At 67.1% G+C, this 42,206-nt stretch carries 38 protein-coding genes; 15 read left to right on the forward strand and 23 right to left on the reverse strand.

Annotation, left to right across the window (positions count from 1 at the left end; all coding sequences use genetic code 11):
• Positions 1-279: 279 nt before the first annotated feature.
• From ACOQFS_RS10195 to ACOQFS_RS10220, 6 genes are all read right to left on the reverse strand, one after another.
• Entirely contained in the window at positions 280-1,050 is a 771-nt protein-coding gene (locus ACOQFS_RS10195) for an ABC transporter permease (protein ID WP_421562767.1), read from the reverse strand.
• Positions 1,047-2,042 carry an ABC transporter ATP-binding protein gene (locus ACOQFS_RS10200; protein ID WP_421562768.1) on the reverse strand — a complete coding sequence of 332 codons (996 nt, stop codon included), beginning with the start codon at positions 2,040-2,042 and terminating at the stop codon, positions 1,047-1,049. The genes ACOQFS_RS10195 and ACOQFS_RS10200 overlap by 4 nt, the downstream gene beginning before the upstream one ends.
• A gap of 303 nt (positions 2,043-2,345) precedes the next feature.
• Positions 2,346-3,455, reverse strand: coding sequence for a lytic murein transglycosylase B (mltB, locus tag ACOQFS_RS10205; RefSeq protein ID WP_421562769.1), 1,110 nt, complete (start codon positions 3,453-3,455; stop codon positions 2,346-2,348).
• Between the two features lie 28 nt (positions 3,456-3,483).
• Positions 3,484-5,517, reverse strand: coding sequence for a transglutaminaseTgpA domain-containing protein (locus ACOQFS_RS10210; protein WP_421562801.1), 2,034 nt, complete (start codon positions 5,515-5,517; stop codon positions 3,484-3,486).
• Between the two features lie 133 nt (positions 5,518-5,650).
• The gene (locus tag ACOQFS_RS10215) at positions 5,651-6,676 is read right to left on the reverse strand and encodes a DUF58 domain-containing protein (protein ID WP_421562770.1); all 1,026 of its coding nucleotides are present in this window, start codon (positions 6,674-6,676) and stop codon (positions 5,651-5,653) included.
• A gap of 43 nt (positions 6,677-6,719) precedes the next feature.
• Entirely contained in the window at positions 6,720-7,640 is a 921-nt protein-coding gene (locus ACOQFS_RS10220) for an AAA family ATPase (protein ID WP_421562771.1), read from the reverse strand.
• Positions 7,641-7,743: 103 nt separating this feature from the next.
• Between ACOQFS_RS10220 and ACOQFS_RS10225 the strand changes: the two genes are divergently transcribed.
• From ACOQFS_RS10225 to ACOQFS_RS10260, 8 genes are all read left to right on the forward strand, one after another.
• A complete protein-coding gene (locus ACOQFS_RS10225) occupies positions 7,744-8,649 on the forward strand; it encodes a histone deacetylase family protein (RefSeq protein ID WP_421562772.1) in 906 nt (301 codons plus the stop codon).
• Between the two features lie 91 nt (positions 8,650-8,740).
• A complete protein-coding gene (locus tag ACOQFS_RS10230) occupies positions 8,741-9,535 on the forward strand; it encodes an enoyl-CoA hydratase (protein WP_421562773.1) in 795 nt (264 codons plus the stop codon).
• A gap of 41 nt (positions 9,536-9,576) precedes the next feature.
• Positions 9,577-10,902, forward strand: a complete 1,326-nt coding sequence (locus tag ACOQFS_RS10235; protein WP_421562802.1) for a mechanosensitive ion channel family protein — start codon at positions 9,577-9,579, stop codon at positions 10,900-10,902.
• A gap of 232 nt (positions 10,903-11,134) precedes the next feature.
• Positions 11,135-11,884: an electron transfer flavoprotein subunit beta/FixA family protein gene (locus tag ACOQFS_RS10240; RefSeq protein ID WP_421562774.1), complete on the forward strand. Its 750-nt coding sequence runs from the start codon at positions 11,135-11,137 to the stop codon at positions 11,882-11,884.
• On the forward strand, positions 11,885-12,817 hold the full coding sequence (locus ACOQFS_RS10245; RefSeq protein WP_421562775.1) for an electron transfer flavoprotein subunit alpha/FixB family protein: 933 nt from the start codon (positions 11,885-11,887) through the stop codon (positions 12,815-12,817).
• A 90-nt stretch (positions 12,818-12,907) separates the two neighbouring features.
• Positions 12,908-14,698, forward strand: a complete 1,791-nt coding sequence (locus ACOQFS_RS10250) for an acyl-CoA dehydrogenase (RefSeq protein ID WP_421562776.1) — start codon at positions 12,908-12,910, stop codon at positions 14,696-14,698.
• A gap of 131 nt (positions 14,699-14,829) precedes the next feature.
• Positions 14,830-15,783 (forward strand): NAD(P)H-dependent flavin oxidoreductase, encoded by a 954-nt coding sequence (locus tag ACOQFS_RS10255; RefSeq protein WP_421562777.1) that lies wholly within the window; start codon positions 14,830-14,832, stop codon positions 15,781-15,783.
• 267 nt (positions 15,784-16,050) lie between these two features.
• Positions 16,051-17,184 carry an acyltransferase family protein gene (locus ACOQFS_RS10260; RefSeq protein ID WP_421562778.1) on the forward strand — a complete coding sequence of 378 codons (1,134 nt, stop codon included), beginning with the start codon at positions 16,051-16,053 and terminating at the stop codon, positions 17,182-17,184.
• A 32-nt stretch (positions 17,185-17,216) separates the two neighbouring features.
• On the opposite strand, the gene ACOQFS_RS10265 is transcribed toward ACOQFS_RS10260, so the two are convergent.
• The 5 genes from ACOQFS_RS10265 to mdlC form a co-directional block, all read right to left on the reverse strand.
• Positions 17,217-17,360, reverse strand: a complete 144-nt coding sequence (locus tag ACOQFS_RS10265; protein ID WP_421562779.1) for a hypothetical protein — start codon at positions 17,358-17,360, stop codon at positions 17,217-17,219.
• A complete protein-coding gene (locus tag ACOQFS_RS10270) occupies positions 17,360-17,635 on the reverse strand; it encodes a hypothetical protein (RefSeq protein ID WP_421562780.1) in 276 nt (91 codons plus the stop codon). The genes ACOQFS_RS10265 and ACOQFS_RS10270 overlap by 1 nt, the downstream gene beginning before the upstream one ends.
• A gap of 105 nt (positions 17,636-17,740) precedes the next feature.
• Positions 17,741-18,154 carry a nucleoside diphosphate kinase regulator gene (gene rnk, locus ACOQFS_RS10275; RefSeq protein ID WP_421562781.1) on the reverse strand — a complete coding sequence of 138 codons (414 nt, stop codon included), beginning with the start codon at positions 18,152-18,154 and terminating at the stop codon, positions 17,741-17,743.
• Positions 18,155-18,229: 75 nt separating this feature from the next.
• Entirely contained in the window at positions 18,230-19,234 is a 1,005-nt protein-coding gene (locus ACOQFS_RS10280) for a Bug family tripartite tricarboxylate transporter substrate binding protein (protein ID WP_421562782.1), read from the reverse strand.
• A 107-nt stretch (positions 19,235-19,341) separates the two neighbouring features.
• Positions 19,342-20,937: a benzoylformate decarboxylase gene (mdlC, locus tag ACOQFS_RS10285; protein WP_421562783.1), complete on the reverse strand. Its 1,596-nt coding sequence runs from the start codon at positions 20,935-20,937 to the stop codon at positions 19,342-19,344.
• 66 nt (positions 20,938-21,003) lie between these two features.
• Here mdlC and ACOQFS_RS10290 point away from each other — a divergent pair, with 66 nt between their 5' ends.
• The gene (locus ACOQFS_RS10290; protein ID WP_421562784.1) at positions 21,004-21,906 is read left to right on the forward strand and encodes a LysR family transcriptional regulator; all 903 of its coding nucleotides are present in this window, start codon (positions 21,004-21,006) and stop codon (positions 21,904-21,906) included.
• A 48-nt stretch (positions 21,907-21,954) separates the two neighbouring features.
• Complete coding sequence (locus ACOQFS_RS10295) at positions 21,955-23,127, forward strand: PA0069 family radical SAM protein (RefSeq protein ID WP_421562785.1); 1,173 nt, start codon at positions 21,955-21,957, stop codon at positions 23,125-23,127.
• Positions 23,128-23,227: 100 nt separating this feature from the next.
• On the opposite strand, the gene ACOQFS_RS10300 is transcribed toward ACOQFS_RS10295, so the two are convergent.
• The gene (locus tag ACOQFS_RS10300) at positions 23,228-24,265 is read right to left on the reverse strand and encodes a sodium-dependent bicarbonate transport family permease (protein WP_421562786.1); all 1,038 of its coding nucleotides are present in this window, start codon (positions 24,263-24,265) and stop codon (positions 23,228-23,230) included.
• 86 nt (positions 24,266-24,351) lie between these two features.
• On the opposite strand from ACOQFS_RS10300, the gene ACOQFS_RS10305 reads away from it, so the two are divergent.
• The gene (locus ACOQFS_RS10305) at positions 24,352-25,254 is read left to right on the forward strand and encodes a LysR family transcriptional regulator (RefSeq protein ID WP_421562787.1); all 903 of its coding nucleotides are present in this window, start codon (positions 24,352-24,354) and stop codon (positions 25,252-25,254) included.
• Between the two features lie 165 nt (positions 25,255-25,419).
• Here the strand turns inward: ACOQFS_RS10305 and ACOQFS_RS10310 are convergent, their stop codons facing one another.
• From ACOQFS_RS10310 to ACOQFS_RS10360, 11 genes are all read right to left on the reverse strand, one after another.
• The gene (locus ACOQFS_RS10310; RefSeq protein ID WP_421562788.1) at positions 25,420-27,207 is read right to left on the reverse strand and encodes a phosphoethanolamine transferase; all 1,788 of its coding nucleotides are present in this window, start codon (positions 27,205-27,207) and stop codon (positions 25,420-25,422) included.
• Positions 27,208-27,282: 75 nt separating this feature from the next.
• Complete coding sequence (gene fghA, locus ACOQFS_RS10315) at positions 27,283-28,149, reverse strand: S-formylglutathione hydrolase (protein ID WP_421562789.1); 867 nt, start codon at positions 28,147-28,149, stop codon at positions 27,283-27,285.
• A gap of 185 nt (positions 28,150-28,334) precedes the next feature.
• Positions 28,335-29,450, reverse strand: coding sequence for an S-(hydroxymethyl)glutathione dehydrogenase/class III alcohol dehydrogenase (locus ACOQFS_RS10320; protein WP_421562790.1), 1,116 nt, complete (start codon positions 29,448-29,450; stop codon positions 28,335-28,337).
• A gap of 94 nt (positions 29,451-29,544) precedes the next feature.
• The gene (locus ACOQFS_RS10325) at positions 29,545-29,811 is read right to left on the reverse strand and encodes a metal/formaldehyde-sensitive transcriptional repressor (RefSeq protein WP_421562791.1); all 267 of its coding nucleotides are present in this window, start codon (positions 29,809-29,811) and stop codon (positions 29,545-29,547) included.
• A gap of 327 nt (positions 29,812-30,138) precedes the next feature.
• The gene (locus ACOQFS_RS10330; protein ID WP_421562792.1) at positions 30,139-31,449 is read right to left on the reverse strand and encodes a citrate synthase; all 1,311 of its coding nucleotides are present in this window, start codon (positions 31,447-31,449) and stop codon (positions 30,139-30,141) included.
• A 66-nt stretch (positions 31,450-31,515) separates the two neighbouring features.
• Entirely contained in the window at positions 31,516-31,836 is a 321-nt protein-coding gene (locus ACOQFS_RS10335) for a succinate dehydrogenase assembly factor 2 (RefSeq protein ID WP_421562793.1), read from the reverse strand.
• 28 nt (positions 31,837-31,864) lie between these two features.
• Positions 31,865-32,566, reverse strand: a complete 702-nt coding sequence (locus ACOQFS_RS10340) for a succinate dehydrogenase iron-sulfur subunit (RefSeq protein ID WP_137749577.1) — start codon at positions 32,564-32,566, stop codon at positions 31,865-31,867.
• A 28-nt stretch (positions 32,567-32,594) separates the two neighbouring features.
• Positions 32,595-34,400: a succinate dehydrogenase flavoprotein subunit gene (sdhA, locus tag ACOQFS_RS10345; RefSeq protein WP_421562794.1), complete on the reverse strand. Its 1,806-nt coding sequence runs from the start codon at positions 34,398-34,400 to the stop codon at positions 32,595-32,597.
• A gap of 31 nt (positions 34,401-34,431) precedes the next feature.
• Positions 34,432-34,797: a succinate dehydrogenase, hydrophobic membrane anchor protein gene (gene sdhD / locus ACOQFS_RS10350; protein ID WP_421562795.1), complete on the reverse strand. Its 366-nt coding sequence runs from the start codon at positions 34,795-34,797 to the stop codon at positions 34,432-34,434.
• An 84-nt stretch (positions 34,798-34,881) separates the two neighbouring features.
• Positions 34,882-35,316, reverse strand: coding sequence for a succinate dehydrogenase, cytochrome b556 subunit (gene sdhC / locus ACOQFS_RS10355; RefSeq protein WP_421562796.1), 435 nt, complete (start codon positions 35,314-35,316; stop codon positions 34,882-34,884).
• Positions 35,317-35,449: 133 nt separating this feature from the next.
• On the reverse strand, positions 35,450-36,238 hold the full coding sequence (locus tag ACOQFS_RS10360; protein ID WP_421562797.1) for a GntR family transcriptional regulator: 789 nt from the start codon (positions 36,236-36,238) through the stop codon (positions 35,450-35,452).
• A 265-nt stretch (positions 36,239-36,503) separates the two neighbouring features.
• On the opposite strand from ACOQFS_RS10360, the gene ACOQFS_RS10365 reads away from it, so the two are divergent.
• From ACOQFS_RS10365 to acnB, 4 genes are all read left to right on the forward strand, one after another.
• On the forward strand, positions 36,504-37,490 hold the full coding sequence (locus tag ACOQFS_RS10365) for a malate dehydrogenase (protein ID WP_409831354.1): 987 nt from the start codon (positions 36,504-36,506) through the stop codon (positions 37,488-37,490).
• A gap of 130 nt (positions 37,491-37,620) precedes the next feature.
• Entirely contained in the window at positions 37,621-38,643 is a 1,023-nt protein-coding gene (locus ACOQFS_RS10370) for an HpcH/HpaI aldolase/citrate lyase family protein (protein WP_421562798.1), read from the forward strand.
• A 39-nt stretch (positions 38,644-38,682) separates the two neighbouring features.
• Positions 38,683-39,312, forward strand: coding sequence for a hypothetical protein (locus tag ACOQFS_RS10375; protein WP_421562799.1), 630 nt, complete (start codon positions 38,683-38,685; stop codon positions 39,310-39,312).
• A gap of 111 nt (positions 39,313-39,423) precedes the next feature.
• The gene (gene acnB / locus ACOQFS_RS10380) at positions 39,424-42,015 is read left to right on the forward strand and encodes a bifunctional aconitate hydratase 2/2-methylisocitrate dehydratase (protein WP_421562800.1); all 2,592 of its coding nucleotides are present in this window, start codon (positions 39,424-39,426) and stop codon (positions 42,013-42,015) included.
• Positions 42,016-42,206: the final 191 nt, after the last annotated feature.

Below are 42,206 nucleotides of genomic sequence, written 5' to 3' on the forward strand. Positions count from 1 at the left end.
CGGCTTCGACAAGCTCAGCCCGAACGGGTTGTTTTCGTTCCGCCCGTGTGGGCCCATGGGCCCATGGGTCAAACCGCAATTCCGCAAATCCACAAATCGGCCAGTGGGTCAATGGGCCAAGCGGCCAAGCGGCCAAGCGGCCATTGCGCGCTGGCGAAGATCGCATCGATCCACCCCCAACCGTTCACGCTCGCCCTGTCGAAGCGTCGCGCAAGGGCTCCGACAGGCGCGGCCAGAACGGCTTTCAGTACAGCCGAGAGCAAACCTCGGCCCGCAGGCTCAGCGGCGGATGCGGTACCCCGTCTTGAACACCCAGCGCACCACGCCCAGGCACAGCACCAGGAACACCAGCGTCATGCCCGTGCTCACGCCGATGTGCACGTCGGCCTGGCCGTAGAACGCCCAGCGCAGGCCGCTGATGAGATAGACCACGGGGTTGAACAGCGACACCGTCTGCCACAGCGGCGGCAGCATGCTGATGCTGTAGAACGCACCGCCCAGGAAGGTGAGGGGCGTGATGATGAGCAGCGGAATGACCTGCAGCTTCTGAAAGCTGTCGGCCCACAGGCCGATGATGAAGCCGAACAGGCAGAACGTGACCGCCGTGAGCACCAGAAAGCCCACCATCCACACCGGGTGCGCGATTTCGTAGGGCACGAACACGCGGGCGGTGGTGAGGATGAGCACCGACACCAGCAGCGACTTGCTGGCGGCAGCGCCCACATAGCCCAGCAGCGCCTCCACCCAGTTCACGGGCGCGCTCAGCAACTCGTAGATGGTGCCGGACCACTTCGGCATGTAGATGCCGAAGGCCGAGTTGGAGATGCTCTCGGACAGCAGCGACAGCATGAGCAGGCCGGGAATGATGTAGGCGCCATAGCTCACGCCGCCGATGTCGCCCATGCGCGAGCCGATGGCCGAGCCGAAGACGATGAAGTACAGCGCCGTGGTGAGCACTGGCGCGATCAGGCTCTGCATCCAGGTGCGGAACGCGCGGTTCATTTCAAAGCGGTAGATGGCGCGCACGCCGTGCAGGTTGAGGCCGGTCATGTGCGGGCTGCCTTGGGTGGGTTGTCGGCGGGGTTCTGGTGCACCAGGCTCACGAAGATGTCTTCGAGCGAGCTTTCGCTGGAGTGCAGGTCCTTGAACTCGATGCCCTGCTCCTGCAGCGCGCGCAGCAGCGCGGCAATGCCGGTGTCCTCTTGGTGCGAATCAAAGGTGTAGGTGAGCCGTGTGCCGCCCTCGCTGAGCGCCAGCGGCCAGCGCGCGAGCGGCGCGGGCACCTGCGCTAGGGGCTGCTGCAGCGTGATGGCCAGCTCCTTCTTGCCCAGCTTGCGCATCAGCACGTGCTTGTCTTCCACCACGATCAGCTCGCCCTTGCGGATCACGCCGATGCGGTCGGCCATGTCTTCGGCTTCTTCCAGGTAGTGCGTGGTGAGGATGATGGTGGTGCCGGCCTCGCGCAGCGCGCGCACCAGGCGCCACATGTCGTGGCGCAGCTCCACGTCCACGCCGGCGCTGGGCTCGTCCAGGAACAAGATCTTGGGCTCGTGCGACAGGGCCTTGGCGATCAGCACGCGGCGCTTCATGCCGCCCGACAGCGCCAGGATCTTGGCGTCCTTCTTGTCCCACAGCGACAGGTCCTTCAGGATCTTTTCGATGTAGGCCGGGTTGGGCGCCTTGCCGAACAGGCCTCGGCTGAAGCTCACGGTGGCCCACACGGTTTCGAACGAGTCGGTGTGCAGTTCCTGCGGCACCAGGCCAATGGCCGCGCGGGCGGCGCGGTAGTCGCGCACCGTGTCGTGCCCGTCGGCGGTGATGGTGCCTGCGGTGGCGTTGCTCATGCCGCAGACCACGCTGATCAGCGTGGTCTTGCCCGCGCCATTGGGGCCGAGCAGCGCAAAGATCTCGCCGCGGCGAATGTCGAGGTCAATGTTCTTGAGGGCCTGGAACCCGCCGGCGTAGGTCTTGCTGACGCCGCGCACACGCACGATGGCGTCGTCGGGAGATGCGGAGGTGGGGGATGCTGCGACGGCTGGCATGGGCGGTGGAAAAGGGGGGAGGTGCAGGAGTCGGGCTGCCGCGCACGCGGCCGAAGCGACGCATTGTGGACCGACTTGCGCGGCTGTGCTGAAGCGCGTCGCCAAGCCCCTGAGAGCCTGTTCAAGGTCTTTTTGAAGATCGCATTGGAGTGCAATCGGTAGGGGTGGATGCGCCGGGAGCGCCGCATGGGCTCATGCCCATGCAAGCGGCCGGTGCGTTCAATCGCCCGATTTCACTCCCACCCTTCGGGCAAGGACCTTGTACGACTCCAAAAAGACATTGAACAGGCTCTGAGGACGGACTCAGCGCGCGCGGGCCGCGGCCACCTCGGCGCCCAGTTCGATCACTGCCATCGCGTAATAGCTCGACCAGTTGTAGCGCGTGATGGCATAGAAGTTTTCGGTGCCGGCCACGTAGCTGGGCGCGTCGCCGCCGTTTTGCAGCTCCACCAGCGCGAGCGAGCCTGTGTGCCGCGCGCCGGCCGCATCCAGCACCGCGCCCTTGGCCTGCAGGCTGGGGGCGCTGAACGTGGGCAGGATGTCGGGCGCCAGCAGATCGTCGAGCTGCAGCCGCGCCGGGTCGAACTGCACGGCGTAGTGGGTGGGCATGCCGGGGATCCAGCCGTGCGCGATGAAGTAGTTGGCCACCGAGCCGATGGCGTCCACCGGGCTTCTGAACAGGTCGATGCGGCCGTCGCCGTCAAAGTCGATGGCGTAACGCACCCAGCTCGATGGCATGAACTGGCCCAGGCCCATGGCGCCAGCGTAGCTGCCGCGCAGGGCGAAGGGGTCGATGTTGCTGCGGTCGGCAAGGCTCAGCAGCTGCTCCAGCTCGCGGCGGAAGAACTCCACCCGCTCGGCCGCGCGCGGGTGGGCCGAAGGAAAGTCGAACGACAGCGTGGCCAGCGCGTCCATCACGCGGAAGTTGCCCATCTGCTGGCCGTACACCGTCTCCACACCGATGATGCCGACGATGATCTCGGCCGGCACGCCGAACTCGCGCTCGGCCCGCTCCAGCGCGGCGCGGTGCTCGTTCCAGAAGCGCACGCCGGCCTGGATGCGCACCGGGTCGATGAAGCGGGCGCGGTAGGCGCGCCAGTTCTTGGGCGTGCCCTTGGGGGGGGGTAGCATGAGGCGCGGCACCTGCGGCAGGAACTGCGCCTGGCCGATGGCCTGGCGCACCCTCTCGCGGTCGAGGCCCCGGCGCGCGGCCAGGTCGTCGGCAAACTGCAGGGCCTCGGGGCGGGACGCGTACAGAACATGGGCCTTGGCGCTGGCCGCGTTGCCGGAGACTGCGGTTTTGGACTGTTTTTTGCTGCTAGCGCTTGCTGGTAAAGATAATGTAGCTATCAATGTGATAGCGATGGCCGTGGCGGCGCAGATCGGGAGTCGAAAGGCGGGGGCGAGGGTCACTCTGGCGGTCTTCGGCATGGGTCCGGGGTCAATGTTTGGGGGGCTCGGGCCACGGCAGGGCACCGAACTCTCGGCGCAGCTGGCCCAGAGCCTGGGTCGGGTGGGGCGCGTAGCGCAGGTGTTCCAGGCGCAGCAGCCAGTCGGCCACGGGCTGGCTGCTGGCGCCGAATTGTGCCCGCACCCTGTCGGCCATGGCGCGCGGGGGCAGGGTGTCGGGCAGCGTCAGGCCTGCGCGCGCCAGGCGCTGGCGGGTGCGGGCCATCAGGCGCAGCCAGGGGTCGTGCTGGCTGCGTTCCCACAGGGTCCACGCGCCGCCGCCCAGGGCGGCCAGCATGACCAGAACGCCCAGCACGGTGGTCAGGTCCTGCCAGCTGGGCGACTCGAAACCCAGCGCCTTGAGCAGGTCGAGCTGGCGGGCCTGGGAATAGTTGAGAACCCACTGGTTCCAGCGGTTGTTCACGGCCTCCCACACGGCGCGCAGGTTTTGAGCCAGGCCGGGGCTGATGGTGCCCATGGCATTGGCAAAGGCGCCTTGCGGTGCACGCAGCCGCTGGAAGGCACCGATCCGGCTGGGCGCAATGGCGCCCGTGGGGTCCACCCGCACCCAGCCGCGGTTTTCCACCCACACCTCGGCCCAGGCATGGGCGTCGGCGTTGCGGATGGTCCAGTAGCCGTCCACCGGGTTGCGCTCGCCGCCCTGGTAACCCGTGACGATGCGCGAGGGCACGTCGAGTGCGCGCATCAGCACCACGAAGGCCGACGAAATGTGTTCGCAGAAGCCTTCCTTGCGGTCGAACCAGAACTCGTCGGCCGTGTGCTCGCCGAACACGCCCGGGTCGAGCGAATAGCTGTAGCCGCCCGTGCGCAGCCGCTGCAGCACGGCGTTCACCAGCTGCTGTGTGTCGGCGTTGGCCAGCGCCGGGTCGGCGCGCATCTGCGCGGCCAGGGCCAGCGTGCGGGGGTTGAAGCCCGGCGGCAGCTCGGCATGCACGCGCAGCGGCCGGCTGGACGCATCGGGCCCGTGGCGGAAGCTGGGGTAGCTCACGGCCTGGTAGCGCAGCACCTCGGTGATGGGGCGCGTGGTCATCCACTGCAGGTCCTGCGTCATGTAGGCCTGCATGCCGGGCAGGGCCGGCGCTTCGGGCGTGGCCTCCAGCACCATCAGCCAGGGCTGGCGCTGGGGCTCCAGCGTGACCTCGTAGCGCACGGCCGGCCCGCTGACCTGCAGGCTGGCCGGCACGGCCACGCGCGCCGCCCAGGCGCTGTCTTCGCGGAAGGGCTCGGCCTGCCACTCGCGGCCGTCGAACGCCGTCAGCACCGGCCCACGGAAGTACAGCGCCGACTGCGGTGGCATGTTGCTGTCGCCGCCCTCGAACTTCAGGCGTATCGCCACCCGGTCGTCCAACGCAATTTCGGCCATGTCGCCGACCTTCATGGTGCCCGACAGCCCGCTGCGGCCGGCCAGGTTGTCGCCCGGCATGCCCCACAGCGGCGACATGCGCGGGAACAGCATGAACAGCGCCACCATGATGGGCGCGCCCAGCAGCGCCATGGAGCCGGCCATGCGGAAGGTCTGCACCAGCGGCGGCCGCCCCACGGGCATGTGCGCGTTGACCAGCGCGGTGAGCAGGCCGAGCAGCGCCACCAGCATGGCCCCCGCGGTGAGCAGCGACTGCGAGAAGAAGAAATTGCTGAGCATGGTGAAGAAGCCCAGGAAAAACACGACCAGCGCGTCGCGCCGCGCGTGCAGCTCCAGGGTCTTGAGCGCCAGCAGCATCACGATGAGCGTCACCCCCGCATCGCGCCCGAGGATGGTGCGGTGCGAATACAGCGTGCCGGCCACGGCCAACACCACCAGCAGCACCTTGGTCCAGCTGCCGGGCAGGGCCTTGCCCAGCCAGGCCAGGCGCCCGCGCCACAGCAGCACCGCGCCGGTGAGCGCGCTGGCCCAGCCCGGCAGGTTGCCCGCCTGCGGCGCCACCACGACCGCGATCACGACCAGCAGAAACAGCGTGTCCCGCGCGTCGCGCGGCAGGGAGGCGAGGGTCTGGCGCAGGGTCATGGCAGCCGTGGCGAGGGGGTCGGGCACTGCGCGCCGCGGCAGGGCGCACTGCGGTGGATGCTATTGATTGAATAGCTGTCAGCGCTTGATGGATAAGCGCTGGAGTCTGTTTTTGCTTGAATTTTGGCCATGGTCAGCACAGTGCGAGGGCTTCGAGGCAGCGCATGCGGTGGGCGGCGCCGCTGTCGGGGGCGATCTCCACGCCGGGCAGGCGCAGGCCGTAGTCCAGCCCCAGCCGGTCGGCCTGCAGCACCCAGGCCGTGAGGCGCGAGATGCGCGCCTCGTGGTCCGGCAGCGCGGCGCGCGCCGGGTCGAGCCACAGCTCGTGGCGCTGCGCCTGCTGTGCGTCGCGGCTCACCAGGTCGTCCGTGCCGGTGGCCAGCGACTTGGCCGCCTTCTTCCAGACCACAAGCTTGAGCGGGTCGCCCCGCCGGTAGGCGCGCACGCCGTCGAATTCGCCAATGCCCTGCGACTGCGCCGCGCCCGTGCCGGTGGCGCGCGGCTCGCCGGGCGGCAGGGGGGGCGCGGGGCTTTCGGGGGCGGGGTACACCAGCACCTGCGCGGCCGGGCGCCAGTAGGTCCACACGCGGAAGGTGCCGAGCGGGAAACGCGTCTCGGCCGTGAGGTGGGGCACCGGGTGCAGGCCCCGGCGCTCGGGCCTGAAGGCCACCTGCACGCGGCACTGCCCCTGGGCGGGAACATCGGCATACGCCCAGTGGTGGGCGGCCTTGCCCGGCGTGTGCACCGCCAGCCCGATGCCGTAGCGGGGCGTCTTGCGCTCGCTGGTCAGCTGCACCTCAAAGGCCGTGCTGCTGCCCATGAAGTGGGGTTCGGGGGCCTTGAGGTGCAAGGTCAGGCCCCGCAGGTTGGCGTGGCAGATGTGCATGCCCACCACCACGCTGCCTGCGAGCAGAAAGGTCAGCAGATAGCCCAGGTTGAGCTGGTAGTTGATCGAGGCCACCAGCAGCACGGCCAGCGTGAGCGCCAGCATCCAGCCCGAACCGGTGGGCAGGATGTAGACATTGCGCTGCGTGAGCACCAGCGTGTCGGACAGCGGAAGCCGCGCCTGCCACCACCGCTGGAATCGTTGGCGCAGGGGCGCCAGCGGGTTGAGCGCGGCGGCAGCGCGGGTCAGCGAGCGGGGCAGGGCGAAGGCCATGGGGCTGGCGGCAGGGCTGGAGGGCTGAAGGGCAGGGAGTGATTCAGGGCAGCGGCACGGCATCGGCCATGGCGCGCACCTGCTCCACCGCGCCCCGCCCGGCATCGCCCACGGGCACCAGGCGGTGGGCGATGGTCTGGGGCAGCACGGCCTGCACGTCGTCGGGGGCCACATAGTCGCGGCCGCTGATGAGGGCCTGCGCCTTGGCGGCGCGCACCAGCGCAATGCCGGCGCGGGGCGACAGCCCCTGCAGGAACCAGCGACCCGAGCGCGTGGCGGTGATGAGGTCCTGCACGTAGTTGAGCAGCGGGTCGGCCGTGTGCACGGCCAGCACCTGGCGCTGCAGCTCCTCCAGCTCGTCGCCCGACAGCAGCGGCAGCATGCTGTCCACCATGTCGCGCCGGTCGGCACCGGCCAGCAGCACGCGCTCGGCGGCCCGGTCGGGATAGCCGATGGAGATGCGCATGAGGAACCGGTCGAGCTGCGATTCGGGCAGCGCAAAGGTGCCCAGCTGGTCGTGCGGATTCTGCGTGGCGATGACGAAGAACGGATGGGGCAGGGCGCGGGTCTCGCCTTCGACCGAGACCTGCTTTTCCTCCATGGCTTCGAGCAGGGCGCTCTGGGTCTTGGGGCTGGCGCGGTTGATCTCGTCGGCCAGCAGCACCTGCGCAAACACCGGGCCGGGGTGGAACACGAAGGACTCCTTGCCGCGCTCGTACACCGACACCCCGGTCAGGTCGCTGGGCATCAGGTCGGCGGTGAACTGCACGCGCGAGAACTGCAGGCCGAAGGTGCGCGACAGCGCATGCGCCAGCGTGGTCTTGCCCACGCCCGGAACGTCCTCGATCAGCAGGTGCCCGCCCGCCAGCAGGCAGGCCACGCAGTCCTGAACCTGGGCCTGTTTGCCCACGATCACCGTGTTAAGCTGGTCCAGGAGCGATTTGATCTTGTGCTGTGCGTTCATGGCGCGACGTTATCCGAAAAAATCGCGGGCAGGTTCAAAGACACGGGGATTGACTGTGAGCAAGACGGGCTATTTCACCCATCGGGATTGTTGGAAACACGAGATGGGCCCCGGGCACCCCGAATGCCCCGAACGCCTGGATGCCATCGAAGACCGCTTGCTGATCACCGGCGTGGCCGACGCGCTGGAGCGCTTCGAGGCCCCCGAGGCCTCGCTGGCCGACATCGAGCTGGCCCATGGCCGCATGCACATCGCCGCGCTGCGCGGCATGTCGGACCGGCTCAACGAAGAGTTGCTGGCGGGCGGCCCCAGCTACGCGCAGATCGACACCGACACCGCCATCAACGCCCACACCTGGAACGCCTCGCTGCGCGCTGCGGGCGCGGCCCTCGCGGCCACCGACGCGGTGATGGCCGGCGAGCTGGAGAACGCGTTCTGCAGCGTGCGCCCGCCGGGCCACCATGCCTGCCGCGACAAGGCCATGGGCTTTTGCTTCTTCAACAACGTGGCCGTGGCCGCCAAATATGCGCTGCAGCGCTACAAGCTCAAGCGCGTGGCCGTCGTGGACTTTGACGTGCACCACGGCAACGGCACCGAGGACATCCTGGCCGGTGACGCGCGGGCGCTGATGGTCAGCATCTTCCAGCACCCCTTCTACCCGTATTGCGGCGACCAGAACCCCGCCGCCAACATGGTGAACGTGCCCGTGGCGGCGTACACGCGCGGCATGGACATCCGCGAGATCGTCGAGATGATGTGGATGCCGCGCCTGGAGGCTTTCAAGCCCGAGATGATCTTTGTGAGTGCGGGTTTTGACGGCCACCGCGAGGACGACATGGGCCAGCTGGGCCTGACCGAGCAGGACTATGCCTGGATCACCCAGCGCGTGAAGGATGTGGCGCGCAGGTATGCCAAGGGCCGCATCGTTTCGTGCCTGGAAGGCGGCTACGTGATGGGGCCGCTGTCGCGCAGCGTGGAGGCGCATGTGCGGGTCCTGGCGGATTTGTGACATCCCCCTGGGCCGCTGCGCGGCGTCCCTGGCCTGGGCCGCGCCAGGGGCGGGGGCCGCGCGACAATCGCGCACCGGAGCCAAGCGAACCATGACAACGACGAACACCCCTGAATTGCTGCAGACCGCTCGCGATGCGCGCGGCGTGGTCACCCTGATCCTGAACGACCCCGGCCGCTTCAACGCGCTGGGCACCGAGATGCTGTCGGCGCTGCAGCAGGCGCTCGATGGCGTGGCACGCGACGAATCCGTGCGCGTGGTGGTGCTGGCGGCAGCGGGCAAGGCCTTTTGTGCGGGCCACAACCTCAAGGACATGGCGGCCCACCCGGAACTCGCCTACTACCAAACGCTTTTCGCACAGTGCAGCCGCATGATGCTCAGCATTCACCGGCTGCCGGTGCCGGTGATTGCGCGGGTGCAGGGCATGGCCACGGCGGCGGGCTGCCAGCTGGTGGCGCAGTGCGACCTGGCCGTGGCCGCTGACTCCGCCAGCTTTGCGACCAGCGGCATCCACTACGGCCTGTTCTGCGCCACGCCCAGCGTGCCGCTGGTGCGCAACGTGCCCGCCAAGCGCGCGATGGAGATGCTGCTGACCGGCGACTTCATCGACGCCGCCACGGCGTTGGACCAGGGCCTGGTCAACCGCGTGGTGCCGGCCGATGCGCTGGATGCGGAAATCGAAGCGCTGGTGCAGTCCATCCTGCAAAAGCCCCGCGTGGCGGTGGCCATGGGCAAGGCCCTGGTCTACCAGCAGCGCGAACTGGGCCTGGACGCCGCCTACCAATTGGCAGGCCAGGCCATGGCGGCCAACATGATGGACGACGCCGCGCAGGAAGGCGCGCGCGCGTTCGCCGAGAAGCGCCAGCCGGCGTGGAAGGCACGCTGATGGCCGGCCTGGACAATGGCAGCGCCATCGGCGGCGACACGATGACCCCCACGCTGGACGCTGTGGGCGCCTGGCTGCAGGCGTTTGTGCAGGCCACCGTGCTGGTCGAGCTGGCCGCGCTGGTCGTCTGCGTGGTGCTGGCCTGGGGCATTGCGACGGCGTTGCGCCGCGGGCTGGGGCGCGCCGACCCGCGTTCCATCCTGTTCGGCGCCCGTGTGGTGGATGGGGCCTTGTTTCCCCTCGTCCTGCTGGGCCTGGGCTATCTGGCCCGCACGCTGCTGCTGGCGTGGATTCCGCTGGCCGCTTTCAAGGTGGTGATCCCCGTCCTCATGTCGCTGGTGGTCATCCGCATCGGCGTGAAGGTGCTGCAGGCGGCGTTCCCCGATTCGGCCTGGGTGCGGCCCATCGAGCGCACCATCTCCTGGGTGGCGTGGCTGGCGATGGTGCTGTGGGTCACGGGGCTGCTGCCGCGGGTGCTCAACGAACTCGACCGCATCACCTGGAAGGTGGGTGCGTCCACGCTGTCGGTGCGCACGCTCATCGAAGGCACGCTCACCGCAGGCGCGGTGCTGCTGCTGGCGCTGTGGATCTCTGCCGCCATCGAATCCCGCCTGCTGCGGTCGGTCACGGGCGATGAACTGTCGCTGCGCAAGGCCGTCAGCAATGCGCTGCGCGCACTGCTGGTGTTCGTGGGGCTGATCGTGGCGCTGTCCGCCGTGGGCATCGACCTCACGGCGCTGTCCGTGCTGGGCGGTGCGGTGGGCGTGGGCATCGGCTTCGGGCTGCAGAAGCTGGCGGCCAACTACGTGAGCGGTTTCGTGATCCTGGCCGAGCGCAGCATGCGCATCGGCGACAACGTGAAGCTGGACGTTTTCGAGGGTCGCATCACGCAGATCAACGCGCGCTACACGGTGATCCGCTCGCCCTCGGGGCGGGAGTCCATCGTGCCCAACGAGTCGCTCATCACGCAACGGGTCGAGAACCTCTCGCTGTCCGACCCCCGCGTATGGCTGTCCACCGTGGTCAGCGTGGCCTACGACAGCGATGTGGACCTGGTCAGCCGCCTGCTGACGGCGTCGGCCCTGGCCAGCCCCCGCGTGCTGCGCGAGCCCGCGCCCAGCGCGGCGCTGTCGGCATTCGGGGCGGATGGGCTGGAATTCACCTTGGGTTTCTGGATCGCAGACCCCGAGAACGGCACGCTGGGCCTGCGTTCGGACATCAATCGCGCCATCCTCGACGCCCTGCGCCGCCACCACATCGAAATACCGTACCCGCAACGCGTGATGCATGTGCACGCGCCCGAGGCTTTGCTGGCAAAGCCCAAGGGACCCGCCGCAGAGGACAACGCTCCTGCTGCGGGCAGCTGAGCGGCGGCCCCCCGGTGGCGCAGGCGGGGTGCGGGAGGCGCACGCCGCCCATGTGACAGGGACATCTGGACAAAGCCGCCATGCCCTGGCCTATAATCCTGAAAAAGAACGGTCGTGCTTTTTTGCCAGCCCTGCAGTGTTCATTCCGTGGCGGTGCTCGCAGCCGTGCGGCATAGAATGTTCCAGTTTACGTAAACGTCAATTCAACCAACTCTATTGAGGAGCCGCAGCAATGAAGGTCTTGGTCCCTGTCAAGCGCGTGGTGGACTACAACGTGAAGGTCCGCGTCAAATCGGACAACACGGGTGTGGACATCGCCAACGTGAAGATGAGCATGAACCCCTTTGACGAAATCGCCGTTGAAGAGGCCGTGCGCCTGAAAGAAAAAGGCCTGGTGACCGAAGTCATCGCTGTGTCCTGCGGCGTGGCCCAGTGCCAGGAAACCCTGCGCACCGCCATGGCCATTGGCGCCGACCGCGCCATCCTGGTCGAGACCGACGTGGAACTGCAGCCCCTGGCCGTGGCCAAGCTGCTCAAGGCCCTGGTGGACAAGGAGCAACCTCAGCTCGTCATCCTGGGCAAGCAGGCCATCGACGACGACGCCAACCAGACCGGCCAGATGCTGGCGGCCCTGGCCGACCTGCCCCAGGCCACCAACGCCAGCAAGGTGGAGCTGGCTGCCGACAAGGCGAACGTGACCCGCGAAATCGACGGCGGCCTGGAAACCCTGGCCCTGTCGCTGCCCGCCGTCATCACCACCGACCTGCGCCTGAACGAGCCCCGCTACGTCACCTTGCCCAACATCATGAAGGCCAAGAAGAAGCCGCTCGAAACCGTCAAGCCCGAAGACCTCGGCGTGGACGTGGCGCCTCGCCTCAAGACCCTCAAGGTCAGCGAGCCCGCCAAGCGCGGCGCGGGCGTGAAGGTGGCCGACGTGGCCGCCCTGGTCGAGAAACTCAAGAACGAAGCGAAGGTGATCTAAATGTCGGTACTCGTTATTGCTGAACACGACAACGCATCCATCAAGGGCGCAACCCTGAACACCGTGACGGCCGCAGCCGCTTGCGGTGGCGACGTGCACGTGCTGGTGGCTGGCCACAACGCGGGCGCCGCTGCTGCTGCCGCTGGCCAGATCGCTGGCGTCGCCAAGGTCATCCACGCCGACGCCGAAGGCCTGGCCCATGGCCTGGCCGAGAACGTGGCCGCGCAAGTGCTGGCCATTGCAGGCAACTACAGCCACATCGTGTTTCCCGCTACCGCCAGCGGCAAGAACATCGCCCCCCGCGTGGCGGCCAAGCTCGATGTCGCCCAGATCAGCGACATCACCAAGGTGGTGAGCGCCGACACCTTCGAGCGCCCCATCTACGCCGGCAACGCCATTGCCACCGTGCAAAGCGCCGATGCCACCAAGGTCATCACCGTGCGCACCACCGGCTTTGACGCCGCAGCCGCCACCGGTGGCAGCGCCGCCGTCGAAACCGCGGCTGCCGCTGCCGATTCGGGCAAGAGCAGCTATGTGGGCAGCGAGATCGCCAAGAGCGACCGCCCCGAGCTGACCGCCGCCAAGATCATCGTCTCCGGCGGCCGGGCTCTCGGCAGCAAGGAAAAGTTCGACGAAGTCATGACCCCCCTGGCCGACAAGCTGGGCGCCGCCATCGGTGCCAGCCGCGCTGCGGTGGATGCGGGCTACGCCCCCAACGACCTGCAAGTGGGCCAGACCGGCAAGATCGTGGCGCCGCAGCTGTATATCGCTGCCGGTATCTCGGGCGCCATCCAGCACTTGGCCGGCATGAAGGATTCCAAGGTGATCGTGGCGATCAACAAGGACCCCGAAGCCCCGATCTTCAGCGTGGCCGACTATGGCCTGGAGGCCGACCTGTTCGCGGCCGTGCCGGAACTGGTGAAGGCGCTGTAAGGCGGCCTCTTTGCCAGAGCGAAAGAAAGGGCATCGCTTGCGATGCCTTTTTTTTACGAATTTTTGAGTTTTCTCCCCTGAAAGACGCCCATGAGCTACACCGCCCCCGTCAAGGACATGCTGTTCGGCATCGAGCACCTGGCCCACATCGAACAGATCGCGCAGATCCCCGGCTTTGAAGACGCCGGCCTGGATACGGCCGCCGCCGTGCTGGAAGAGTGCGCCAAGTTCAACGAGGGCGTGCTGGCTCCGCTCAACTTCGAAGGCGACAAGAACCCGTCGAGCTGGAAGGACGGCGTGGTGACGACCACCCCGGGCTTCAAGGAGGCTTTCCGCCAGTACGGCGAAGGCGGCTGGCAGGGCCTGCAGCACCCGGCGGACTTTGGCGGCCAGGGCCTGCCCAAGACCATCGGCGCGGCCTGCATCGAAATGGCCAACAGCGCCAACATGAGCTTTGCGCTGTGCCCGCTGCTCACCGACGGCGCCATCGAGGCGCTGCTCACGGCGGGCAGCGACGAACTCAAGGCTACCTACCTGGAGAAGCTGGTGACCGGCGAATGGACCGGCACCATGAACCTGACCGAACCCCAGGCCGGCTCGGACCTGGCCCTGGTGCGCACCCGCGCCGAGCCCCAGCCCGATGGCACCTACAAGGTGTTCGGCACCAAGATCTTCATCACCTACGGCGAGCACGACATGGCCGCCAACATCGTGCACCTGGTGCTGGCGCGCGTGGCGGGGGCGCCCGACGGCGTGAAGGGCATCAGCCTGTTCGTGGTGCCCAAGTTCATGGTCAATGCCGATGGCACCCTGGGCGCGCGCAACGATGCGCACTGCGTGAGCATCGAGCACAAGCTGGGCATCAAGGCATCGCCCACGGCCGTGCTGCAGTTTGGCGACCACGGCGGCGCCGTGGGCTATCTGGTGGGCGAGGAAAACCGGGGCCTCGAATACATGTTCATCATGATGAACGCCGCGCGCTACGCGGTGGGCATGCAGGGCATTGCGGTGGCCGAGCGCGCTTACCAAAAGGCCGTGCAGTACGCGAAGGACCGCGTGCAAAGCCGCCCCGTGGACGGCAGCATCGCCGCCAGCGCGCCCATCATCCACCACCCCGACGTGAAGCGCATGCTGATGACCATGCGCGCCTACACCGAAGGCTGCCGCGCCATGGCCACGGTGGCGGCGGCCGCGTTTGACGCTGCGCACCACCACCCCGACGCCGACACGCGCAAGCAGAACCAGGCCTTCTATGAATTCATGGTGCCGCTGGTCAAGGGCTACAGCACCGAGATGAGCCTGGAAGTCACCAGCCTGGGCGTGCAGGTGCACGGCGGCATGGGCTTCATCGAAGAGACGGGCGCCGCGCAGTACTACCGTGACGCCAAGATCCTGACCATCTACGAAGGCACCACGGCCATCCAGGCCAACGACTTGGTGGGCCGCAAGACCGCGCGCGATGGCGGCCAGACCGCCAAGGGCATTGCCGCCCAGATCGAGAAGACCGAAGGCGAGCTGCTGGCCAGCGGCACACCCGCCGCGCTGGCCATGGCCAAGCGCCTGACGGCCGCGCGCCAGGCGCTGGTGGACGTGATCGAGTTCGTGGCCGGCGGCACCAAGGCGCAGCCCAATGCGGTGTTTGCGGGCAGCGTGCCTTACCTCATGCTGGCCGGCAATGTGGTGGCGGGCTGGCAACTGGCGCGCAGCCTGCTGGTGGCCGAGAGCCTGTTGCAAAAGGGACAGGACCAAGCCTTCATGCGCGCAAAAATCACCACGGCCCAGTTCTATGCCGAGCACATTCTGGTGAAGGCGCCGGGCCTGCGCGACAGCATCGTGGAGGGCGCGGCCAGCGTGACCGAGCTGGCGCTCGACGCCTTCTGAACGCCTGGCGCGCTGTGAGGAGACGGCCCCGCACACGGGGCTTGTTGATATAAAAATGATAGCTGTCAGCGCTTGATAGATAAGCGCTAAAGGCTGATTTGATTCAAATTTCTGTCCTGAAAGTCGTTGCCATGTCCCAATTGCCTGCCGCGTTGCAAAACCTGTCGCTGCCCGTCATCGGGTCGCCGCTGTTCATCATCAGCAACCCCAAGCTCGTGATCGAGCAATGCAAGGCCGGCGTGGTGGGCTCCATGCCCGCGCTCAACGCCCGCCCGGCCGAACAGCTTGAAGACTGGCTGGCCGAGATCACCGAAACCCTGGCCGCCTACAACAAGGCCCACCCCGACAAGCCCGCCGCGCCCTTTGCCATCAACCAGATCGTGCACAAGAGCAACGACCGGCTGGAGCACGACATGCAGGTCTGCGCCAAATACAAGGTGCCGATCATCATCACCAGCCTGGGCGCGCGCGAGGACGTGAACCAGGCCGTGCACGGCTGGGGCGGCGTGGTGCTGCACGACATCATCAACAACAAGTTTGCCCACAAGGCCATCGAGAAGGGCGCTGACGGCCTGATCGCCGTGGCGGCCGGTGCCGGCGGCCACGCGGGCGTGAAGAGCCCGTTCGCGCTGATCCAGGAGATCCGCCAGTGGTTCGATGGCCCGGTGGCGCTGTCGGGCTCCATCGCCAGCGGCGACGCGGTGCTGGCCGCGCAGGCCATGGGCGCCGACTTCGCCTACATCGGCTCGGCCTTCATCGCCACCGAAGAGGCGCGGGCCAGCGACGAGTACAAGCAGGCCATCGTGCAGGGCACGTCAGACGACATCGTCTACAGCAACCTGTTCACCGGCGTGCACGGCAACTACCTGGCCCCGTCCATCCGCGCGGCCGGCATGGACCCGGACAACCTGCCCGAATCCGATCCCAGCAAGATGAACTTCGGCGGCGACGCCAAGAAGGCCTGGAAAGACATCTGGGGCTGCGGCCAGGGCATCGGCGCCATCGACGCGGTGACCCGCACGGCCGACCTGGTGGCCCGCCTGCGCAGCGAATACCAGGCCGCACGCGCACGCCTCAAGCTCTGAGGTCCGCACGGCGGAAGGCGCCACGCCCACTGCGGCGTACGCCGCAGCTTTTTCTGGCGTTGCAGGCGGCAACACCGATGCCCACCGCCAGCGATCCGGTGGCGCTGTCGGCCTTGCCACACATTCGATGCGCCACGCATGAACGGGTGCGTGGTGCTGGACGCCGTTTCTCATCACAATAGCGGGCTCGCTCCGCCGCCCGCACGCCTGGCGCCCAGTCCGCAAGCCCTCGCACCGCCACTCCCACCGCTGCCCCTGCGCCCCAGCATGTCCGCCCCTTCCTCTCGCTCTCCCGTGATCGACACCGTGAAAGGGTTGGCCTGCATGGCCATCGTCTGGCACCACCTGGCGTTCTACGGGCCCATGTCGGACATCGCCCAGCCCTTGGCCCCCGGGCTGATGGCGTTCCTCTACGACTATGCGCGCATGGCGGTTCAGGTGTTTCTGGTGGTGGGGGGCTATCTGGCCGCGGCCAGCCTGGCCCCCGCAGGCACGGCGCGGTTTGCGCACGCTGGCAGCGCGATAGGCAAGCGGTTTGTGCGCCTCATGGTGCCGTGCGCCGTGGCGCTGGTGTTCACCGTGGTGGTGTCCGCGCTGGTGCGCACCTGGATGAACCATCCTTCGGTGCCCGAGGCGCCCACCCTGGCGCAGCTGGTGGCCAATGCCCTGATGTTGCAGGACCTGCTGGGCGAAGACGCCTTGTCCGCCGGCGTGTGGTACGTGGCCATCGACTTCCAGCTCTTCAGCCTGAGCGTGCTGGCCTGGGCCTGGGTCCGGGCCTTGCCCGGGCGGTGGCCGCAGCAGCAACGGGCGGCGTTGGCGCGGGGGCTCATCGTGGCGGGGGCGGCCGCATCGCTGTGGTTCTTCAACCGCGTGGCGGGGCTCGACATGTGGGCGCTGTACTTCCTGGGTGCCTACGGGCTGGGCATGCTGGCGTACTGGGCGGTGCAGTCGTCACGGCCCCATGGCTGGCTGGCGGCCATCGTCCTGCTGGGGGGGGTTGCGCTGGCGCTCGATTTTCGCGGTCGCATCGCGGTGGCCCTGGTTGCCGCGCTGGGCCTGGCGCTGGCGCAGCGCATGCAGCAAACACACAGTGCGGGCCGCACGCTGCCCGGCTGGGCTGACGGGCTGGCGCGGGTCGGCCAGATGTCGTATTCGGTGTTCCTCGTGCACTTCGGCGCCTGCCTGCTGGTGAACGCGGTGGTGGGCACGCTGTGGCCGGCGTCGGCTCCCATCAACGCGCTGGGCATGGTGCTGGCCTTCGCGCTGTCGCTGGTGGCAGGGCGCTGGATGTATCTGCGGGTGGAGCAGCACGTGCCCTCGTGGGCCACGGCGCTGCGCTGGCAGGCGGGGCTGGTGGGCACCGGCCTGCTGGTGGCGTTGCTGAGCAACGGGGTGTAGGCCGCTTCGGGCGCGTTCGCCCGATGCAACGTTCAGGGTGAGCGCGGCAGGCCCTGCTTTTTCTCGCGACGCTTGCGCTGCCTGTCCAGAAACCAGGCCAGAAACGGCAGCAGCAGCATCGAGCCCGGAATGACCCAGATGAACAGGTAGGGGCTGACGGAGGAGGCCGAGCGCATCACATCGCGCAGGTGCGCGCGTGTTCGGCCGCATCCCATCTGCCCTGGCGGCGCTGCTGCACCAGCCACACGACCGAGCCCTTCATCGTGGCCATCTCGCGTTTGAGGCGGCTTTTCTCGCGGCTGTTGCCGGCAAGGAATGAACAGAACCACTCCGGCGCCCGCTCCATGCGGGCCTGGAAGGCGGTGGTGGAGTCCGGATCGAACGCGGGAGGGTGCCCCGACGGGTCGATGGCTGGCTCTGCAGCGGGTTCGGCGGGCGGGGGATGGGGCATTGCGGCTGGCATTGTCAACGCAATGGCGCCCAGCGGCAAAGCGGATCTTTTCATCCGCCTGGCCATCCACCTGGCCATCCGCCCGGCGCTCCGTCTGGCGGCAAGTCAGCGGTGCAGCTCGCCCGCGCTTTCGGGCTGGAAGACGATGTCCATCACCCGCACGGTCATCGGCTTGCCGCCCGGGCCGGGCCAGGCGAGTTCGTCGCCCACCGACAGGCCCAGCAGTGCACTGCCCACGGGCGCAAAAACGGAGAGACGGTCTGCACTGCCATCCGCGTCGCGCGGGTACACCAGGGTCAGGCAGAAGTCCTTGCCCGTCTCGCTGATGGCAAAGCGCACGGTGGAGTTCATCGTCACCACGTGGGGTGGAATGTCTTCGGGCGCCACCACGTCCGCCCGGTCAAGCTCTGCCTGCAGATCGGCCTTGCCCGGGAACACGCTGGCCGGGATGACGGCCAGAAGGGCTTCAATGCGGTCAACGTCGAGCGACGACAGGATGATCTGGGGCTTGCGCGCCATGGCGGTACCTCGGTGGTGGTGGTTGGGAAAGCGCGCGACTGTAGACCATCGTGAATCTCGCACTGCCGCGCGCGGTCAATCGCTCTTGATGTCGCGCGCCTTGATCAGGGCGCCAAACCGCGCACTGTCGCTGGCCGCGCGGCTGTTGAAGTCGCTCGGGGACATGGGTGCCGGAACGCCGCCGAGCGCCGCAATGCGCTCCTGCACCGCTGCCGTGCCCAGCGCCTTGTTGATCTCGCGGTTCAGGCGCGTCACCACGTCGGCGGGTGTGCCCGCCGGGGCATAGAAGCCGAACAGCGTGTCGGCATCGAAGCCCTTGAGCCCCGCCTCGTCGAGCGTGGGCACATCCGGAAACAGGGGCGAGCGCTTGGCGCTGCCCACGGCCAGCAGCCGGAGCTTGCCGGCTTTCACGTGCGGCAGGCCGATCCCCGGGTCGAACATGAAATCCACCTGCCCGCCCAGCAGGTCCTGCATGGCGGGGGCCGCGCCGCGGTAGGGCACATGCACGGCGAAGACATTGGCCTCGGCCTTGAGCATTTCAGCCGCGAGGTGCGGCGAGCTGCCATTGCCCGGGGTGCCGAATGTCAGCTTGCCCGGGTGGGCCTTGAGGTAGGCGAGGAACTCCTGGATGGTGTTCACGGGCAGCGAAGGCCGCACCTCCAAAAACACCAGCACGCGTGCGGCCGCGGCCACGGGCACCAGGTCCTTGGCAGGGTCGAACGGCATCTTGGGGTACAGGTGCGGGTTGACCGACACCATCCCGCCCGAGCTCATCAGCAGCGTGTAGCCGTCTGCCGGCGACTTCGCCACCGCCTCGCCGCCGATGTTGCCGCCCGCGCCGCCCCGGTTCTCCACCACCACGGGCTGGCCCAGGGCCGCCTGCAGCGGCTGCGTGATGGCGCGCGCTATCTGGTCGGCCGCACCGCCGGCCGGGAAGTTCACGACCACCTTGATGGGCTTGCTGGGCCAAGTATCTGCCGCTGCCCTGGTGGGCAGCGCGCAGAGGCTGGCAGCGGCTGCCAGCGTGGCGGCGGTGATGAGCAGGCGGCGGGTGCGGGCCCGGGGGGCGATGGCGTGCATGGTGTGTCTCCTTGTCAGTGTTGCCCGAGTGGCTCTGGTGGCCCGGGTCTTGTGATGATTGAAAAAAAGTGCAGAGATGGCGGGGCGGCAAGGCGTGGGCGCCTTCTTCAGGCCACATCCACCTCCACGAGGATGGCGCGCGGGTGCGCCAACGCGTCCCGCAGCACCTGGTGCAGCGCAGAGGCCTCACTCACGCGCACGGCATCACAGCCCTGGCTGCGCGCAAGCGCCAGAAAGTCCAGGTCGGGCAAGTCGGTGCCCTCCAGCTTGGCGCCCTCGTGGAAGCCGAAGGTGGGCGCGAACTCCTGCAGCGCCGCGTAGCGGCGGTTCTTGAGGATGATGAAGGTGATCGGCAGCTTGAGCTGCGCCGCGCTCCACAGCGCCTGGATGGAATACATGGCCGATCCGTCTCCGATCAGGCCGATCACCTTGCTGCCAGGCTTGGCCAACGCCACACCCACCGCAGCCGGCAGGCCGTAGCCCAGGCCGCCGCTGCACATGGTGTAGAAGGTCTCGCTCTGCAGGATGGGCAGATGGGCGTGCATGGCTGCGCGCGAGCTGGGCGCTTCCTCCACCACGATGGAGGCGGCATCGCGCACCTCGGCCAGCGTCTGCATGACAAAGGGCACGCTCATCAGGCTGCCGGGGCCTGAGGGCTCGGCCCGGGGCCGTGCGGCGCGGGGTGGTGGCAGTGCGCGGGCTGGGGGGGCGGGGCGCGCCAGCAAATCCTGCACGCCCAGGCGCACGCTGCCCACGGCCGACGTGCCTTCGGGCGTCCAGGCGGCCGTGCCCGGGTCGTCGATCAGCTGCACCAGCTGCGCGCCGGGTGGCACGTGCGGGCCGAATCCTTCCACGTGGTAGGTGAAGGCGGCGGCGCCAAGCGCAAACACCAGGTCGTGCCCCGACAGCAGCGCGACGATCTTCTCGCGCATGGCGGGCAGCACGCCTGCAAACAGGCGGTGGTCCTGCGGAAAGCCGCAGCGGCCCGACATGGGGGCGATCCAGACGGCCGCGCTGTGCCGCTCGGCCAGCGCCAGCACGTCGTCCCAGGCGCGGTCGCGGTCCACGGCGGCACCCACCACAAACACGGGGCGCTGCGCAGCATCCAGCGCATCGCCGATGGCCTGCAGCACGCGCGGTTCGGGGCGCAGCTCGGTGCTCACCGTTCGCGCGGGGAGCGGCTCGCAGGGCTTGTCCCAGTCGTCGGCCGGGATGGACACCAGCACCGGCCCGCGCGGCTGCTGCATGGCGATGTAGTAGGCGCGGGCGATGGCCAGGGGCACGTCTTCGGCGCGCGCGGGCTCGATGCTCCATTTCACATAGGGCTTGGGCAGCTCGGTGGCCTGGCCCGAGAACAGGAACGGGTCGAACGGCAGGATGGAGCGCGCCTGCTGCCCGGCCGTGATGACCATGGGCGTGCGGTTCTTGTGCGCCGTGAAGATGTTGCCCATCGCGTGGCCCACGCCCGCGGCGGAATGCAGGTTCACGAAAGCTGCGTTGTGCGTGGCCTGGGCGTAGCCGTCGGCCATGCCCACCACCACGGATTCCTGCAGGCCGAGGATGTAGCGGAAGTCCGAAGGGAAGTCGAGAAACAGCGGCAGCTCGGTGGAGCCGGGGTTGCCGAAGATGGTGTCGATCTGAAAGCCGCGCAGCAGGTCGAGCACGGCCTCGCGCACGGTGGGACGAAACGTTGGGGTAGGCATGCCCGCATCTTCGGTGTCCGTGCTTCATCCATCAATACAATGAATCGACTAAGCGGTATTCGTTAAATGCATATCAAGGACATCGATCTCAACCTGCTGCGCCTGTTCGATGCCGTGTACCGCACGCGCAACGTGAGCCGCGCCGCCGACCTGCTGGACCTGACCCAGCCCGCCGCCAGCCAGGCGCTGACCCGGCTGCGCCTGCTGCTCAAGGACCCGCTGTTCGTGCGCGCCGGCGGCGGTGTGCAGCCCACGCCGCAGGCCGACCGGCTGGCCAGCGCCGTGCGCAGCGCCCTGGCCCTCCTGGAAGAGGCGCTCAACGAATCCGCACAGTTCGACCCCTTGCAGTCGCGCAAGGTGTTCCGCATCCACATGAGCGACATCGGCGAAGGCCGCTTCCTGCCCGAGCTGATGGTGGCGCTGCAGCACCGGGCCCCCGGCGTGCAGCTGGAGACGCTGCCTGTGCCGCGCCACGAGATCGCTCAGCGGCTGGACAGCGGCGCCATCGACTTTGCCTTCGGCTTCCTGCCGACGGTGAAGGACACGCAGCGGGTGCAGCTGATCCAGGACCGCTACGTGGTGCTGCTGCGCGCGGGCCACCCCTTTGCCGCGCGGCGGCGCACGGGCGCGGCGTTGCTCAAGGATTTGCGGCAGCTGGAGTTCGTGGCCGTGCGCTCGCATTCGGACACGCTGCGCATCCTGGAGATGCAGCAGCTGCAGGACCGCATCCGCCTCACCACCGAGCATTTCATGGTGCTGCCGTCCATCGTGCGCGCCACGGACCTGGCCGTGGTCATGCCGCGCAACATTGCGCGCACGTTTGCGGCCGACGGCGGCTACACGCTGATCGAGCCGCCGCTGCCGCTGCGCGACTTCACGGTGTCGCTGCACTGGAGCCGCCGGTTCGAAGGCGACCCTGGGAACCAGTGGATGCGCAGCCTGATCACGCAGCTGTTCAAGGAGCCTTGAAAGCGGGGTGGGCGGGCAAAATCGAAAAAACTGTATATTCATACAGTTATGCCAAGCCCCACCACGGACCGATCCGACATCCCGGCGCCCCCAGAGGAAGTTCGCATCCCGCTGCAGGCGATCCGGGGCCGGGGTGCGGCCACGGCCCTGGCGCACCGCTTTGCGCGCGACGTGCGCGAGGTGGCCGACGACGGCTGGGGCCCGGCAGCGGATGCCGATGGCCACCACGAAGGCGACGGCAGCGACGCTGCCGCTGCCGCCACCCGGGTGCATCTTGAAACCGCACGCAGCGCCATTTGCGCCAACGATTCGCCCGACATCTTCTTTGAACTGTCGGTGAATCCGTACCGGGGCTGCGAGCACGGCTGCATCTATTGCTATGCGCGGCCCACGCACAGCTACCTCAGCTTTTCGCCGGGGCTGGACTTTGAAACGCAGATCATCGCCAAGCACAACATCGCGAGCGTGTTGCGCGCCGAGCTGTGCGCCCCGCGCTACGCGCCGCGCCTGCTGAACATCGGCTCGGCCACCGACTGCTACCAGCCTGTGGAGCGCGAGCTGAAGCTCACCCGCAGCGTGATCGAGGTGATGCGCGACGCGCGCCACCCGTTTTCGCTCATCACCAAGTCGAGCGGTGTGGAGCGCGACCTCGACCTGCTGGCCCCGCTGGCCGCGCAGCGGCTGGCCGCGGTGTACGTCACCATCACCACGCTCGACGCGCAGCTCGCCCGCCGCATGGAGCCGCGCGCCGCCGCGCCCCACCGGCGCCTGCGCACCATCCGCGCGCTGGCCGACGCGGGCGTGCCTGTGGGCGTGAGCGTGGCGCCCCAGATCCCCTTCATCACCGAAGGCATGGAGCAGGTGCTGCAGGCCGCGCGCGAGGCGGGTGCGACGAGTGCCTTCTACACCGTGCTGCGCCTGCCGTGGGAGCTGGATGCGCTGTTTCGCGAATGGCTGCAGGTGCACTACCCCGACCGCGCCGCGCGCGTGATGGCGCGTGTGCAAGACCTGCACAACCTGAGCGATGCCGAGCGGCGCGCAGGCAAGACCTACCAGAGCGACTTCGCCACCCGCATGAAGGGCACCGGCCTGTGGGCCGACCTTGTGCGCCAGCGCTTCACCGCCACCTGCCGCAAGCTGGGCCTGAACCGGGATCGGGTGGAGCTGGACCTGGGCCGGTTCCGTCCGGGGCTGCTGCAGGGGCAGGGCAGCCTGTTCTGATGCGATGGCGGGCTGAAAATATGGCCTAAATCAGCCTTCAGCGCTTATCCAACAAGCGCTGGTAGCTATTGTTTTGGTAGCATTCGCAGCCGCCAGTGCCTCACACCCAAAGCGCCTGGACGATCTGCGTGTACAGCGGAATCCCCAGCACGATGTTGAGCGGGAAGGTGAGCCCGAGCGACAGGCTGACGTACAGCGACGGGTCGGCCTCGGGGATGGCGTAGCGCACCACCGCTGGCACGGCGATGTACGAAGCGCTGGCCGCCAGCACCATCAGCAGCGTGGCATCGCCTGCGGGCACGCCCGCCAGCCAGGCCAGGCCCAGTGCCAGGGCGGCGTGGGTGATGGGCGCCAGCACGGCATAGGCCAGCAGCCAGGGCGACTGCTTGCGCACCGCAGGCAGGTTGCGCGCGGTAGACAGGCCCATGTCCAGCAGGAACAGGCACAGCATGCCCTTGAACAGATCGCCCGAGAAGGGCTGCATGGCGGCCTTGCCCGCATCGCCCGTGAGCAGGCCGATGAGCATTGCGCCCAGCAGCAGCAGTTGCGTGCCGTCCGTGAAGGATTCGTGCAGGATCTTGCCCACCGAGAGCTGCGGCCCGCCCTGGCCGCCGGCATGCCCGCCCAGCGTGGCCGTACCCCCGCCCGACACGGCCACCACGGCCGGGCCGCCGCTGGCCTGTGCCTGCTGCCGCTGGCGCAGCGCATTGGCCAGCAGCACCGCCAGGATGATGGCCGGCGATTCCATCAGCGCCATCGCCGCCGCCATGTGGCCGCCGTAGGCGATCTGCTGTGACTCCAGATACTGCGTGGCCGTCACGAAGGTCACCGCACTCACCGAGCCATAGGTGGCCGCCACCGCTGCCGCATTGAAGCCCGACAGCACCCGCCGCAAGAGCGCATAGCCCACCAGCGGCACCACGATGGCCAGAAGCACCGCCAGCCCCAGGCTGCTGACCACGCTGGGCGTGAAGCCCGAGGCCGCGAGCGCAAAACCGCCCTTGAGGCCCAGCGCCATCAGCAGGTAGATGGACAAGAACTTCGAGATCGCGGCCGGCATCTCCAGGTTGGAACGCACCAGCCCGGCAAACACGCCCAGGGCAAAAAACAAGATCGCAGGGTCCAGCAAGCTTTGCATCATTCAACTCCTTGGACGCCGATGCTAGGGGTTGGTTGGCACAAAGTAAAATCGATTCGATTGCGCTTATATATAGATAAAAATCTATGAACATCACCTTCCGGCAGCTGCGGCTGTTTCTGGCGCTGGCGGAAACCGGCAGCGTCAGCGGGGCCGCCAAGGCCATGCACGTCACGCAGCCCACGGCGTCCATGCAGCTGCGCGAGGTGTCGCAGGCCGTGGGCCTGCCGCTGTATGAGGTCATCTCGCGCCGCGTGCACCTCACCGAGGCGGGCCACATGCTGGCGCGCACCGCGCGCACCATTGCGGGCGAGTGGGACGCTTTCGAGCAGCGCGTGGCGGGCACCAAGGGCCTGACCAGCGGGCGCCTGAAGGTGGCGGTGGTCAGCACCGCCAAGTCCTTCGTGCCGCGCCTGCTGGGCAGCTTCTGCAAGCTGCATCCGCAGATCGACATTTCGCTGGAGGTGCTCAACCGCGACCACGTCATCCAGCGCCTGCGCGCCAACCAGGACGACCTCTACGTGATGTCCATGCCCCCGGCCGACCTGCCGCTGGAAGACCAGATCCTCATGCCCAACCCTCTGGTCGTCATCGCCCCCGCAGACCATCCGCTGGCCGCACGCAAGCGCATCCGCCTGGAACAGCTGCAGGCCGAGCGCTTCATCCTGCGCGAAAAAGGATCGGGCACCCGCATGGCCACCGACGCCCACCTGCGCCAGGCCGGGTTTGCCCCGGGCGCCGTGCTGGAGCTGGGCAGCAACGAAGCCATCAAGGAATCGGTGGAGGGCCAGCTGGGCATTTCCATCGTCTCCCTGCACGCGCTGGGCCCGCGCCACGAGGGGCTGGCGGTGCTCAACGTGGCGGGCTTTCCCATCCGCTCGCAATGGCACCTGGTGTGGCCCAAGGGCAAGCAGCTGTCACCCATCGCCGAGGTGTTCCGCGAGCACCTGATGCAGGAAGCCAGGGGGTGGATGGGCGGCGCCCACTGAGCGGCGCAGGGCCCGGGCGGGCGTCAGCGGCGGGGCGCGCTGGACGTGGAGGCGTTCGATGCCGATACCTTGCGTGCCTACCAGTCCGCCGACCTGCGCGAGGGCCAGGCGGCCTGGGCCGAGAAGCGATCTCCCCGCTTCACGGGGCGGTGAGGGGCTCTGGGGTCAGGGGAGCGGCGCCGCAGATGCCAATGTAGATGCGGATTTGGATGTGGATGCGGCACGGCAACCCGCATACACGTCGAGCTCGGGCCGGTAGGCGCCGGTCTGCACGTCCATCAGGCCCAGCACCGAATGGAAATAGCTGTCGTGCGTGATGCGGCGCTCGGACAGGTCGTTCTGCAGGCAGCGGATGGCCGTGTGCTGGCGTGCCTGCATGGCGGGTGACAGCCAGGTGATCCACGGCACGTGCTTTTGCACGTCGGGCGCGATGCTGTAGGGCAGGCCGTGCAGGTACAGGTTGTTTTCGCCCAGCGACTCGCCGTGGTCCGCCACATAGACCATCGCCGTGTTCGCACGGCCGCCGCGCGCGGCCAGCCACCGGATGACCTCGTCCAGAAACGCATCGGTCTCCACGATGCTGTTGTCGTAGGCATTCACCACCTGCTGGCGGTCGCAGTCCTGCAGCGCGGTGGAGGTGCATTCAGGCACGAAGTGCTTGTGCTCCGGGGCCGAGCGCTTGGAGTACGCGGGGCCGTGGCTGCCCATCTGGTGCAGCACCACGACGGTGCCGCGCTGCCGTTGCTGTGCGGGCAAGGCGGCTATGCGCGCATCCAGGTCCTGCAGCATCACGCGGTCCAGGCACTCGGCGCCGGGCGCGCACAGGGCGGGGTCCTTGAGGTCGGTGGTGCTGATCTGGCCCGCGCGGTCACACACGCCCTTGCACCCCGACTGGTTGTCCACCCACAGCACGGCCAGGCCCGCATGCTGCAGCACGTCGATGAGGGTCTCGAAGTTGGCGGCGCGCGCCTCGTAGCCCGTGCGGCCCAGGTGCGAGAACATGCACGGCACCGATGCCGCCGTGCTCGTGCCGCACGACCAGGCATTGCGTGCGCTGGCCAGGTCGCTGCGGGCCGACAGCAGCGGCGTGGTATTGCGCGTGTAGCCGTTCACGCCGAAGTTGCCGCTGCGCCCGGTTTCGCCCAGCACCAGCACCAGCAGCGGCGCGTCGGCCTGGCCTGCATAGCTGGCGCCCAGGTGTGCGTCGCGCCCCACGGGCAGCAGGGTGCGGGTGTTCATGCGCAGCGGCTGTGTGGCGACGTGGCCCAGCGCATACACGCTGTTGAGCGGGTTGATCAGGTAGCGCAGCCGGGGTTGGTTGCGCATGGTGGAGGCAAAGTCCTGGAACACGAGCAGCAGGCACAACACGGCCACGACCAGCGCGACGCCCAGCAGCGCCGCGTTGTGTGCGGCGTGGCGCAGGCTGCCCAGCCGCTTGAGCGGCGTGCGCTGCAACCACAGCAGCGGCGGCCCCGCCAGCGCCAGCACGGTGAACACCATGCGCCAGCCCAGCAGGTCGCCCGCTTCATGCACATCCGTCTGCAGCACGTTGACAAGCATGCTGGCATCAATCGCAATGCCGTAGGCCAGCATGAAGCAGGCGCCCAGCGCGGCCACCACCACCATCAGCCCGGCCACGGGTTTGACCCAGGCACGGCGCCACGCCAGCGTGCAGAGCAGCGCGGTATTGCCGGCCACCACGATGACCCCGAAAGCCAGCACAAAACCCCAGCCGCGCAGGCTGCCGTGGCCCGGCAGCGCGGCCACTTCGCGCCACAGTGGCAGGTTGCTCACGGTCGCCATCCAGATGCTGACGAGCACCATCACCCAGCCCGGGTGCCGGGCTGCGGGGGCGTCGGCCGTGCGGGTGTTCGAGTGGGAGGTGGCTCGCGCCGCAGGGGCTGCGGGCGGGGATCGATGAGAGGGCAGCAGGCGCCGCAGGGTCAGAAGCATGGCGCGCACTGTGGCGCGCCCGGCTTAAGCCGGCATTAAGAGCCTTTGCGTGATGCTGCGTGCTGAGCCCCCCGCTCAGCCCAGCCCGCGCGCGTGGTGCTGCAGATGGTCGGCCATGAAGCTCTGCACGAAGTAGTAGCCGTGGTCGTAGCCCGCATGGCGGCGCAGGGTCAGCGGCTGGCCGATGGCGGCGCAGGCGGCCTCCAGCATCTGCGGGTGCAATTGGTCGGCCAGAAACTTGTCGGCCAGGCCCTGGTCGATGAGGATGCCGCCCGGGTAGGGGGCCACGGGCTGGTGCTGCATGAGCACGGTGGCGTCGTGCTCGATCCAGGTGCTGCGGTCGGGGCCCAGGTAGCCGGTGAAGGCTTTTTCGCCCCAAGGGCACTGGGTGGGGGCGCAGATGGGCGCGAAGGCCGACACGGTCTTGAAGCGGCCCGGGTGGCGCAGCGCCAGCGTCAGCGCCCCGTGGCCGCCCATGCTGTGGCCGAAGATGCCCAGGCGCGTGCCGTCGATGGGCAACTGCTCGGCCACCTGCGGCAGCAGGTCGTTCATCAGGTAGCTTTCCATGTGCCAGTGGGTGTGCCATGGTTCCTGCGTGGCATCGAGGTAGAAGCCTGCGCCCACGCCGAAGTCCCAGCTGTCGGCCTCGCCCGGCACCTTGGCGCCGCGCGGGCTGGTGTCCGGCGCGATGAGGGCCAGGCCCAGCTCGGCGGCCAGGCGCTGGGCACCGGCCTTGACCATGAAGGTTTCTTCGGTGCAGGTCAGGCCCGCCAGGTACACCACGGCGGGCACGGGGCCCTGTTGCGCCTGCGGCGGCAGGTAGACCGCAAACTTCATTGGCAGGCCGATGGTGGCGGAGGCGTGCTGGTAAAAGCGCTGCTCGCCGCCGAAGCAGGCGTGGGCGCTGAGCAGTTCGATCGTGGATTCTGAGAGGCTGGACATGTGTGGCGTGCCTGTTCTCTTTTTCTGGGTGTTAGGGCGGATCCGGTCGTCTGCAACTTCGTATGTTGTCGGAGCTGCCCTTGCCACTGGCGCGACCCATGCCAGGGACGCCGAGCAAGGGCCGCCCCGCCGCGAGGGCGTCGTCCCCCTGGGGGGAAGGCGCCGCAGGCGACTCAGGGGGAGGGCTATGCCGCGTACTTGACGACCGAGCGGATCGACTTGCCTTCGTGCATCAAGTCAAACGCTTCGTTGATGTCCTTCAGGCCCATGGTGTGCGTCACGAAGGGTTCGAGCTGGATCTTGCCCGCCATCGCGTCTTCGACCATGCCGGGCAGCTCGCTGCGGCCCTTGACGCCGCCAAACGCCGTGCCCAGCCACTTGCGGCCGGTGACGAGGTGGAAGGGGCGGGTGCTGATCTCCTGCCCCGCGCCGGCCACGCCGATGATGACCGACTGGCCCCAGCCGCGGTGCGCGCATTCCAGCGCGGCGCGCATCACGTTGACGTTGCCGATGCACTCGAAGCTGTGGTCCACGCCCCAGGTGGTCATCTCCACGATGACCTGCTGGATGGGCTTGTCGAAGTCCTTGGGGTTGATGCAGTCGGTGGCGCCAAAGGTGCGGGCCAGGTCGAACTTGCTCGGGTTGGTGTCGATGGCGATAATGCGCCCGGCCTTGGCCAGCTTGGCGCCCTGGATCACGGCCAGGCCGATGCCGCCCAGGCCGAACACAGCCACGGTGTCACCCTCCTGCACCTTGGCGGTGTTCTTGACGGCGCCCAGGCCCGTGGTCACGCCGCAGCCCAGCAGGCAGACCTGCTCGGGGTTGGCGTTGGGGTTGACCTTGGCCAGTGACACCTCGGCCACCACGGTGTATTCGCTGAAGGTGCTGCAGCCCATGTAGTGGTAGATGGGCTGGCCGTTGTACGAAAAGCGCGTGGTGCCGTCGGGCATCACGCCCTTGCCCTGGGTGGCGCGTACGGCCACGCACAGGTTGGTCTTGCCACTCTTGCAGAACAGGCATTCGCCGCATTCGGCGGTGTAGAGCGGGATCACGTGGTCGCCCGGCTTCACGCTGGTCACGCCTTCGCCCACTTCCACCACGATGCCCGCGCCCTCGTGGCCCAGCACCACGGGGAACAGGCCTTCGGGGTCGTCGCCACTCAGGGTGAAGGCGTCGGTGTGGCACACGCCGGTGTCGGTGATGCGGATGAGCACTTCGCCCTTTTGGGGCGGGGCCACGTCGATCTCGACGATCTGCAGCGGTTCTCCAGCCTTGAAGGCAACGGCGGCGCGGGATTTCATGGGGTGGTCCTTTGTGGGTCGTGTGGAAGCGTTGGAAGGAGGCGCCGGGCCCGGCGTCGGTGGCAGCGATGCCAGCGGCGGCGGGCCGGCAGGGTCATTTCAGGTACGACCGCAGCAGCGCCAGGGTCTCGTCGATGGCGGCCTGCGGGGGTGCGGGGTTTTGCGCCAGCAGCTCGCGCACATGGCTGTCCAGCAGGTCGGCCATCAGCCCATGCACGGCGCCGCGCATGGCGGCCAGCTGCTGCAGGATGGGGGCGCAGTCGCTGCCCGCCTCGACGGCGCGCTCAAGCGCCGCAGCCTGGCCCTTGATGCGGCGCAGGCGGGTGATGGCGCGTCGCTTGTCCTGGGGTGAGTGGGGCATGGGCGTGCTGTGCGGCAGGCGGCGGTTGGTACTGGTGGATAGTATAAAAGTGCGGGATTTGCCAGTAAAGCGGTGGCGGGTTATTTTTTGGTTTAACTAGGGGGTAGTATTGTTTGAATACGGGTTTGTTTACGCCGAAGCTGCGGATGGCTCGCAAAGGTTCGCAACGGCTCGCTCCACCGTCGCGTGCCGTGCGTGGCGCAAAAAAAAAAGGCCCGCAGGCACAGGGCCTGCGGGCTTTGGGGGGTGTGGCTAGGGCGGTGGGTCCCGGCATCAGGGCGGCGTGCCACCCTGTCTGCCTGACGGCCGCCAGCCCGGCCGCTGCGATCAGCGCTTGTCCAGCGCGGGCACGTCGCGGCGCTCGGAGCCGGTGAACAGCTGGCGGGGGCGGCCGATCTTGTACTCGGGGTCGCCGATCATTTCGTTGAGCTGGGCGATCCAGCCCACGGTGCGGGCCAACGCGAAGATGCCGGTGAACAGGTTCACCGGGATGCCGATGGCGCGCTGCACGATGCCGGAGTAGAAGTCCACGTTCGGGTAGAGCTTGCGCTGCACGAAGTAGTCGTCTTCCAGGGCGATCTTCTCCAGCTCCTTGGCCAGCTTGAACAGCGGGTCCTTTTCGAGGCCCAGCTCGGCCAGCACTTCATTGCAGGTCTCTTGCATGAGCTTGGCGCGGGGGTCGTAGTTCTTGTACACGCGGTGGCCAAAGCCCATCAGCTTGACGCCGGAGTTCTTGTCCTTGACCTGCTTGATGAACTCGCCGATCTTTTCCACGCCGCCCTGGGCCTGGATGTCGTGCAGCATGTTCAGCGCCGCTTCGTTGGCGCCGCCGTGGGCAGGGCCCCACAGGCAGGCCACGCCTGCAGCGATGGCCGCGAACGGGTTGGTGCCCGACGAACCGCACAGGCGCACGGTGGAGGTCGATGCGTTCTGCTCGTGGTCGGCGTGCAGGATGAAGATGCGGTCGAGCGCGCGTTCCAGCACGGGGTTGACCTTGTACTCTTCGCAGGGCGTGCCGAACATCATGCGCAGGAAGTTGCCGGCGTAGCTCAGGTTGTTCTGCGGGTACATGTACGGCTGGCCCATGCCGTACTTGTAGGCCATGGCGACCAGGGTGGGCATCTTGGCGATCAGGCGGATCGCCGCGATCTCACGGTGCTGCGGGTTGTTGATGTCGGTGCTGTCATGGTAGAAGGCCGACAGGGCGCCCACCAGGCCGGTCAGCACGGCCATGGGGTGCGCGTCGCGGCGGAAGCCGCGCAGGAAGAACTGCATCTGCTCGTTCACCATGGTGTGGTTGGTCACGAGCTTGTGGAAGTCGGTGCGCTGCGTCTCGTTGGGCAGTTCGCCGTTGAGCAGCAGGTAGCAGGTGTCCAGGTAGTCGCACTGGGTGGCCAGTTGCTCGATGGGGTACCCACGGTACAGCAGCTCGCCCTTGTCGCCATCGATGTAGGTGATGGCCGACTGCGTGGCAGCCGTGGACAGGAAGCCCGGGTCATAGGTGAACATGCCCGTTTGCGCGTACAGCTTGCGGATGTCGATGACATCCGGGCCAATGCTGCCCTGGTAGACCGGCAGGTCCACGCTGGGGCTGCCATTGCTGAAGGACAGGGTGGCTTTGTTGTCAGCTAGCTTCATTGTTACTTTCCTTGGGTAAGTTGCCGGAATTCCGGAGGTCGGGCCTTGTGTCTCAGGTCCTGGGGCTCAGGGCCGTGGTCGTGCCGCGCCGCCGCCGAGGCGCAGCATGCCAAGCACTTCACGCACTTCTTCTGTATCCAGTTCGCCTTCGGGTTCGCGGCGCGCAAGCACCAGGTCCAGGAGGTCGTTGTCCGCCAGATCCATCAGCTGGTTCATGCCGTGGGCCTGGCGCCAGGTCAGGCCCGCGCCGTGCCGGGCGAAGAAGTTCTCGATGTAGAGATCGTTCTCCAGCAGGCCGCGCCGGCAGCGCCAGTGCAGCTTGGCGCGCTCACGCTCGTCCAGCAGGTCGCCGGGCGATGGCAGGGCAGGGGTGGCGGTCTCGGACATGGCGGTGCTGCTCGGGAAAAAGGACGAATCAGACGGCGCGGCGCACCATCAGTTCCTTGATCTTGCCGATGGCCATCGTGGGGTTCAGGCCCTTGGGGCACACGTCCACGCAGTTCATGATGGTGTGGCAGCGGAACAGGCGGTACGGATCTTCGAGGTTGTCCAGGCGTGCACCCGTGGCTTCGTCGCGGCTGTCCGCGATGAAGCGGTAGGCCTGCAGCAGGCCGGCGGGGCCCACGAACTTGTCGGGGTTCCACCAGAAGCTGGGGCAGCTCGTGGAGCAGCTCGCGCACAGGATGCACTCATACAGGCCGTTGAGCTCTTCGCGCTCTTCGGGGCTCTGCAGGCGTTCCTTCTCGGGCGCCAGGTCTTCCGTGATGAGGTAGGGCTTGATCGAGTTGTACTGCTTGAAGAACTGCGTCATGTCCACGATCAGGTCGCGGATGACTGGCAGGCCGGGCAGGGGCTTCAGAACGATGGTGCCCTTGAGGGTGTTCATGTTCGTCAGGCACGCCAGACCGTTCTTGCCGTTGATGTTCATGGCGTCCGAGCCGCACACGCCTTCGCGGCACGAACGGCGGAACGACAGGCTGGGGTCTTGCTCCTTGAGCTTGACCAGGGCGTCCAGCAGCATGCGCTCGTGGCCATCGAGCTCGATCTCGATGGTCTGCATGTAGGGCTTGGCGTCCTTGTCCGGGTCGTAGCGGTAGATTTGAAAGGTGCGCTTCATGTTGTTCTTTCGTGAGGCTGCTGCGGAATCAGAACGTACGGACCTTGGGGGGCACGCTGTCCACCGTCAGGGGCTTGAGGTTGACGGGCTTGTAGGTCAGGCTGTTGTCCGCGCTGTGCCACAGCGTGTGCTTCATCCATTCCTTGTCGTTGCGGCCCAGCGGGAACTCGGCGTGGTCGGCAGGGTGCTCGTAGTCGTACACCGTGTGCGCGCCACGGCATTCGCGGCGGGCTGCGGCCGAGGTCATCGTGGCCTGCGCCACTTCGATCAGGTTGTCGACTTCCAGGGCTTCCATGCGGGCCGTGTTCCAGACCTTGGACTTGTCCTTCAGCGTCACATTGCCCACGCGTTCGCGGATGGCGTTGATCTTGACCACGCCTTCGTCCATGCTGGCCTGCGTGCGGAACACGCCGGCGTGCTGCTGCATGCTGGAGCGGATGTCGTTGGCCACGTCCTGGGCGTAGATGCCGGCGTTCGATTCCTGCAGCTGGTTCAGGCGGGTCAGGGTGCGGTCTGCGCCGTCGGCGGGCATGTTCTGGTGCTCGCCGTAGCCCTTGACGAAGCTCACGATGTGCTTGCCGGCCGACTTGCCGAAGACCAGCAGGTCCAGCAGCGAGTTCGTGCCCAGGCGGTTGGCGCCGTGCACCGAGACGCACGAGCATTCGCCCACGGCATAGAGGCCGTTGACGATGTGGTTCTGCTCGCCATCGTGCACCACGACCTGGCCGTTGATGTTGGTGGGGATGCCACCCATCTGGTAGTGGATGGTGGGCACCACGGGGATCGGTTCCTTGGTGATGTCCACGTTGGCGAAGTTGTGGCCGATCTCTTCCACCGAAGGCAGTCGCTTCCTGATGGTGTCCGCGCCCAGGTGGTCGAGCTTCATCAGGATGTAGTCCTTGTTGGGACCGCAGCCACGGCCTTCCTTGATCTCCTGGTCCATCGAGCGGGACACGAAGTCGCGCGGTGCCAGGTCCTTCAGGGTGGGCGCATAGCGCTCCATGAAGCGCTCGCCATTGCTGTTGAGCAGGATGGCGCCTTCACCGCGGCAGCCTTCGGTCAGCAGCACGCCCGCGCCGGCCACGCCGGTGGGGTGGAACTGCCAGAACTCCATGTCCTGCAGCGGAATGCCGGCACGCGCGGCCATGCCCAGGCCGTCGCCGGTGTTGATGAACGCATTCGTGGATGCGGCAAAAATTCGTCCTGCCCCGCCGGTGGCCAGCAGCACGGCCTTGGCCTGCAGCTCGTACAGGTCGCCGGTTTCGAGTTCGAGCGCGGTCACGCCGACCACGTCGCCCTTGTCGTTGCGGATCAGGTCCAGCGCCATCCACTCCACGAAGAAGTTGGTCTTGGATTTCACGTTCTGCTGGTACAGCGTGTGCAGCATGGCGTGGCCGGTGCGGTCGGCCGCGGCGCAGGCGCGCTGCACGGGCTTCTCGCCGTAGTTGGCGGTGTGGCCGCCGAAGGGACGCTGGTAGATGGTGCCGTCGGGGTTGCGGTCGAACGGCATGCCGAAGTGTTCGAGTTCGATCACCACGTTCGGTGCTTCGCGGCACATGAACTCGATGGCGTCCTGGTCGCCCAGCCAGTCAGAGCCCTTGATGGTGTCGTAGAAGTGGTAGTGCCAGTTGTCCTCGCTCATGTTGCCGAGCGACGCGGACACGCCGCCCTGCGCCGCCACGGTGTGCGAGCGGGTGGGGAACACCTTGGACAGGCAGGCCACGTTCAGGCCGGCGCGGGACAGTTCCAGCGAGGCGCGCATGCCGGAGCCGCCGGCGCCGACGATGACGACGTCGAACTTGCGCTTGGTGATGTTAGCTTTGGTGTAGCTCATTGTTGTTTGCCTTCAGTCGCGGGGGGATCAATCAGAGACGCCACAGAACCTGGATGCCCCAGCCGGCGCAGCCGACGAGCCAGACGATGGTGAAAACCTGCAGCGCCAGGCGCAGGCCCACGGGCTTGATGTAGTCCATCAGCACTTCGCGCACACCCACCCAGGCGTGCCATGCCAGCGCGATGATCACGGAGAAGGTCAGCACCTTCATCCACTGGGCCGAGAAGATGCCGGCCCATTTGTCGTAGCCCATGGGGCCGGTGTTGAAGATCACCTGGGCCAGCAGGGCCAGGGTGAACAGCGCCATCAGGATGGCCGTGACACGCTGGCTGAGCCAGTCGCGCAGGCCATAGTGGGCGCCGACGACGACGCGCTTGGAACCGTAATTGACGGACATGGATGTTTTCCTCTTGTCTTGTTCTGCGGGGGAGCACTGCGGGGTGGCAGCGGCCGCTGCCGTTTCCGCGGATCGGGGTGGGGGTCAGTACAGGCCGAACAGCTTGGCGCCCAGCACCAGGGTCAGGGGCAGGCTGATGGCGAGCACGGCCAGGGCCGACGTCTTGCCGAACTGCTTGTTCACGGCGCTGTGGCTCACGTCCATCCACAGGTGGCGCAGGCCGGCGGTGAAGTGGTGCAGATAGGCCCAGATCAGGCCCAGGGCCACCAGCTTGATGAACCAGCCGGGCACGATGCCGATGCCGACGCCGAAGGCTGCCGTGAACTTGGCGAACGAATATTCGGAAGACACCGAGGTGTCGAACATCCAGATGATGAAAGGCAGCAGCAGGAACATGAGGATTCCGCTGGCTCGGTGCAGGATCGAAACCCAGGCCGCAGGCGTCATGCGGTAGGTGGTCAGGTCCTTGAAGGCATTGATGTTGCGGAATTCAGGCCGTTTTTTGGCTAGTTCAGTCATGTCTGGCGCTTTCGTGGATGTAACTGCTTTGTAATTGGGAGATTCAAAGAACGCAAAATTCTATTGCAACGCAACAAGTCGGTCGTCTTCAGTCGCTAAATATCGACAGTTCCGCTCGGGTGCCAGGGTTGTGTCAGCTCAGCTCATTACGGTAGTGGTGCGTGTCGGTGAGATACAGCCCGCGCCGTAACTCCATCGGAACATCGTTGTAGGTATAGGCCACGCGCTCCACGCTCAGCAGCGGCGTCGACGGCGCGATCTTCAGCAGCCGCGCCTGCTCCTCGTCGGGCAGCACCGCGCGGATCTTCTCTTCGGCACGCACCATGCGCACGCCGAAATCGATCTCGAACATGGCGTAGGTGGGGCCCTGGTAATTCGCCAGCTGTTCCGCCGTCAAACCCTTGAAAGCATGGCCCGGCAGCCAGATGTCTTCGAGGATGGTGGGCACGCCGCCGAACGAAAGAATACGCTTGGCCTGCATGACGGCGTCGGCGCTGCGCAGGGCCAGCGCGCGGGCCACGTCGGCGCTGGCGCGCACGCGGCGGCATTCGATCACGTGGCGCTGGGCCGGGCCTTCCACGCGCGCGTCGCCCGTGTCCGGCAGCAGCTTCAAGAAGCGGTACTGCACGTGCTGCTCGGCATGGGTGGCGACAAAGGTGCCCTTGCCCTGGCGCCGCATCACCAGGTTCTCGGCGGCCAGCTCGTCGATGGCCTTGCGCACCGTGCCCTGGCTCACCTTGAAACGGGCGGCCAGCTCCATCTCGCTGGGGATGGCTTCGCCGGGCTTCCATTCGCCCTGCTGCAGGCTTTGCAGGATCAGGCCCTTGATCTGCTGGTACAGCGGGCTGAAGGCCGGCGTGGCAGCGCCCGTGCCACCGCCGGGAGGGGCAGAGGGGTCGGCAGCAAACGGAAGCGAGGACATGGCGAGCGGCGGCGGGGCAAGGCTAAGGGTTGGCAGGCGCGGCGCACGGGTAGGGCGGCGTTGCCAGTGCAGGTGCTGGAGGATGGCAGTGGGATGACAAAACTGACCGCAATCATATCTTATATAAGACATAAGACAAATTGACCGAGTGATCCAATCGGCGGTACACTCCCGGGCTGTTTTGCAGGGCACGGGCTGCTGGTAACAGGCGCTGGTGCTTGCTTTGCATCACCCTCTGTTTTTTCACTTCCCTGGAGTTCTCACCATGAGCAAGAAGCCTGTTCGCGTCGCCGTCACCGGCGCCGCCGGCCAAATCGGTTACGCCCTGCTGTTCCGCATCGCCTCCGGCGAAATGCTGGGCAAGGACCAGCCCGTCATCCTGCAGCTGCTCGAAGTGCCCGTGGAAGGCCCCCAGAAGGCGCTGAAGGGCGTGATGATGGAACTGGACGACTGCGCGTTCCCGCTGCTCGTCGAGATGACCGCCCACAGCGACCCCATGACCGCGTTCAAGGATGCCGACTACGCGCTGCTGGTGGGCTCGCGTCCCCGCGGCCCCGGCATGGAGCGTGCCGAGCTGCTGGCCGTGAACGGCGCCATCTTCACGGCCCAGGGCAAGGCGCTGAACGCCGTGGCCTCGCGCGACGTGAAGGTGCTGGTCGTCGGCAACCCTGCCAACACCAACGCCTACATCGCCATGAAGTCGGCCCCCGACCTGCCGCGCAAGAACTTCACCGCCATGCTGCGCCTGGACCACAACCGCGCTGCCAGCCAGATCGCCGCCAAGACCGGCAAGGCCGTGGCCGACATCGAGAAGCTGACCGTGTGGGGCAACCACTCGCCCACGATGTATGCCGACTACCGCTTCGCCACCATCAACGGCGAAAGCGTCGCCAAGATGATCAACGACCAGGAATGGAACGCCAACACCTTCCTGCCCACCGTGGGCAAGCGCGGCGCCGCCATCATCGAAGCACGCGGCCTGTCTTCGGCGGCCTCGGCTGCCAACGCCGCCATCGACCACATGCGCGACTGGGCCCTGGGCACCAACGGCAAGTGGGTCACCATGGGTGTGCCGTCGGACGGCCAGTACGGCATTCCGAAGGACGTGATGTTCGGCTTCCCCGTGACCTGCGAAAACGGCGAATACAAGATCGTGGAAGGCCTGGAGATCGACGCGTTCTCGCAAGAGCGCATCAACACCACGCTGGCCGAGCTGCAGGGCGAGCAAGAAGGCGTCAAGCACCTGCTGTGATGTGCAGCCCCGGCTGTCCGTTGCTGTTGCCCATGACCGACCGGAACCCCGCGCTCTGCCGCCGTCCTGAGGAAATGGGCACGCACCCAGCCGGTGAACTGCCTGCACGCGCCCCAGGCCGCCGCTTGTCATGACCGCCGCCGCAGCCTTACCCGCACATCCCGCCAGCGTGCTGCTCGGCGCCCAGGCAGCCGCCCGCCGGCTGCCCGTGTGCGACCACTACAGCGGCGTGGACGCCCGCATGCGCAAGAGCCTGGAGCTGCAGGCCCAGATGACGGCCGAGTTCGGCCACTGTGTTTTCGATGTCACGCTGGACTGCGAGGACGGCGCCCCGGTGGGGCAGGAGCGCGAACACGCTGAACTCGTCGCCACCCTTGCGCGCACTGCCCCGCTAGGCGCCCGCGTGGCTGCCCGCGTGCACACGGTGGACCACCCCGCGTTCGCCCATGACATGGCCACCATTGCAGGCGAGGCCGGCCACCGCCTCACGCACATCATGGTCCCCAAGGTCGAGTCGGTGGATGACGTGCTGCAGGCCGAGAAGGCCCTGCTGGCCGCGTCTGCGGGCCATCTGCCGCTGCATGTGCTGATCGAGTCCCCGGCGGCCGTGCAGCGCGCGTTCGAGATCGCCGCCCATCCGCGCGTGCAGAGCCTGAGTTTCGGGCTCATGGATTTCGTGTCGGCCCATGGGGGCGCGATTCCCGCATCGGCCATGGGCTCGCGGGGGCAGTTCGAGCACCCCCTTGTGGTGCGCGCCAAGCTGGAGATCGCGGCCGCCTGCCACGCGCACGGCAAGGTGCCCTCGCATTGCGTGGTCACCGAGTTTGCGGATTCCGACGCCATGCAGTCGGCCGCCACCCGGGCCTCGGAGGACCTGGGTTACACCCGCATGTGGAGCATCCACCCTGCGCAGATCCGTCCCATCCTGCAGGCGTTTTCCCCGCAGCAGGGCGAGATCGATGTGGCTTCAAAAATAGTCGCTGCCGCCGCAGATGCTGATTGGGCTCCGATCAGTTTTGAGGGCAAGCTGCATGACCGCGCCAGCTACCGTTTTTATTGGCAGGTGCTGGAGCGTGCCCACAGCACCGGGCGCGCCTTGCCGCCCACGGTGCGCCATTGGTTTGATGCACCGGCATCCGCTCGCGCCGACTGAATTGAATCCCGTCCCTTTCAACCCGCAGGAACCTTCACGATGAAATCCCTGATCGCCTCTGCCCTGCTGCTGCTGGCCCCGGCCCTCGCCATGGCGCAAACCCCTGCGCAACCTGCGGCCAAGCCGGATGCCAAGGCACCCGCAAAAACTGCGGCAAAGCCGGCCGCCAAGCCCGCAGCCCCATCCGACGCGAAGTCCGGGAAGGCAGCCGCCCAGAAGGCCGATACCGCCAAGGCGGCAGACGCCACCAGCAGCCGTACCCAGCTCAAGAGTGCCGCCAACCAGGTCGCCACCGGCATCATTGCGGCCGAGGCCGCCCTGACGCCCGAAGAGCTGGCGATTGCCGAGCGTGTGCATGTCGGGCGCATGCCCTGCGAGCTCGGCGCTTTCGTCACCGTCACCGCCGACAGCGCCACACCGGGCCGCTTCCACGTGGAAGGCAAGGGCTTCAAGTACCACATGTCGCCGGTCGCCACGTCCACCGGCACGGTGCGGCTGGAGGACCAGAAGGGCGGGGCCGTGTGGCTTCAGATCGCCAACAAGTCGATGCTGATGAACCAGAAGCTGGGCCAGCGCCTGGCCGACGAGTGCATGAGCCCACAACAGGTGGTGGTGGCTGAAGCCATCAAGAAGAACCCACCCGTGAGCGTGCTGGAGCCGCTGAAATAGGCCGCGTCCGGCCGTCCGCTCTGACACCTCGACAAGCAGAAGAAAAAGCTTCCCGCGTGCCGGTTCTGCCGCGCACGCCACCCCACTTTAGAACGCAACCGGAGAAAAATGATGTTGAAAGCCTACCGTGACCATGTGGCCGAGCGCGCCGCGCTGGGCATCCCGCCGCTGCCGCTGGACGCCAAGCAAGTGGCCGAACTGATCGAGCTGATCAAGAACCCGCCCGCCGGCGAAGACGCCTTCCTGCTGGACCTGCTCACGCACCGCGTGCCGCCGGGTGTGGACGACGCTGCCAAGGTCAAGGCCAGCTTCCTAGCGGCCGTGGCGCACGGCGACGTGAAGGTGGGCCTGATCTCCAAGTCCAAGGCCACCGAGCTGCTGGGCACCATGGTGGGCGGCTACAACGTGCACCCCCTGATCGAGCTGCTGGACGACGCCGAGGTGGCCGCCGTGGCTGCCGATGCGCTCAAGAAGACGCTTTTGATGTTCGACTTCTTCAACGATGTCGCCACCAAGGCCAAGGCGGGCAACGCCAAGGCCCAGGAAGTGATGCAGAGCTGGGCCAATGCCGAATGGTTCACCTCGCGCCCTGAAGTGGAGAAGAAGATCACCGTCACCGTGTTCAAGGTGCCCGGTGAAACCAACACCGACGACCTGTCGCCCGCTCCCGATGCCTGGAGCCGCCCCGACATCCCGCTGCACTACCTAGCCATGCTCAAGAACACCCGTCCCGACGCGGCTTTCAAGCCCGAAGAAGACGGCAAGCGCGGCCCCATGCAGTTCATCGATGACCTGAAGAAGAAGGGCCACCTGGTCGCCTACGTGGGCGACGTGGTCGGTACCGGTTCCTCGCGCAAGTCGGCCACCAACTCCATCGTCTGGGCCACGGGCCAGGACATCCCCTTCGTGCCGAACAAGCGCTTTGGCGGCGTCACGCTGGGCGGCAAGATCGCGCCCATCTTCTTCAACACGCAGGAAGACTCGGGCTCGCTGCCGATCGAAGTGGACGTGTCCAAGCTGGAAATGGGCGACGTGATCGACGTGATGCCCTACGACGGCAAGATCGTGAAGAACGGCGCCACCGTGGCGGAGTTCCAGCTCAAGAGCGATGTGCTGTTTGACGAAGTGCGCGCCGGCGGCCGCATCAACCTCATCATCGGCCGTTCGCTGACCGGCAAGGCGCGTGAATTCCTGGGCCTGCCCGCATCCACCGTGTTCCGCCTGCCCACGGCCCCTGCCGAAAGCAAGGCCGGCTTCACGCTGGCGCAGAAGATGGTCGGCCGCGCCGTGGGCCTGCCCGAAGGCCAGGGCGTGCGCCCCGGTACCTACTGCGAACCCAAGATGACCACCGTGGGCAGCCAGGACACCACCGGCCCCATGACCCGCGACGAACTGAAGGACCTGGCCTGCCTGGGCTTCTCGGCCGACCTGGTGATGCAGTCCTTCTGCCACACGGCCGCTTACCCCAAGCCCGTGGACGTGAAGACCCACCGCGAGCTGCCCGCCTTCATCTCCAACCGTGGCGGCGTGGCCCTGCGTCCTGGCGACGGCGTGATCCACAGCTGGCTCAACCGCCTGCTGCTGCCCGACACCGTGGGCACCGGCGGCGATTCGCACACGCGTTTCCCCATCGGCATTTCCTTCCCCGCAGGTTCGGGCCTGGTGGCCTTCGGCGCCGCCACGGGCGTGATGCCTTTGGACATGCCTGAGTCCATCCTGGTGCGCTTCAAGGGCGAGATGCAGCCCGGCGTGACCCTGCGCGATCTGGTGCACGCGATCCCGCTGTACGCCATCAAGCAGGGCCTGCTGACGGTGGCCAAGGCCGGCAAGATCAACGCCTTCTCCGGCCGCATCCTCGAAATCGAAGGCCTGCCAGACCTGAAGGTCGAGCAGGCGTTCGAGCTGTCCGACGCGTCGGCCGAGCGCTCGGCTGCCGGCTGCACGATCAAGCTCAACCCCGAGCCGATCAAGGAATACCTGACCTCGAACATCGTTCTGATGAAGAACATGATCGCCGACGGTTATGCCGACGCCAAGACGCTGCAGCGCCGCATCGAGAAGGTCGAAGCCTGGCTGGCCAAGCCCGACCTGCTCGAAGCCGACAAGGACGCCGAATACGCCGCTGTCATCGAGATCGACCTGGCCGACATCAAGGAACCCATCGTCTGCTGCCCCAACGACCCGGACGACGCCAAGTTCCTGTCCGAAGTGGCCGGCACCAAGATCGATGAAGCCTTCATCGGTTCGTGCATGACCAACATCGGCCACTTCCGCGCAGCCGCCAAGCTGCTGGGCGGCCAGCGCGACATCCCCGTCAAGCTGTGGGTGGCACCGCCCACCAAGATGGACGAGAGCGAGCTGATCAAGGAAGGCCACTACGCGGCATTCGGCACGGCCGGTGCGCGCACCGAAATGCCCGGCTGCTCGCTGTGCATGGGCAACCAGGCCCAGGTGCGCGAAGGCGCGACGGTGATCTCCACCTCCACCCGCAACTTCCCCAACCGCCTGGGCAAGAACACCAACGTGTTCCTGGGCTCGGCCGAACTGGCCGCCATCGCCTCGCGCCTCGGCCATCTGCCCACCAAGGAGGAGTACCTCAAGGAAATGGGCGTGATCGATGCAGACAAGGCCAGTGTGTACCGCTACATGAACTTCGATCAGATCGACGAGTACGCACAAACCGCGAAGGCGGTTGCGGCCTGACCCCCGCCGCGCTGACACAAAACCCGCTTCGGCGGGTTTTGTTTTGTCCAATTGCTATTGAAAACATAGCTACTATCGCTTGATGGTAAAGCGATAGGGATGTCCTGCATAACCCTCGCGAGTGCGTGGTAGTGCTGATCGGGATGGGCCGCAAGGCGTCTTTTTGCAGCCAATAGCGCGGCTATTGGCAA

Source organism: Paracidovorax sp. MALMAid1276, from assembly GCF_049198005.1.
Classification (GTDB): Bacteria; Pseudomonadota; Gammaproteobacteria; order Burkholderiales; family Burkholderiaceae_C; genus Acidovorax.

What these genes read in the sequence shown, in the direction of transcription:
- ACOQFS_RS10195 (WP_421562767.1), bottom strand. Translation starts at nt 1,050, where the DNA reads ATGACCGGCCTCAACCTGCACGGCGTGCGCGCCATCTACCGCTTTGAA.
- ACOQFS_RS10200 (WP_421562768.1), bottom strand. Translation starts at nt 2,042, where the DNA reads ATGCCAGCCGTCGCAGCATCCCCCACCTCCGCATCTCCCGACGACGCC.
- ACOQFS_RS10210 (WP_421562801.1), bottom strand. Translation starts at nt 5,517, where the DNA reads ATGACCCTGCGCCAGACCCTCGCCTCCCTGCCGCGCGACGCGCGGGAC.
- ACOQFS_RS10215 (WP_421562770.1), bottom strand. Translation starts at nt 6,676, where the DNA reads ATGGCCTTCGCCCTGCCCCGCTCGCTGACCCGCGCTGCCGCCGCGCTC.
- ACOQFS_RS10220 (WP_421562771.1), bottom strand. Translation starts at nt 7,640, where the DNA reads ATGAACGCACAGCACAAGATCAAATCGCTCCTGGACCAGCTTAACACG.
- ACOQFS_RS10225 (WP_421562772.1), top strand. Translation starts at nt 7,744, where the DNA reads ATGGGCCCCGGGCACCCCGAATGCCCCGAACGCCTGGATGCCATCGAA.
- ACOQFS_RS10230 (WP_421562773.1), top strand. Translation starts at nt 8,741, where the DNA reads ATGACAACGACGAACACCCCTGAATTGCTGCAGACCGCTCGCGATGCG.
- ACOQFS_RS10235 (WP_421562802.1), top strand. Translation starts at nt 9,577, where the DNA reads ATGACCCCCACGCTGGACGCTGTGGGCGCCTGGCTGCAGGCGTTTGTG.
- ACOQFS_RS10240 (WP_421562774.1), top strand. Translation starts at nt 11,135, where the DNA reads ATGAAGGTCTTGGTCCCTGTCAAGCGCGTGGTGGACTACAACGTGAAG.
- ACOQFS_RS10245 (WP_421562775.1), top strand. Translation starts at nt 11,885, where the DNA reads ATGTCGGTACTCGTTATTGCTGAACACGACAACGCATCCATCAAGGGC.
- ACOQFS_RS10250 (WP_421562776.1), top strand. Translation starts at nt 12,908, where the DNA reads ATGAGCTACACCGCCCCCGTCAAGGACATGCTGTTCGGCATCGAGCAC.
- ACOQFS_RS10255 (WP_421562777.1), top strand. Translation starts at nt 14,830, where the DNA reads ATGTCCCAATTGCCTGCCGCGTTGCAAAACCTGTCGCTGCCCGTCATC.
- ACOQFS_RS10260 (WP_421562778.1), top strand. Translation starts at nt 16,051, where the DNA reads ATGTCCGCCCCTTCCTCTCGCTCTCCCGTGATCGACACCGTGAAAGGG.
- ACOQFS_RS10265 (WP_421562779.1), bottom strand. Translation starts at nt 17,360, where the DNA reads ATGCGCTCGGCCTCCTCCGTCAGCCCCTACCTGTTCATCTGGGTCATT.
- ACOQFS_RS10270 (WP_421562780.1), bottom strand. Translation starts at nt 17,635, where the DNA reads ATGCCCCATCCCCCGCCCGCCGAACCCGCTGCAGAGCCAGCCATCGAC.
- rnk (WP_421562781.1), bottom strand. Translation starts at nt 18,154, where the DNA reads ATGGCGCGCAAGCCCCAGATCATCCTGTCGTCGCTCGACGTTGACCGC.
- ACOQFS_RS10280 (WP_421562782.1), bottom strand. Translation starts at nt 19,234, where the DNA reads ATGCACGCCATCGCCCCCCGGGCCCGCACCCGCCGCCTGCTCATCACC.
- mdlC (WP_421562783.1), bottom strand. Translation starts at nt 20,937, where the DNA reads ATGCCTACCCCAACGTTTCGTCCCACCGTGCGCGAGGCCGTGCTCGAC.
- ACOQFS_RS10290 (WP_421562784.1), top strand. Translation starts at nt 21,004, where the DNA reads ATGCATATCAAGGACATCGATCTCAACCTGCTGCGCCTGTTCGATGCC.
- ACOQFS_RS10295 (WP_421562785.1), top strand. Translation starts at nt 21,955, where the DNA reads ATGCCAAGCCCCACCACGGACCGATCCGACATCCCGGCGCCCCCAGAG.
- ACOQFS_RS10300 (WP_421562786.1), bottom strand. Translation starts at nt 24,265, where the DNA reads ATGCAAAGCTTGCTGGACCCTGCGATCTTGTTTTTTGCCCTGGGCGTG.
- ACOQFS_RS10305 (WP_421562787.1), top strand. Translation starts at nt 24,352, where the DNA reads ATGAACATCACCTTCCGGCAGCTGCGGCTGTTTCTGGCGCTGGCGGAA.
- ACOQFS_RS10310 (WP_421562788.1), bottom strand. Translation starts at nt 27,207, where the DNA reads ATGCTTCTGACCCTGCGGCGCCTGCTGCCCTCTCATCGATCCCCGCCC.
- fghA (WP_421562789.1), bottom strand. Translation starts at nt 28,149, where the DNA reads ATGTCCAGCCTCTCAGAATCCACGATCGAACTGCTCAGCGCCCACGCC.
- ACOQFS_RS10320 (WP_421562790.1), bottom strand. Translation starts at nt 29,450, where the DNA reads ATGAAATCCCGCGCCGCCGTTGCCTTCAAGGCTGGAGAACCGCTGCAG.
- ACOQFS_RS10325 (WP_421562791.1), bottom strand. Translation starts at nt 29,811, where the DNA reads ATGCCCCACTCACCCCAGGACAAGCGACGCGCCATCACCCGCCTGCGC.
- ACOQFS_RS10330 (WP_421562792.1), bottom strand. Translation starts at nt 31,449, where the DNA reads ATGAAGCTAGCTGACAACAAAGCCACCCTGTCCTTCAGCAATGGCAGC.
- ACOQFS_RS10335 (WP_421562793.1), bottom strand. Translation starts at nt 31,836, where the DNA reads ATGTCCGAGACCGCCACCCCTGCCCTGCCATCGCCCGGCGACCTGCTG.
- ACOQFS_RS10340 (WP_137749577.1), bottom strand. Translation starts at nt 32,566, where the DNA reads ATGAAGCGCACCTTTCAAATCTACCGCTACGACCCGGACAAGGACGCC.
- sdhA (WP_421562794.1), bottom strand. Translation starts at nt 34,400, where the DNA reads ATGAGCTACACCAAAGCTAACATCACCAAGCGCAAGTTCGACGTCGTC.
- sdhD (WP_421562795.1), bottom strand. Translation starts at nt 34,797, where the DNA reads ATGTCCGTCAATTACGGTTCCAAGCGCGTCGTCGTCGGCGCCCACTAT.
- sdhC (WP_421562796.1), bottom strand. Translation starts at nt 35,316, where the DNA reads ATGACTGAACTAGCCAAAAAACGGCCTGAATTCCGCAACATCAATGCC.
- ACOQFS_RS10360 (WP_421562797.1), bottom strand. Translation starts at nt 36,238, where the DNA reads ATGTCCTCGCTTCCGTTTGCTGCCGACCCCTCTGCCCCTCCCGGCGGT.
- ACOQFS_RS10365 (WP_409831354.1), top strand. Translation starts at nt 36,504, where the DNA reads ATGAGCAAGAAGCCTGTTCGCGTCGCCGTCACCGGCGCCGCCGGCCAA.
- ACOQFS_RS10370 (WP_421562798.1), top strand. Translation starts at nt 37,621, where the DNA reads ATGACCGCCGCCGCAGCCTTACCCGCACATCCCGCCAGCGTGCTGCTC.
- ACOQFS_RS10375 (WP_421562799.1), top strand. Translation starts at nt 38,683, where the DNA reads ATGAAATCCCTGATCGCCTCTGCCCTGCTGCTGCTGGCCCCGGCCCTC.
- acnB (WP_421562800.1), top strand. Translation starts at nt 39,424, where the DNA reads ATGTTGAAAGCCTACCGTGACCATGTGGCCGAGCGCGCCGCGCTGGGC.